The organism is Nocardia vaccinii NBRC 15922 (genome assembly GCF_001613305.1).
Lineage (GTDB): Bacteria > Actinomycetota > Actinomycetes > Mycobacteriales > Mycobacteriaceae > Nocardia > Nocardia vaccinii.
Window position 1 is genome coordinate 57,672 of the sequence record NZ_BDCC01000012.1, and the last position, 57,231, is coordinate 114,902.

Here is a 57,231-nt window from a genome sequence, read left to right on the forward strand (position 1 = left end):
CCCGCCTCGGCGTACCCGTCGTCGCTGAGCTCGAACACCTCCGGGCAGATACCCAGGCAGATGCCGTGGCCACGGCAGCGGTCCGCGTCGATCGAAACCTTCATCACGCCTCACTCTCGGCAATGTCGAATTCCAGGTGCAGTTCGGTCAGACCGCGCAGCACGAACGTCGGCACGTAACTGTATGTGCGAGCCTCGGCGGGCCCGTGGAATCGCTCATCGATGCGAATATCGGTGGTGCGATCCAGCAATCGTTCGATGGCCACCCGCGATTCGGCGCGCGCCAGCGGCGCACCCGGGCAGGTGTGGATGCCGCGCCCGAACGAAATGTGCTGGCGCGCATTCGAACGCTCCGGGTCGAAGGTCGACGGATCGGAGAACTTGCGCGGGTCCCGGTTCGCTCCGCCGTTGACGATCATCAGCGTGGTCCCGGCGGGCAGATCGATCCCGCCCACGGTCACCGGCACCTTCGAGAGCCGGAAATCACCCTTCACCGGACTCTCGGTGCGCAGCACCTCCTCGATGAAATTGCCGATCCGCGAACGATCCTCCCGCAGCAACCGCTGCACCTCGGGCCGCTCGGCGATCAACTTCAACGCCGAGCTGAGCAGCCGGACCGTGGTCTCCTGTCCGGCGGAGAACAGGTTCGCCGCCACCGCGACCACATCGCGCACCGACGGTTCGGTGCCGTCGGCGAACGGCGCGGCGGCCATGCTGGACAACACATCTCCGCGTGGTTCGCGACGCCGGTCCTCGATATAGGCGGAGAACTTCTCGTACAGGAATTCGATCGGGTTGTCCTGCATGGCATCACCCTTGGTGCTGCCGACGGCACTGCCCGCCTTGCGATGTGGATCGCGCTGGAGCGTGTAGAGGAACTCCTCCTGATCGTCCGGCGGGACGCCCAGCAGATCGGCGATCGTGTACAGGGTGAACGGCCCAGCGAAATCGCGGATGAAGCAGGCCGAGTCGGCGACGAGATACTCGTCCAACATCCGATCGGCGATCGCCCACATCGCCTGCTCGTTCTCCTTGAGGCGCTTGGGCGTGATCAGCCGCATCAGCAGGCCGCGATGCTGGGTGTGCACCGGCGGGTCCAGGGTCGGCAGCTGATCGCTGAAGGGCAGCGCGTCACGGTGCTGCTCGATCAGCTCGCTGATGTCGTCGCCCTCGAGCGGGACCGGAAGTCCCGGGAACGGCCCGGTCACCGAGGTGCACGAGGAGAACTTCTCCGGGTCATTGAGCACCTCAAGCGCCTCGTCGTAGCCGGTCACCATGTAAACACCGTGGTGGTTCTCCTTGGTGACGGGGCATTGTGCCCGCAGGGCGTCGAAGTATGGATACGGGTTCTCGAGGAGCTCACGCCCCATGAAAAAGTCCGTCGACGTGACGTCGTTCACCACTGCTGACTCCCTTCGGCCGGCCGCGAGTGCACCGTCCATCCGACACATGAGAATGCTACTCTCATTAACTGATGATCTGATTCTCACATCGGTTTGCGAGACCGTCAAATGAGGATCGCTACGAAGTGGAGGACGGTAACCATGACTGCGGAACCGACCAGCGATCAGCTGCTGTTCCAGACCACCACCCGCGAGTTCCTCGACCGCACCGCCCCCATTTCGGTGATTCGCGAACTCGCCGATACCGCAACGGGATTCGACCGCGATTGGTGGCGGCAAGGCGCGGAGCTGGGCTGGACGGCCATGCTGGTTCCGGAGAGTCTGGGCGGCGGCTCGGTCTCCGGGCGGCCGGTGACCGAACTGGCCCTGGTTGCCGGTGCGTTCGGCCATGCCTGCGCGCCGGGACCGCTGATCCCCACCAGCGCCGCGCTGTCCGGACTGGTGGCCGCGGGCGACCGATTCACCGAGGTCATCGAGGGAATCCTCGCGGGTGATCTGATCGCGGCGTGGGCACTGTACGAACCGCGGCACGGACTCGAACTGGCTCCGGGGCAGACCCGCGCCGAACCCGACGGCGACGGTTATCGGCTCACCGGCTGCAAGGATCGCGTCGAGGCCGGGGACGTCGCCGACGTCCTGCTGGTCACCGCGCACGGCCCGGACGGGCCGATCCAGCTACTCGTGCCCACCGACAGTCCGGGCGTCACCGTCACCCCGACGTGGACGCTGGACCTCGTCCGGCGCACCGCCCGGGTGGAGTTCGACAACGTCGCCCTCGGTTCGGACGCGGTCGTGCAGAACGGTGAAAGCGCTTCGGCCGCAGTGCGATCCCAGCTGCACATCGCCGCCGTGCTGACCGCCGCGGAGTCGACCGCGGCCACCCGGCGCGCCTTCGACGCCACCGTGGAGTGGATGTTCGACCGCTACACCTTCGGCCGGCCGCTGGCCTCCTATCAGGCCCTCAAGCACCGCATGGCCGACAACAAGACCTGGCTGGAGGCGTGCGAGGCAACCTCGCGCGCCGCCGCGGCGGCCATCGACGACAGCCCGTCCACCGCTGCGGAACTCGTCAGCGTCGCGAAGGCGTACGTGAGCGGGAAAGCGCCGGTCATCGTGCAGGACTGCGTGCAGATCCACGGCGGCATCGGCGTCACCTGGGAACACGATCTGCACCTGTTCCTGCGGCGGGTCACCCTCGGCCGCGCGCTGTACGGCACCCCCGAGGAACACCACCGCCGCATCACCGACCTACTCGTCCGGAGCGCCGCATGACCACCGCACCCGAATCCACCGAACTCGAACCCGTCGACGCCTTCCGCGACCGGGCCCGGCGCTGGCTGAAGGAGAACCTCCCGCCCGCCTCGCAGTCCCGCCTCGGCGTTCCCGACGACGAGAGCTGGGGCCGAGCCCGCCGATTGCAGCGCATCCTGTCCGAGGGCGGCTTCGCGGGCATCTGCTTCCCGAAAGCCTATGGCGGACAGGGTCTCACGCCCGCCCATCAACGCGCGTTCACCGAGGAATCGCTCGGCTACGAGATGCCGCTCGAACTGAACGTGCCCACCCTGGCCATCTGCGCCGCCACCCTCGCCGAACTCGGCACCGAGGAGCAGAAACGCACGCACCTGACCGCTGTGCTGAAGGGCGAGGAGATTCTGGCGCAATTCTTGTCCGAACCCAAGGGCGGATCGGATCTGGCCGGCCTGACCACCCGCGCCGACCGCGACGGGGACGAATGGGTCCTCAACGGCTCCAAGATCTGGAGTTCGGGCGCGTACGGCGCGGACTATGGGCTGTGCCTGGCCCGTACCGACTGGGACGTGCCCAAACACAACGGCCTCACGATGTTTCTGGTCCCGGTGCACGCGCCCGGGGTGATCATTCAGCGGATCAAGCAGGTCACCGGGTCCACCGAGTTCTGCCAGGAATTCTTCGACGATGTGCGACTGCCCGCCGACGCCGTGGTCGGCGAGGTCGGCGGCGGCTGGGCGGCGACCTCGCGGCTGCTGGTGCACGAGCGCGCGGCGATGGGCGGAACCTCGCCGTACACCAGCGGCCGCCGCCCCCACCTCGGCGGCGATGCGAACGTCCTGGTCGATCTGGCCCGCGACACCGGCCGTCTGGACGATCCGAAAGTGCGCGAGGACATCGGCGCGGCGCGGATGATGAACGTGGTCCGCAATCAGCTGATCGACCATGTCACCCAGGCCATCTCCAGCGGCGCGATGCCACCGGCCGCCGGCTCCGTCGTCCGGTTGTTCGGTGCCGAAACAACGTGGCAGCAAACCGATTCCGCGATGACGATCGCGGGTTCGGCGGCGGTGACCGGGGATGCCGACGGGCCGGGAATCGCACGGATCGGCCTGGACTACCTGTTCCGCAATGCCTGGAGCCTGGCCGGCGGCAGCACCGAAATGGCGCGCAACATCATCAGCGAACGGGTGCTGGGCATGCCCCGCGAGTACGCCGCGGACCGCGGCGTGCCGTTCAATCAGGTCAAACGAGGACGTTGAGATGAGATTCATCTTCCACTATCCGGAAACCACAGGGTACGACGGCGATATCCTGGACGCGGGTCCGCTGCGCGAGGTCGCGATCGCGGTCGAACGCGCCGGATTCGACGCGCTCTCGCTGAGCGAACATCCGATTCCCGGTGCGCGCTGGCTGGCCTCGGGCGGGCACCAGACGCTGGATCCACTGGTGGCGCTGGGTTATGTGGCAGGGGCAACCGAGCGGCTGCGGCTGCTGACATATCTGGCCGTCGCGCCGTACCGCAATCCGTTCCTGCTCGCCAAGGCCGCGGCCACCCTGGACAAACTCTCCGGCGGCCGCGCCATCCTCGGGCTGGGCACCGGCTATCAGAAGAGCGAATTCCACGCTCTGGGAATCGATTTCGAGGAACGCAACGCCCTGTTCGACGAGGCGCTGGAAACACTGCCGCTGCACTGGAGCGGCGAGCCGTTCAGCTATGCCGGCCGGCATTTCAACGCTCGCGAGGTGATCGCCCGCCCGCGGCCGGTGCAGGATCCGATTCCGATCTGGATCGGCGGCAATTCCAAACTCACCCAGCGCCGGGTCGCGGCTCGCGCGCAGGGCTGGATGCCGATGTCCGGCGGGCCCCAATTGAGCTCCACCGCAAGAACTCCCGAACTCGGCCCGATCGGGCAGCTGGCCGCCGACATCGCCGATCTGCGGGCATCCGCACAGCGATGCGGGCGCACCGACCCGATCGACGTGGTGTACTCGTACCACGACGAGAGCCTCGGAACGCCCGCCGACGACCCCGACCGGAACCGGGAGGCGTTCGCCGCGCTGGACAAGGCCGGGATCACCTGGATCGTGATCTCCGCGCGAACCCGGGAGCGCACGGCGACACTGGATTTCATCGAATCCTTCGGCGCGACCTATCTGCGATGACCGACATACGAAACGACACAGGCGCATCCGATTCGGGCTGGTTCGAGCAACGCGGCGGTCTGGCCGATCGGGTCGCCGTGATCACCGGTGGCGCGGGCGGTCTCGGCCGGGCCATCGTGACGGATCTGGCCGCCAACGGCGTGCGCACGGCAGTGCTCGACCTCGATACCGAGGCCGCCGCCGACCTGCGCGCCACACTCGCGGCCGGCGGCCACGATGCGGTCGTGCAGGTCGGGGACGCCCGCGATCCCGAGGTGCTCACGGCGCTGTTCGACGAGGTCGACCAGCGCTGGGGACGGCTGGATACGCTGGTCAACGTGGTCGGCGGCACCTTCCGAGCGCCGTTCACCGAAACCCGCCCGAAAGGCTGGGACGCACTGCTGCGCGCCAATCTGCTGCATGTCATGCACGCCTGCGCGCTGGCCGCACCGCGGATGCGCGCGGGCGGGCGCGGAGGCAGCATCGTCACCATCACCACCATCGAAGCGCACCGCGCCGCACCGGGTTTCGCGGTCTACTCGGCCGCCAAGGCCGCGGTCGAGCAGTTCTCCCGGACCCTGGCGATCGAACTCGCACCGGACCGGATCAGGGTCAATTGCGTTGCGCCGGACTACGTCCCGACCCCCAACCTGGCTCGCATCGGGCACGGACAGGGCGACAACGCGATGGACGATCCCGTCGGCGTGCGCGTGGCGATACCGCTGGGCCGTTCCGGAGAGGTCACCGACGTCTCCGGCTGCGTGGTGTTCCTCGCCTCGGATCTGGCGGCCTACCTGACCGGCACGACCCTGCACCCGGACGGCGGCACCTCGGCCTCGGCGGGCTGGTTCAACTGGCCCGAACAGGGGTGGGCAAATTACGCCCCGCTCGGTTACCTGCGAAATCCGGACGAGCAGCCGGGCCGATCCTGAACCGAACCACCCTGGGCCGACGGGGTCACGCTCAGCGGCCTCGCGAGTCCTGCCCAGCAGCCGGACCGATCGTGAGTGCCCGCAGGCAGAACGCGGTCACCCGATCCACGTCGGCGGCGGTGGGTTCCTCGCGACGCCACAGCTGGTCCGAGAGCCGTCCGACGGTCGCGTGTGCGACCAGTCCGGCATCGAATTCCGGGTCGGCACTGCCCAATTCGGCGAACGGCCGGTGCAGCAACACTGCCAGACGCCCGCTGGGCAAGGGCGAGCCCGTGTCGATGGCCGGGGTCAGCGCGCCCGCGTTCCACAGCACCGCGCGAGTGGTCGTGGCGGTTTCGTCGGCGGCCTGGGACAGGATGCCCTCCACCCAGGCCCGCACCGCCTCTCGCGGCGAATCCCGCTTGTCCATCCGATGCGCGACATAGCTCACCAGGCGATCCGCGCCATCCTCGATGAGCACCGTGATGAGTGCGTCCTTCGACGGGAAGTGCCGGTAGAACGCGTCATTCGACAGACCCGCGGCCGCGACGATATCGGCGACCCGGGGGCGCGCGCCGGTGCCCGCGGCACGGATCAGGTCGAGCGCGGCGTCCAGCAGCCGCCGCACCTCGCCCGCGTAGGCCGCCTCCCGATCGGCCAGTGTGCGTGCCGCGATCCGGCTCGCGATATCGCCCGCGGGGCGCGAAGCACTATTCTCGCTCACAAGAATAGTATTCTTGCCAGCGTGCAATCCCGCAAATATCCGCACCACAGTTCCGGTACGGATCCGGCACCGATCCGCCGCCCGCGCGCCTACCGGCGTGCGAACATGCCTCTTATGATCGAGAATGCCGTAGCACCGTGGCCGCCCCGGCAGAGCATCGCTGCCCGTGGTCGTCACACCGCGCGCCGATTGGCCCGCACGGCCCGCGCGATGCTCACCGTCGCCGCGCTCGCGGCCACCGCCCTCACCGCCGTCGCTCCGGCCGTCGAGGCCGCGCCCGCGAATTCGGTTGCCCCCGTCGAATCAGCCGGCTGCCACGCCCCCGCCATCCCGTCCGGACAGTCCACCCGCCACTTCAGCGCGGCCGGACGCTCCGGGACCTACATTCAGGACGTTCCACCGGCCACGAGTCACCCCCTGCCCCTGGTGTTCGATCTGCACGGCTATCTGGAACTGGCCGTCCTCCAGCACGAGGGCAGCGGCCTGGGTCCGTACGGCGACAGCCACGGCTTCACCACGATCACCCCGCAGATCGACGAATCCGGCTTGCCCCGCTGGGATTTCAGCCCGAACAGCGCCGATGTGTCCTATCTGGCCCAGCTGATGTCGCAGGTGGAAGCCACGTCCTGCATCGATCTCCGCCGGGTGTACGTGGCCGGACTGTCGATGGGCGCGTTCACCACCTCCTCGCTGGCCTGCCAGCTGTCCGACCGGATCGCGGCGATCGCACCGGTCGCCGGCCTGCAGAACTTCACCTGGTGCCGCACCCAGCGCCCGGTACCGATCGTCGCCTTCCACGGCACGGCCGATCCGCTCGTCGCGTACGGCGGCGGGCAGGGCGCCAACGCGCGCTACCTCCCCGCTCCCGACGGGGGTTCGTCCAGCGGCCCGCAGAACGGCCCCGGCCCCACCGACATCCCCGGCAACGCGGCAGCCTGGGCCCGCCGCAACGGCTGCACCGGGCAGCCCCGGCAGCGCGCGGTCGCCGCCGACGTCAGCCTCACCACCTACCAGTGCCCGGCGAACGCCACGGTGGAGCTGTACACGGTCCTGGGCGGCGGCCACACCTGGCCCGGTCACCCGTCGATCGTCTCCCCGACTCCGCTGGTCGGGGAAACCACGACATCCATCGACGCCACCGCCACGATGTGGGATTTCTTCCGAGCACACCCGTTGACGGGCGCGGTACACGGCTGAGCGGCGAGTCCGCCGCGTGGCCCCGTTTCCACGCGGCGGAACCACCTACGGATCGCCTCCGCCCGATGCCATCGCGCCCATGCCCTGCCCGCCGGTGCGCGGCCGGGTCACCGTCGTGGGCCACGCGGTGATCGACCGCCTCCAGAGCCTCGAGCGAATCCCCCACGGGCACGCTATTTTCCGAGTACCGGTGGCCCATCAGCGAGAGCGCGCTCGGCGGTTCCCGCCGGACAACCAGGCTGCTCCGGTGCAGGCATGGAAGTCCACCGCTGGTCGGACCAGAACGCGAACCGTGGTCGCGCGACTCCGTGGTTCAGCGTCCCTGCCAACGCGGCGAACGCTTTTCGGCGAAGGCGCGCGGCCCTTCCTGAGCGTCGTCGCTGTTGTAGCACAGCTCCGAGGCGCTCCGTGCCGCCTGTAAAGCAGCCGAGCGTCCCATTTCCGTCGCCAGCATGACGGTTTCGCGAGCGGCGCGGACCGACAGCGGCGCGCCGGCGAGTACTTCGTTGGCCAATTCCAGTGCGGCGGAGAGCAATTCGTCCGGCTCGGCGACGCGATTGACCAGGCCGATCTCGTACGCCCGGCGAGCGGTGACCGGCTTGCCCGTCAGCATGATCTCCATCATGATCCGCTGCGGGATCATGTGGATCAGGGGCGCGGCCCAGGGAGCGCTGCGGCCGACCTTGACCTCGGTGATCGCGAACCGGGCGGTGGTGGAAGCGACGCACAGGTCGCAGGCCTGCGCGATCATCCAGCCACCCGCGTAGGCCACGCCGTTGACCGCCGCGATGGTCGGTTTGGACAACTCGACAGTGTCGTAGGGCAGGGCGAACATCTCCCGGGGCGGCACCCGCATGCCGGTCTCCACCATCTCCTTCAGATCGCCGCCCGCGCAGAACGCCCGATCTCCCGCACCGGTCAGAATGGCGATGCGCAGCAACGGATCCCGCTCGAACCGGTCCCACGCCGCGGCCAGGCCCGCACGCACCTCGGCGGTCAGGCAGTTACGGATCGCGGGGCGATTCAGGGTGATGACGGCGATACCGTCCTCGCGTGCGTCGAACAGGACCGCGTCGTGCATTCAGAAACCTCTCTGCTGGATGGTGCGCGCTGCCCGTTCCAGGTCTTCCCGGAAGTCGGGGTGCGCGATGGCGACCAGGCGGCGGGTGCGCTCGGCCAGGGTCCGCCCACGCAGCTCGGCCGCGCCGAATTCGGTGACGATCACGTCCACATCGCTGCGCGCGGTGGTCACCGGCCCGGACAACGCCGCGGTGATCCGGCTGACCGTGCCCTTCTTCGCGGTCGACGGCAGTACGATCACCGCGTGGCCGCCCGGCGAATTCGCCCCGGCCCGCACGAAATCCACCTGTCCGCCGGTCCCGCCGAGATAGGCCGAACCGGTCTGCTCGGCGTTGACCTGGCCGGTGAGATCCACCTCGAGCGCCGAGTTGATCGTCACCAGGCGGTCCAGTCGCGCCAGGACCGACGCATCGTGGGTATACGAGGTCGGGCACATCCGAATCCCGTTGTTGCGGTGGGCGAATGCGTAGAGCCGTTCGGTGCCGATCAGCGCGCCGGTGATCGAGACGCCCGGATCGATCCGCTTGCGCGCATTGGTGAGCACCCCGGCCTCGGCCAGATCGACCAGACCGTCACCGATCATGCCCGAATGCACGCCCAGGTCGCGGCGGTCGCGCAGCAGCCGCAGAATCGCATCGGGCACTGCCCCGACCCCGGTCTGCAGCACCGAGCCGTCCTCGATATAGGCGGCGGCGTATTGCGCGATGGCGGAATCGGTTTCGGTGATCCGGGCGGGCGGCACCCGCACCGGCTCGCGAGAAACCTCGACGGCGTAGTCGATCTCACTCGCGTGCAGGATCGAGCCGTACGTCCACGGCACCCGGTCGTTGACCTCCGCGACGACCACCCGCGCCCGCTCGACCGCGGCCCGAACGTAATCGCTGGTCAACCCGAAACTGTAGTCCCCCTGCGCATCCGGCGACGATACCTGCACGAATGCCACGTCACACCCGATGATCCCGGCCTCGATGAGCGGCCCCACCCGGCCGACATGGCACGGAATCACCTCGAGCCGCCCCGCGGCGGTGAGCGACCGCAACGTGCCGATGGCACCCATGCTCGACATCGAAAAGCCCTGTATCGCTTCGGGAGTCAGCAGGCCGGAGAAACTCGTCGCGATGAACGCCGACAACCCCCCGACCGCCCCAGCCCCCGTGATCAGCCCCTCGATCAGCGTAGTCGGCTCGCCACACGCCTGCCCGATGACAATGCGGTCACCGGCCCGCAGGAATTCCGCGACATCCAGCTCATCGGCATCGACAACCTTCATGCGCGCTCATCCTCCACGATCTCGGCAGCGTGTTCACCGAGACGGGAAGCAGTTTCGCCCTCCACGATCTCGGCGGTGTGCTCACCCAGACGCGGAGCCGGTCCCGCCACTCGGCCCGGTGTGCGCGAGAACCAGGTCGGCACACCGGGATAACGCACCGGACCGTACGGGGCCTCGACGGTTTCGAAGAAGTCCGCCGAGGTCAGATGCGGATTGTCGAACAGCTCGTCCAGGGTGCGCACCGGGGCGCACGGAATGTCACGCAGGCGCAGCAGTTCGAGCCATTCGCGTGTGGTTCGCTCGGCGAAGGTCTCCCCCAGCAGCGCGTACACGGCATCGATGCGTTTCGCGCGCTGGGCCAGCGTGGCGAATTCCGGTCCGGCCCAAGGCGGTTGCACCGCTTCCACGAATGCCGCCCACTGTTTGTCGTTGTAGACCAGTGCGGAGATGTATCCGTCCTTGGTGCGATACGGCCGTCGATTGCGGTCCACCGCGCGGTGGTACACCGCGGGCCCCAACGGTGGCGAGAACATCGCGCCGTTGGCGTGTTCGACGAGCAGGAACGCCGCCATGGTCTCGAACATGGCGACCTCGACCTCCTGGCCCTCGCCGGTGCGCTCGCGATGGAACAGCGCCATCGTGGTCGCGTACAGCGCGGTCAGGCCGGCTACCTTGTCGGCCATGATGGTGGCGACGTAACCCGCTGTGCCGGTGAGTTGTTCCTGCACCGAGGGCAGTCCACACTCGGCCTGGATGGTGTCGTCGTAGGCGGTCAGATCCGCATCGGCGCCGCGGCGGCCGTACCCGTAACAGTTGGTGTAGACGATGGCGGGATTGATCGCGGCGACGGCATCGTAGCCGAAGCCGAGTTGAGCGATCGCCTTGCCGCGCATGGAATGGATGAACACATCGCCGTCGCGGATCAGCTCCCGCAGTGCGCGTTTGCCTTCCTCGGACCGCAGATCCAGTACCACACTGCGTTTTCCGCGGTTGACGTTCACGAACACCCCGCCCATTCCCGGTTCGGGTCCGGCGGAGATGTAGCGGGTGTTGTCGCCGGCGGGCGGTTCGATCTTGATCACGTCGGCCCCCATATCCGCCATGATCTGCGTGCAGTACGGCCCCATCACCATGGCCGTCAGATCGATGACCCGCACTCCCGACAGCGGACCGGTGTGTGTCATATGTCCTCCACGTTCGGATTGCCGCCGCTACCGCCAGGAACGCCGGAGCGGAGGTGTCGCGAGCGCAAGGTGACGGAGGTGGCCGGGGCGTGATTCGGTGCGCAGCATTCCGGGACGACCGGGCCCCGGCGGCGCGTCTGCCAGAGTATCGGATTAATCCTTGCAAGGATAGTAAAGATACTGATATCAAAGGGAGCGTGGAAAGTAGCACCGGCGCGGCGTCCCAGCGCAACCGTCCGGGCACGATCGCGCGGGTACTCGACACCGCCCTGCGAACCCGTCCGGACTCTCCCGCGATCGAGGCGATCTCGGGCATCTGGTCGTACGCCGAACTGAACGAGCGCGCCGATCGCGCCGCCGGTGCGCTGTGGTCGCTCGGCGTGCGCCCGGGCGACCGCGTCGCGGCCTGTCTGCCCAACGATCTGGACATCGTGGCCGCCTTCCACGGCGTCGCGCGCATCGGCGCGATCTGGGCGGGCATCGGCGAGGCACTGTCCGAGAGCGAGCAGGCCGGGCTGCACGCCACCTGCGAGCCGGCGGTCCTGTTGGCCGGGGAACGCTGCCGCATCGAGCCTCCCGGCCGCATCGACGCCTCGCGCTGGACCGATCTGCGGGAGCACGCCGAACCGGCCCCGCACATACCGATAGATCCGCACGCGCCGGCGGCAATCGCCTTCACCAGCGGCACCTCCGGACACCCGAAAGCCGTGGTGCACAGCCACCACAACCTCCTGCTCCCAGGCGCGACACTGGTCCAGACCCGCGGCTGGGGCCCGGACCTGCGCAAGGGCGACAGCTTCCCCCTGACCATCCTGAACCTCATGGTGCTGTCCACCCTGCTCACCGCGCAGGCGGGCGGCTGCGCGGTCATCATGGACCGGCGCGATGTGGACGGCGTCGCCGAGTGGATCACCACCCGCCGGGTGACGGTCTGGAACGGCGCACCCGCCCAGGTATTCGATCTGGCGCGGCGGCGGCATCTGAATCTCGATTCCCTGCGAGAGGTCTGGAGCGGCGGCGGTGACGCCGGCGAGAATCTGTTCGCCGATTTCGCCGCCGCGCACGGCCTGACCCCCAGGGCCACATACGGTCTCACCGAGGCGCCATCGGTCGTCTCGATCGACCCCGTCGGCCGCGAGCGACGTCCGCGCGCGAGCGGGAAGCTGCTGCCGCAGTACGACGTCGCGGCCTACGACGATGCGGGTCGCCGACTTCCGGCCGGGGAACTCGGCGAACTGTGTCTCACCGCGGCCGAGACGGGACCGTACGCCGGACAGTGGCGGCCGCCCCTGGGGCACTGGGACAACGGCGGTATCCGCCCGCCGGAACCCGGCCCGTTCGCGACCGGTGATATCGGCACCGTCGACGCCGACGGCTGGCTGAGCGTGCTGGACCGCAAGAAGCTGGTCATCATCCGCGGCGGGGCCAATATCTATCCGCTCGAGGTGGAGCGCGTCATCGCCGCGGATCCGGCCGTCGCCGCCGTCGCCCTGTGCCCGGTGCCGGACGAACGACTCGGCCAGCGCGTCGCGGCCCTGATCCAGAGTGCCGATGGCACAGTCGATTTCGACGCCCTCGAGGCGCGGTGCCGCGCCGGGCTCGCGAGGTACAAGATCCCCGAAATCTGGTGTGCCGTACCGGAACTGCCGCTCAACGCGATGGGCAAGGTCGAGCGCACCCGGCTGCCCGAACTGCTCGACCGGCACCGGTCACCGCACCCCCGCACCTACTGACGATTGGGTAAGTACGTGGCCGACAACGCCGCCGGACCGGAATCCCCCGGTGACACCGCCGCCCGCATGTTCGATCTGCACGACCGGGTGGTGATCGTGACGGGCGCGTCCTCGGGGCTGGGCGCGGCCGTCGCCCGAGCGCTGGCCGGCCTCGGCGCGCGGGTCGCGGTGGTGGCCCGGCGGCGCGACCGGCTGACCGAGCTGGCCGAGGATATCGACGGCGCGGCGATCCCCTGCGATCTGTCCGACCTGGAAGGGGTCGGGCAGCTGGTGCCCGCGGTGGTCGACGCGCTCGGCCCGCCGGAGATCCTGATCAACGCCGCGGGCAACAGATTCGGCGCCGAACGCGCCGAATCCGAGCCGCTCGCCGACGTGCGCCGCACCATGGATCTCAACCTGATCGCGCCGTTGTTGTTGGCGCAGCAGGTTTTTCCGCACATGCGCGAGGCCGGTCGCGGCTCGATCGTGAACGTCTCCTCGATCAGCGGACGCGTCGGGGTGCCGGGCATTCCGCAGGCCTCCTACGCGGCGAGCAAGGCGGGCCTGTCCGGGCTCACCGCGGAGCTCGCGGTGCAGTGGGCGCGCCATTCGATCCGGGTCAACACCGTGGCCCCGGGCTTCTTCCGCAGTGAGATCAGCGATTCGCTGTACGACAGCGAACGCGGGGCGGAATATCTGCGCCGCAACACTCCTCTGCCCCGGCAAGCGGTCGCGGGCGATATCACCGGGGCCATCGTCTGGCTGGCCGGTGACGCGGCGGCCTATGTCACCGGCCAGACGATCGTCGTGGACGGCGGCTGGACCGCACGCTGAGATATGAAATCAGAAAGGACTTCCCCCGCTATGTTTTCCGCACTCGTGATCGACAAATCCGATGCCGGGCAGACGGTTTCCGCGACCAGCCTGGCCGAGGACCGGCTGCCGGACGGCGACGTCACCGTCGAGGTGGAGTACTCGACGCTGAATTACAAGGACGCCCTGGCGATCACCGGCTCCTCGCCGATCGCGCGCACCTTTCCGCTGGTGCCCGGCATCGACCTGGCCGGTGTGGTGACCGAGAGCAGCCACGCCGAATTCTCCGCCGGTGACCGGGTGCTGCTCAACGGCTGGGGTGTGGGCGAGAAGCATTGGGGCGGACTGGCTCAGCGCGCTCGCCTGAACGGAGACTGGCTGGTGCCGCTGCCGTCGGCGTTCAGCAGCCGTCAGGCGATGGCGATCGGCACCGCGGGTTATACCGCGAGCCTGTGCGTGGAGGCGCTGCACCGCTTCGGCGTGCGGCCGGATCAGGGTGAGGTGCTGGTCACCGGCGCGACCGGCGGCGTCGGCAGTATCGCCATCGCCCTGCTCACCGCGGCGGGTTTCACCGTGGCCGCGGCGACCGGTAAGACCGCCGAGGCCGACTACCTGCGCGGACTCGGCGCGACCACGGTCGTGGACCGTGCCGAACTCGCCGAGCGCGGCAAACCGCTGCAGAAGGAACGCTGGGCCGGCGTGGTCGACACCGCGGGCAGTCACATCCTGGCCAATGCCTGCGCGCAGACCCGTTACGGGGGCGCGGTCGCCGCCTGCGGCCTGGCTCAGGGCATGGACTTCCCCTCGACGGTCGCCCCGCACATCCTGCGCGGGGTCGGCCTGCTGGGTATCGACAGTGTGATGGCGCCGCGTGAGCGGCGAATCACCGCCTGGGAGCGGTTGTCCCGCGATCTGGACACCGCCGCGCTGGAATCCCTGACCGAGGAGATCGCCCTGGCGGACGCCATCGACGCGGCGAGCAAATTCATCGACGGCACGGTGCGCGGACGCATCGTCGTGGACGTCAACCGGTGAGAGCGACATTCGGATCCCCCGGGCCGCACGGAATCACCACCCCGGGAGAACCGGCAAGAAAGGTAGCGCAGCAATGAGTACTTCATCGAGCAAGGCCGGTAAGAGCAAGGCCGCCGATCCCGACGCCGTGGAACTCGACCTGTCCGATGTGGAGCCCCGGGTGGGACAGCCCGTCGGCGGCGGACAGCTCTGGGAACCGTGCAGCGCCTCGGATATTCGCCGCTGGGTGATGGCGATGGACTACCCCAACCCGCTGCACTGGGATCAGGAGTTCGCCCGCGAATCCCGCTACGGCGGCATCGTGGCACCTCAATCCATCGCTGTCGCACTGGATTACGGCCACGGCGCGGCCCCGGCGTGTGTCGGCCGGATTCCGGGCAGCCACCTGATCTTCGGCGGTGAGGAGTGGTGGTTCTACGGCTGCCCGGTCCGGCCGGGCGACAAGCTGTTCCAGGAGCGTCGATTCCACGACTACAAGGTGGCGCCGACGAATTTCGCCGGGCCCACGCTGTTCCAGCGCGGCGACACCACGCATCGCAATCAGCACGGCGCGCTGGTCGCCCTGGAGCGGTCCACCTCCATCCGCTATCTCGCGGCCGAGGCCACCAAGCGCGGCATGTACGAGAACCAACTCGGCGAACTCAAACGCTGGACTGAGGCAGAACTCGACGAGATCGGCCGCCTGCGCACCGAGTGGCTGATGTCCAATCGACTCGGCGTCTCACCGCATTTCGACGAGGTGAAGGTCGGAGACACCCTGCCACGCCGGGTGATCGGGCCGCACAGCATCGCGAGTTTCACCACCGAGTACCGCGCATTCCTGTTCAACATCTGGGGCACCTTCCACTGGGTCACGCCGCAGGGGGTCGATGATCCGTGGGTGTATCAGGATCCCGGCTGGACCGAGGGTTTCGCCTTCGACGAGGAGGGCGCCCGGATCGACCCGCGGCTGCGGGACGGGCTGTACGTCGGGCCCTCGCGCGGGCATATCGACCAGGACAAAGCCGGTAAGGTCGGCATGGCCCGCGCGTACGGCTACGGCGCGACCATGGGCGGCTGGTGCACCGACTACCTGGCCTACTGGGCGGGCAACGACGGCCTGGTGCGGCATATCAAATCCGACTTCCGGCTCCCGTCCTTCGAGGGCGACGTCACCTATTTCGATGCCGAGGTCGTCGGCAAGGAACCCCAGTCGGCTTGGGGCGTGCCGCTGGTGCAGGTGAGGCTGCAACTGACCAATCAGGATGGCGGCGTGCTGGTCAAGAGCACCGCCGAGGTCGAACTGCCGCTGTAGCGGCGGAAGGGGTCGGCGATGGATACCACTGCCGCACAGGATATCTCGATCGTTTCGGGACCGCCGCTGGACAGTGAGCCCGGGCTCGGCGCGCTGACCCTGCCGGGGTTTCTGCGCGAGGTCACCGAGCTGTACGGCGAACGCGAGGCCGTGGCCGCCCCCGGCGGTGACGGCGTCGTGCGCTGGTCCTACACCGACCTGTGGGAACGCGCGATGGCGGTGGCCCGCGCGCTGCGGGCGTGCGGTATCGGTCGCGACGGCCGGGTCGGGGTGTTGATGACCAACCGTCCCGAATGGCTCGCGGCGGTCTTCGGCGCGAGCCTGGCCGGTGGTGTGGCGGTGCCGCTGAGCACCTTCTCCACCGCCGCGGAGCTGGATCAGCTGCTGCGACTGTCCGGTGTGTCGGTGCTGCTGTTCGAAAGACGAGTACTCAGCAAGGATTTCGCGGAGATCCTGGCCGGGCTCGAGCCCGCGCTCGGCGAGGCTGGGCTCGGACCGCTGCGGTCGGCGCGCTATCCGTTCCTGCGCCGTCTGGCCATGCTCGGACCGGCGCTGCCCACCGCCGCGATCGACACCTGGGACACTTTCCTGGCCCGGGGCCGCGGCGAGCCCCGTGAGCTGGTCGAGGCCACCGCCGCCGCGACCCGGCCCAGCGACACCGGCGTGCTGTTCTTCTCCTCCGGCTCGACCAGCGCTCCCAAGGGCGTGCTCAGCGCACATCGCGGTGTGACCATCCAGATGTGGCGATTCCGGCGGCTTTTCGGATTCGGTCCCGAAGACGATGTGCGCGCCTGGGTGGCCAACGGATTCTTCTGGTCCGGGAACTTCGCGCAGGCGCTCGGATCAACCCTGGCCGCGGGCGGATGTCTGGTGCTGCAACCGACTTTCGACCCACCGGCGGCACTCGAGCTGATGCAGGCCGAGCGGGTGAATTTCCCGGGCGCTTGGCCGCATCAGTGGGCTCAGCTCGAGGCCGCGCCCAACTGGGACACCGTGGATCTGAGCGCCATGCGGTTCGTGGACTACCACACCCCGATCGCGCACCATCCGAGCGTATCCACGATCTGGTACGAGCCCGGCCGCGCCTACGGCAATACCGAAACCTTCACCATCACAACCTGTTTCCCGGCCGATACGCCCGACGAGGTGCACGCGGGCAGCAGCGGCGTCGCGCTGCCGGGGGTGACGGTGAAGATCGTCGACCCGATCACCGGTGCGGTCACAGCGCGCGGCGAATCCGGCGAAATCTGCGTCAAGGGACCGACTCTCATGCTCGGTTACCTCGGCACACCGCTCTCGGAAACCCTGGACTTCGACGGCTATTTCCACACCGGCGACGGCGGTCATCTCGACGCGGTCGGCAGGCTGTTCTGGGAGGGCCGCCTGACCGATATCATCAAGACCGGCGGCGCGAACGTCTCACCGCTCGAGGTGGACGAGGCCTTGATCGGCTATCCGGGCGTGAAAGTGGCTCGCACGGTGGGCGTTCCGCACGACACCCTGGGCGAAATGGTGGTGGCCTGCGTGGTACCGCACCAGGACGCGACACCGGAGGCCGAAGCCATCCGCGCCCATCTGCGCGAGCGCCTGGCCAGCTACAAGGTTCCACGACACGTGCTGTTCTTCGACGAGTCCGATATCGCACTGACCGGCAGCGCCAAGATCAAACCCAGCGATCTGCGCGCACTGGCCGCCCGGCGACTTGAGCAGGACGCGAATTCGCCTGCCGGGCAGTGATTCCGACGTTGCGGGAGGTCGCCGCTCAGTACGCGGCGATCTCCAGCAGCGCGTCGGCGACGGCCTGCGGTGCGGTGATCATCAGATCGTGGCCGGTATCGATGTCCCACAGCCTGCCCAGCGCCCGGGCCTTGGCGACCAATTCCGGGTCGCGGGTGGCCAGGGTCGAGGTGCACACGATGTGATACTGCGGAAGCGCCCACAGCGCATCCTGATTGCGCAGGTCGAGCCGGTCCTCGAAACATTTCCACGGGTGCGCGGTCAGCCGCTCGCGCATCCAGTCCGAATCGCGCGGATCGGTGACCCCGTAGAACAGCGGGGCCTCCGGCGCCGGCAGCAGGACGAGTTCCACCCCGTCGACGGTCTCGCCCATGGGGCGCGTGGATTCGATGATCGGCCCGGCGACGTCGACCAGCGATTGGCCGTTCACCGGATTGGCCGCGTCCAGATAGACGATCCGGCCGATGCGTTCCACGGCACGGTCGGCCGCGCCGGTGATCACCATGCCGCCGTAGCTGTGCCCCACCAGGATCACCTCACGCAGATCCTCGTAGTGCAGCAGCGCGGCCACATCCTGGATGTGGGTCTCCAGACCGATTCCCGCCGTGCGCAGATGGGCGCGCTCGGCCAGTCCGGACAGGGTCGGCGCGTACACCTCGTGACCGGCCCGCTGTAGCAATTCCCGCACGTACCGATAGCACCAGCCGCCGTGTCCGCCGCCGTGCACCAGGACAAAGGTAGCCATCTCACTCCTGAAAACATGATTCTCGTTCCGAGAGAGTTTAGTTACCTACGGGCTTCGTTGCCGGGGAACCGGGCACTCTGCCCGCGCCCACCGCGGAGGCCCCGTTGCCGCACCGCAGCGGGCGTCTTCGCCCGGTACGGATTCGGCTCCGGTCACCACGGTTCCGGCCTCAGGGCCGGTCCGCGCCCGCGTCGCGGTACCGCCGCGCCAGCCTGCGGCGGTGGGCCGCCGGGGAACCGAACAATGCGCGGTTCAACATGGCGCGCTTGTGATAGCGGTGGATGCCGCTCTCCCACGTGTAGCCGATTCCACCGTGCAATTGCATTGCCTTACCGGCGATTTCGACCGCAGCCGCGCAGCCGTGGGATTTCGCCATCGAGACCGCCACCCAGGCGTCGGCATCTCCCGCGACCGCGTGCCGAACCGCGGCGGCGACCAGATGCCTGGCGACGGTGATCCGCACGAGCATATCCGCGCAGGCGTGTTTGACCGCCTGGAAGGATCCGACCGGACGGCCGAACTGCTCGCGAACGCCCACGTAGGCGGTCGTGGCGTCCAGCATCACGGCGCAGAGCCCGAGGCTGTCGCAGGCGATCGAAAGTGCGGCGCGGTCGTGCAGGCGCCGCACCGCCGACTCCGGGTCACCGGCGAATCGCCACACCGAATCCGCCGACACCGCAACGTCATCGGCGGTGACGCGGCCGAAGATCCTGGTCTCGTCGAGCACGGGCTGGGCGGCGCGCACGAGCCCGGTCGCCTCGGCGGCGACGATGACCGGTACGCCGTCGGGGTCATCGGCCAATATCAGTAGCCGATCCGCGGTCGTCACGTCGAGCACGAATTCCGCGTCGCCGGAGAGCAATAGTCCATCGGAGCTGGTGCGGAGGCGAAACGGCGGGGTGGCATCACATTCGTCGGGCGAGGCGGACAACGCCACGGCCGTCATCGTCTCGCCCGCGGCCAGCGCGCGCAGCAGATCGTCCCGCCCAGCCGTCTCGGCGAGCAAACCGCAGGTCCCGGTACCGAGCGCCGCCCCGAAATACCCTCCGGCCGTCGCACGCCCGAATTCCTCGAGCACGATCGCGGTCTCGGCGAAACTCGCTCCGGCGCCGCCGGTCTCATCCGGTATCTCCAGGCCGAGCCACCCCAGATCCGCGAGCCTGCCGGGCGTGAGTCGCGCGGCATCCCGCGCGGTCAGCACATCCCTGGCCACCGAACGCAATTCATCGTGCAGCTCGGCGAATTCCATGGCGTCCCCGATTGTTCCGGTCATCGTGCCCCGCTCGGTTCTCGGGGCAGCCCGAGGCCGCGTTCGCCGATGATGGTGCGCTGAATCTCGCTGGTACCACCGGGAATCGTCCATTCCCACGACCCGAGGAAATCCAGCGCCCACGCGCCGGACTCCCAGCCGCCCGATCGCGGCTTGTGCAGCACCGTGTGGGCGTGCACTCCCCCGAGCTCGGTGCCGAAATCGGTCATTCGCTGCAACAGTTCGCTGTAGTACAGCTTGACGATGGACGCATCCGCCGGTCCCGCGGTCCCGGATTCGTGCCGTTCCACCAGATCTCGGCACAGCAGCCGCAGTCCGGCGATCTCGGTCTCGAATCCGGCGAGCCGATCGAGCAGCGCCGAATCATCATCGGCCGGGCACGCCCGCACCAACCACCGGAATCCGGCATTGCCCAGACGCTCGGCCAGTTCCAGCATGGTCAGCCCGCGCTCGGCCCCGAGTGTCCGCTGCGCCACCTGCCATCCGGCGTTCTCCGCGCCGATCAACCCGCCGGCCGGAATGCGCACCCGGTCGAGGAATATCTCGCAGAAATGCGATTCGCCGGTGGCCTGGCGGATCGGCCGCACATCGATTCCGGGCGTCCGCATGTCCAGCAGGAAATACGAAATACCGTGTCGCTTGGGCGCGTTCGGGTCGGTGCGCGCGAGCAGCAGACACCAGTCCGCGAACTGCGCACCGCTGGCCCATACCTTCTGGCCCGTCACGACGTAGTCCTCGCCCTCGCGCCGAGCCGTCGTCGCCAAGGCGGCCAGATCCGATCCCGCCGCGGGTTCGGAGAACCCCTGCACCCAGATCTCACCGTCCAGAATGGCGGGCAGATGCCGCTGCCGCTGCTCCGGCGTCCCGGCTGCCAGGAGCGTCGCCGCCGCATGGTGAATCGCCACGAACGCCAGCACCGAGCGCGGCGCATCGTGCGCCGCCAATTCCTGATACAGCACGATCTGCTCGGCCACCGGCATCCCCCCACCCCACTCCCCGGGCCAGTGCGGCACCGCGAATCCGGCCCTGCGCAACCGCTGAAACCATTCCTGCTGAAACGTGACGAATTCCGCATCCGAGGCGCCCGTCTGCGCGGCCCGCCAATCCGCCGGAATCTCGGCCCGACACCAGCCCCGGACCTCGGCACGAAACTCTCGTAGCTGCCGCGGCCCGGTCATCGAGCACCCGCTCTCTTCGGATCGGCGGACGTCACACCGATTTCCCTCGGCACGTTCGCATCCCACCGCCGATCGCGGCAACCGGCCCCCGCGCCATCCGAGCCCGCGACCACCGCATACGACAGCCGCGCCCCTCGGGTGGACCGCAACGAAGGCGGCGCGGCCGCGTCGGCCCGGGCGGTGCGCGGCGTCATCGGCTTTTCGTCCTGTCCCGCAACGCCTGCAGACGTTCTCGGTGCTCCCGGGACTGCATCGTGACGACCTCCGCGGCGAAACCGGCCTGCATCGGACCGGCGAGCGCCTGCGAAAGATACATGTTCACAACACGTTTGGTGCTACGCAGGGCTTCGGCCGGTTGGGCGGCCAGGCGCTCGGCGAGGCGGTGGGCCTCGTCGAGGAGGTCGCCCGGTGGGACCACGCGGCTGGCCAGGCCGAGTTGCACCGCGGTATCGGCATCGATCCGGTCGCCGGTGTACAGATACTCGCGGGAACGCAGAATGGGAGTCAGCAGCGGCCAGAACGCCGCACCGCCGTCGCCCGCGACCAACCCGACCGCGACGTGCGGATCGGCCAGGTGGCCCCGTTCGGAGATCAGCACCACATCGCACAGTACGGCGATACTCGCGCCCAGGCCCACGGCCGGGCCGTTGACCGCGGCGATCACCGGGAGCGGAAACCGCAGCATCTCCTCGATGATCTGCGCGCCCTCGCGAATGCTCTCGTCCCGTGCGACCGGATCGCCGAGGAACGAGGTGATCCAGTCCAGATCGCCGCCCGCACTGAACGCCCGGCCCGCACCGGTCAGGATCACCACTCGCGCCCCGGTATCGGCCGCCAGCTGCCGCCAGACGGTGGCGAGTCCGCGGTGCAGGTTCACATCGACGGCATTGAAGTCATCCGGCCGATTCAGCACCACCGTGCGCACCGGCCCGTCGCACCGGACTTCCAGCTCGCCGGGTAGGTCGTAACGCAATTCCTCAGCCTCCCTGAATGTTTCGGCCGCTCACACCGCCGCCGGATCCGAGAACAAGCCACGCAATCCGCGTCGTCCCAGACCGCTGCCGAGCAGTTCCTCGGTGGTCGACCGCCCGAACGGCAGCCGCCGAATCGGCTGGCTGTACCGCGAGATCCAGGACAGCGTCGATTCATCGCAGAATCCCAGGGCCCCGTGCAGCTGATGCGCGACCCGGAAGACCGTATCGGCCGCCTCGAGCGCGGCCAGCCGCAGAGCCAGCGCGTCGTGAACCGCCGCCGGATCGCCGGACCCTATGCTCCACAACGCATACCGCGCGAGCATCTCCACACCACGCCGCTCCACCTCGGCATCGGTGAGCTGGAATTGCACCGCCTGGAATTGCGCCAGCGGCTGCCCGAACTGCTCCCGCACCAGCACATGCGCCCGAGCCAGATCCACTGCCCGATCGAGCATGCCCAGCAGCGTCCAGCACGGCAGCACCAGCCCCAGTGCCGCATCCACCGTCCCACCGGCCCCCTCGATCGGCCCGCCGAACTCCAACTCGGCCACGAACATCGACGTCCTCGGTGGCCAAACATTGTGCCGCACAGTCACTTTCCGCCGCAGACCATCGACAGTCACCGCGGCCCAGCGCAGATCCAGGCCCGCCACGGGCGCGGCCGCCTCCCCTTCCGCGACCACCACGAGCCCGTCGACCCCGGCCTCCTCGGGCCGCGCCAACCGTTCGGCCACCGGATACGGAACGGCCAGATATCCGGCACTACGGCACAGCGCCGCGGCAGCTTCCAACTCGACTGCGTCGGACCGAGGCGCGAGATCCCACGCCCCGAGCCCCGCGAGCACCTCTGCTACGACGGTCTGCCGCACCTCGGGCTCTTGCTCGGCCCGCTGAACCAGCTCATCCCCTCCGGCAGCAGCCAGTGCCCGCTTCGCCTGGACACCGAATTCCCTTGCTTCGGAACATAACTCGATATTCATACGGCACACTCCAGCCCGTCCGGACCAATCAGCCACCGCACGGCGGTATTCTCGGGCACGCCTTCAACTCCGGCCGCGCGGTCGATTCCCTGCCCGTGCTGCCCAGCAACGACCGTACGCGCCGCCACCACAGGATATTTCGATGTCATGCCGCATTCCTGTGCACAGGTAGCGGCCCCGGCGTCGCCCGCCCAGCGGCATCCGCCGCGTCTCGATCTCCCTTCAGACGACCATCGCGGCGTGCACGACCCGACGAATCGCTGTCGCATGCCCCGGCGCTCATGCCGCATTCCGCTTCCCGTGGCCGCCCCCCAGCAACGCACGCGCCAGCAGAATCCGCTGGATCTCGATGCTGCCGGAGGCAACGGTGGCGGCATGGGCATAGCGGGCATGATCGGCCACGGCTCGCCGGAAGCGTTGTCGCGCTGCGGAATCGCCGGTGGCGAAGGCGGCGATCTCCGTCAGGACCGCGCCACTGTCCTGGTCCAGGCGAGTGACCGCGATCCGGTAGGCCGCCGCGTCGGCCGGGGTGATCTGCCCGGAATCCTGCAGGGACACAACCTGGTACGCCAGCAGGCGGGCGCGCCGGCAGTGCGTCAGCATGCGCGCCCATCGGCCGCGCAGTCCGCCGGGCAGCGCGTCCCAGTCCTCGCCGAGCACCTCGGGCGCGGCCTGGAGCAACCGTTCGCAACGCGCGTAACGGGCGATACCGACCCGTTCGAAGGACAGCACCTCCTGCACCACCGGCCACCCGCCGCCCACGTCGCCGAGCACATCGGCCTCGGTGGCGCGTACGCCGTCGAAGAAGACCTCGTTGAGATGATGCGGTCCCAGCATCGACCTGATCGGCCGGACCTCGATGCCCGGATCGGTCATCGGCAGCAGGAAAACCGTGAGCCCCTGCTGTTTTCGTTCCTCCTTCGAGGTGCGCGCGAGTAGGAAGCACCATTGCGCCATACCGGCGTAGGAGGTCCAGATCTTCTGCCCGGAGATGCGCCACCCGTCACCGTCCCGGCGCGCGGTGGTCCGCAGGGAGGCCAGGTCCGAACCGGAATCGGGTTCGCTGAACCCCTGACACCAGATAACCTCGCCGCGCGCGATCGGCGGCAGATGTTTGTGCTGCTGCTCGGGCGTACCGTGCCGCATGATCGTCGGTCCGACCCAGTTCACGCCCATGTACTGTGCGCCCCGGGGCTCGTGATGGGCCCACATCTCCTCGCGCACGACGGTCTGTTCCCAGATCGAGGCGCCGCGCCCGCCGAATTCGACCGGCCATGCCGCGCACAGCAGACCGTGTTCGGCGAGCAGGCGGGAAAAGCGCTGGGCGACTGCGAGATCCGCGGGGTCGTCGGTGAACGCGCCGAGAAAGTCCGAGGGAACCTCCGCCGCGATCAGCCGACGCAGTTCGCCGCGGAGTTCGGCGGCGGCCTCACCCATCGTGAAGTCCATGAACCGGACAGTACTTCAATCCTCATAAGGATAGCAATATTTGAATGGTCACTAACCCCTGGGTAAACTCGCACGCGTGACATCACCGATACGGGCAGGTCAGGCGCAACACCCAGGTTCGCGGCCCGTCTCGCCGCTCGGACGCGTGGCGGGTGCGAGGAACGAATGCCCGACACGGGGCCGAACGGTGAGACCTCCAGGGCCGCAAACCCGCCGGAGCGAAGCGGAGGCCGAAACCACGGGGCGGTCTTCGTGACCAACGCCCGGCGCGGCCGGATCCCGCAGCGCCGCATCGCGGAGACCGTTGCCGCGGAATTGCGCAACCGCATCCTGTCCGGTGACGACGATTACCGCCTGCCCACCCAGGACCAACTGGTGCAGGATTTCGGAGTGAGCTACCCCTCGATCCGCGAGGCGCTGCGCATTCTCGAGACCGAGGGCCTGGTGACGGTCCGGCGCGGCAATGTCGGCGGTGCGGAGGTGCACCGCCCCGACCAGTCCTCCGCCGCGTACCACCTGGGTCTGGCCCTGCAGGGCGCCCGGGTCACCCTCGGCGACCTGGCCGCCGGGCTGCGCACGCTGGAACCGATGTGCGCGGCCGAATGCGCCCGTCGCGAGGACCGCGCCGAGGCGATCGTCCCCGCGCTCGAGGCCAATATCGAAGCCTCCGCGGAACTGATCGGCGAGGGTCTGCCCTTCACCCACACCGCCCGCGACTTCCACGATCTCATCGTCTCGTTCACACCGAACGCGACGATCCGCTACGTGGTCAGCAGCCTGGTCGCGCTGTGGTCCTCCCAGGAGGAGGCCTGGGCCGAGGTGCTCACCAAACGCGGCGAATACCCGTCCGAAACCGAATCCCAGGAGTCGGTCCGCACCCACCGCCGCCTGCTGGAGGAGATCGCCGCGGGCCGCGCCGAGGCCGCCGAGCGCCTCTACCGCGCCCACCTCACCGCCACTCAGGCCCTGGTGCTGGAGCGTTTCGACAACGGCATCGTCAACGCCACCTCCGACCTGGCCCGCCAGGCCATCCAGTCGAGTCGGGGCCCGCGAGTCTGAGCCGACGCGAGGCCGCTCGACGGGCACGAATCACGCAGCTCCGCCGAGGCTCACCACCGCGGCGATCTACTCGCGAACCCATTCATCCGGACACTGTCTGTCGTTCGATTTCCGAAGCGTCGGCCCCGGAGGCCGACCGCTCGTTCGCATCGGTGCGCCCATATCCGAGCTCGCGGCCGTTCCTCCGATCGACCGTGGGCCGCAGCAGGTCCGGATGACGGCAATCGCCGCCACACGAGGCTGCCCGGCTCCATCCCCACCACAGCGCCGGGCAGTGTAGCCCCGGAAAAACACCCCTTCAAGTATTGCTATCCTTATGAGGATTGAAGTAGCGTAGCCCCACGCAAAGTGGCGTGCGTCACGACCGCCGATTCGGCCGGGTCGGCCGCCACCTTCGGACAAAGACCGACGTTCTCTTCAGCATGGGAGGCCCCGCCGTGAATCAGGCGGCGCGCTACAGCAGCACCACTCCGGTCACCCTCGCCGAGGGTTGGAGCCTGCGACGACTCACCCCGCCGAGCCGACTGTTCGGCGCCAACGGATTGCGCACCGGTCCCGACGGGCGCGTCTACGTCGCCCAGGTGGCGGGCAGCCAGATCAGCGCCCTCGATGTGACCACGGGCGATCTCGAAACCGTCAGCGCCAAGGGCGGAGACATCGTCGCCCCCGACGATCTCGCATTCGATCCCGGCGGCAACCTCATCGCCACCGAGTACATGGACGCGCGGGTCAGCGTGCGCAATACCGATGGCAGTACCCGGGTGATCCGCGCGGATCTGCCCGGCGCCAACGGGATCACCGTGCACAACGGCCGCCTGTTCGTCAACGAATGCCGGATCGGCGGACGCCTGATGGAATTGCCGCTGGACGGCAGCGCACCGCGCGTGCTGCAGGACAACCTGATGATGCCCAACGCCATGGAGGTCGGCCCCGACGGCCTCCTCTACTACCCGGTCATGGGCTCCAACGACATCTGGCGCATCGATCCCGACGGCGGCGAACCCGAGCGTGTCGCAGGCGATCTCGGCACGCCCGACTCGGTCAAATTCGATCCCGCCGGACGCATCGTCTCCACGCAGGTGCAGACCGGCGAGGTACTGCGCATCGACCCGCGCACGGGGGAGCGTCGGGTCCTGGCCCAGCTCGCACCCGGCCTGGACAACTGCACATTCGTCGGCGACCGCCTGTTCGTCTCGCACTTCTCCGGCGAGATCACCGAAATCCTCTCCGGCGGTGCGACAAAGACGATGCTCGACGGCGGCCTGATGTGGCCCCTGGATCTGACCGTCGATGCCCAGGGCAACCTCTATGTCGCCGACGGCACCTTCTTCTACGTCCTGCGCGACGGCGAACTGCACACGCTCGCATCGCTTTTCAGTGCCGGAACCCCGGGGTACGTGCGCGGCGTCAGCGCCGTCGGCCCGGGAGAATTCCTCTGCGCCACCTCCGGCGGGCAGATCGCCTACTACCGGCTGCACCCCGAGCCCGAGACCGAGCTGGTGGCCGAGGGATTCGATCAGCTCTACGGCATCGCCGCAACCCCGGACCGCACCGTCGTCGCCGCGGAACTCGGCACCGGCCGGGTCCTGTCGGTCCGGGCCGGCGGGGCCGATGTGCTCGCCTCGGGCCTGCGAGACCCGATGGGCGTCGCCTTCGGTCCGGACGGAGCGCCACTGGTATCCGAATCCGGCGCCGGACGGATCGTCTCGATCGGCTCCCGGGTGGACACTGTGGTGGACGGCCTGGACACCCCGCAGGGAATCCTGGTGCGCGGCAACCGGTTACTGATCGTCGACGTCGGGCTCAACGCGCTGATCGGCGTCGACCTGGTTACCGGCGAGCGCCAGACCATCGCCGCCGGCCTGCCGCTGGGCGCACCTCCGGGAGTGGTCCCCAAACCGCTGCTGGGCACGCCCCCGTTCTCCGGCCCGATGGGTCCGTTCGCGGGTATCGCCGCCGGACCGGACGGCACGATCTACCTGTCCGCCGATGCCGAGGGCAGCGTCATGGCGTTGCGCTGCACGGAGTGATCGCGATGGCCGATTCCATCCGGGAAGCCTTCTCCGCCAACGAGTTCTTCGGCCTCGACGGCCGCATCGTCATCGTCTCCGGCGCGGGCGGCGGCGGTATCGGCACCGCGGTGACCCGTTCGGTCGCCCGCGCCGGAGCCACCGTCCTGGCCGTCAGCCGATCCCCGGAGAACCTCGCGAGACACGTCGAACCGCTTGCCGCCGAGGGACTTCCGGTCATTCGGGTAGTGGCCGACGCGGCCACCGAGGAGGGCATCGCCACGGTCATGCGGCGTGCCGGCGAGACCGAGGGGCAGCTCTATGGCCTGGTCAACGTCGCCGGCGGAGCCGCGCCCGGCACGTGGATGCCCGCGACGCGGGTGACCCGCGCGGACTGGCAGGCGCTGTTCACCCAGAACCTCGAGACGATGTTCTTCTTCAGCCAGGCCGTCGCGGCGGAACTGAAATCGCGGTCCCTGCCCGGTTCGATCGTCTCGGTCTCCTCGATCAGCGGGATGAACACCGCGCCCTTCCACATCGCTTACGGCACAGCGAAAGCCGCGCTGGTCGCGGCCACCCGGACGCTGGCGGTCGAACTCGCGCTGGACGACATCCGGGTCAACGCGGTCGCGCCGGGCGTCACCGAGACACCCGCCTCGGGCACCTACGTCGACACCGATCCCGAACGCGACCGCCGCGCCATCGCCATGGGCCGCCGCGGCACCCCGCAGGAGCAGGCGGGCGCGATCCTGTTCCTGCTCTCCGAACTGTCCGGGTACGTCACCGGGCAGACCCTGCTCGTGGACGGCGGCCTGAATCTCAAGTGGACCCATCTGGGCGCCGACAACACCTCCCTGTTCCTGAAGGACGAATCGTTCCGCGCGGCCATCACCAGGAGTGAACCATGACCGAGACGACAGCCGACGACCTCTCCACCCCGAAGACGATCGGCGTGGAGGCGTACATCTCCCCGGAATACGCTCGCGCCGAGAGGGATCGGCTGTGGGCCAAGGTGTGGCAGCAGGTGTGCCGGGTGGAGGAGCTGCCCCGGGTGGGCGATTTCCTCACCTACGAGATCCTCGACGATTCGGTGATCGTCGTGCGCACCGCCGAGGACGCCATTCGCGCGTACCACAACGTCTGCGCGCACCGCGGCCGCCGATTGGTCGACACTCCGCCCGGCGCGCACGACGCCCGCGGCAGCCGCAAACAGTTCGTCTGCGGATTCCACGGCTGGCGCTACGACCTGCAGGGCAACAACACCTTCGTGCCCGAACGCGGGGACTGGCCGTGTGGGCTGTCCGAACGCAACGACGGCCTGAACGAGGTCCGCCTGGACACCTGGGGCGGGTGGATCTGGATCACCCTGGACCCGGCGGCGGAGTCACTGCGCGAATATCTGGAACCCGCTGCCTCCCTGCTGGATCCGTTCCAGCTGGAGAATATGCGGTACCGGTGGCGGCGCTGGCTGACCTTCGACTGCAATTGGAAGGTCGCCTTCGAGGCGTTCATGGAGACCTACCACGTGCCCTACACCCATCCGGAATTCATGAATTTCGGCAATTTCCTGGGCTGGGGTCGCGCACAGGGCAAGCACAGCAATATCGGCTACGACGCGCCCAAGGGTATGGAGGAGAACCAGGGCAAATTGCGCATCGGCAGTGGTGCGGACGCACGCCTGTCCACCGCGCAACTGCAGAATTTCACCTGGGAGAACGCCAACACCAACACCACCGAATCGATGGTGGCGGTGGCCAATCGGCTGGCCGACGAGCTGCCCGAGGGCACCCCGCCCGGTGAGGTGCTGCGGTACTGGCTGGACACCTGCCGGCGCGAGGACGCCGAACGCGGCGTGATCTGGCCGACCATCGACCCCGAGATCGTGGCGAAGAGCGGCACCTCCTGGCAGATCTTCCCCAATTTCCAGATCGGCCACGCCCCGAACAACATGCTCTGTTACCGATTCCGGCCGTACGGATTCGACCCGGACAAATGCATTTTCGAGGCCTCGGTGTTCGAATTGTTTCCGCCCGGCGAGGAACCGGAGACCGAATGGATCTACACCCCGGTCGGTGACGAGGGCTGGCGCACGGTGCTACCCCAGGACTTCGACAATATGGCCGCGGTCCAACAGGGCATGAAATCGCGCGGATTCTCCGGTCCCAAGCCGAATCCGTACCGCGAACGCACCATCGTGAACCTGCACCACAACCTCGCGTCGTACATGGGCACCGGCGAACCGACCGAACTGGCTTGAGCAATAAAGGAATTCGAATGGACAACTGCTCCCCTACGCAGACCCCCGAGGTCGACCGGGAAGCCCTCCGGCAGAAGTATCTGGCCGAGCGCGACAAGCGGCTGCGCCCGGAGGGGCAGCAGCAATATCTCGAGGCCGAGAACGAATTCGCCGACTTCTACGAGGGCGATCCGCATATGCCCGTCGAGCCGCGCGAGCCGATCTCCGGCGAGATCGAGGTGGCGGTCCTCGGCGGCGGTTTCGCCGGCCTGATCGCCGCGCACCGGCTGCAGCAGGCCGGGGTCTCCGATTTCCGGATCATCGAGCTGGGCGGCGATTTCGGCGGCGTCTGGTATTGGAACCGATACCCGGGAATCCAGGTCGACTCGGATTCCTACTGTTATCTCCCGCTACTCGAGGAGACCGGCTACATGCCGAAGGAGAAATTCTCCCACGGCGACGAATGCTATGAACACGCCCAGCGCATCGGACGGCATTTCGGGCTCTACGAGCACGCGCTGTTCCACACCCTGATCCGATCGCTGGAATGGGACGCTCGACTCGAGCGCTGGCGGATCACGACCAATCGCGGCGACGCGATCGAGGCCCGCTTCGTGGTCATGTGCCAGGGCCCGTACAACCGGCCCAAACTGCCCGGCATTCCCGGAATCGCGGATTTCGACGGGCACATCTTCCACACCGCGCGCTGGGACTACGAGTACACCGGCGGAAATCTGCACGGCGGCCTGGACAAGCTGGGCGACAAGCGAATCGCCGTGATCGGCACGGGATCCAGTGGGGTGCAGGTGATTCCGCATCTGGCAGCGGGAGCGAAGCATCTGACGGTCTTCCAGCGGACTCCGTCCTACATCTTCGAGCGGGACAACCACCCGACCGATCCGGAATGGGTGGAATCCCTGCAACCCGGGTGGCGCGCGGACCGTCAGCGCAACTTCCACAACGCCGCCTTCGCCTTCTACTCCCCCGGCGAGCCCGACCTGATCTGCGACGGCTGGACCGAGGTCGCTCGCAACCTGGCCGCCAAACTCAACGAGACGAACGGCTGGGCGGCCCTTGCCGATCCGGCGAAATTCCTCGAGCTCAAGGAGATCGAGGACTACCGCTCGATGGAACGGCTGCGCCGGCGTATCGAGCAGACCGTGCACGATCCGGAGACCGCGGAGATCCTCAAGCCGTACTACCGCAACATGTGCAAGCGGCCGGTGTTCAACGACGACTACCTGCCGACCTTCAACCGGCCCAACGTCACTCTCGTGGATGTCTCGGCGAGCAAGGGCGTGGAGCGGATCACCGATAAGGGCGTCGTGGCGGGCGGCGTGGAGTACGAGGTGGACTGCATCATCCTGGCCAGCGGCTTCGAGATCACCACCTCGCTGGACCGGCAGTACGACATCGAACCGTTCACAGGTCGCGACGGCCGCTCGTTGTACGACCACTGGGGCAAGGGTTTTCGCACGCTGCACGGAATGACCACACACGGTTTCCCGAACATCTACTTCACCGGATTCATCCAGGGCGGTGTCACCGCGGCCACGACGCTGATGTTCGAACAGCAGGCCGACCACATCGCCTACATCATCGCCGAGGCGACCGCGCGCGGAGTCACGACCGTGGAACCCACCGAGGCCGCCGAACAGGAGTGGGTCCGAACGGTCCGGGCCAATACCGTGGACAACAGCACCTTCGTCACGGAGTGCACGCCCGGTTACTACAACAGCGAGGGCGAGCCGAACGGCCGTTCGTTCCTGGGAGATCCGTTCTGGGGCGGGTTCTACGTACTCGAGGAACTGCTGCGGTCCTGGCGGGACGCGGGCGATCTGGCGGGCATGTCCCTGAAGGAAGGGTAATCCGTTGTCCGCATTGCGATTCGATGATCGGGTGGCCGTGATCACCGGCGCCGGACGAGGTCTCGGCCGCGCCTACGCACTGCTGCTCGCCGAGCGGGGCGCATCGGTCGTGGTGAACGATCCCGGCGCCAGTGTGCGCGGCGATTCCCCGGACGACGGGGTGGCCGGCGAGGTGGTCCGCGAGATCACCGCGGCCGGCGGGACCGCCGTCGCATGTACCGCATCGGTGGCCACCCCCGAGGGCGGCCGGGCGATCGTCGATTCGGCGCTGGAACATTTCGGCCGCCTGGACATTCTCGTGCACAACGCCGGGAACGTCCGTTACGGATCGCTGACCGAGCTGAGCTACGAGGATTTCGAGGCGGTCGTGGACGTGCATCTGCGCGGCGCGTTTCACGTTGTGCGCGCCGCCTTTCCGGTGATGCGCTCGGCCGGATACGGGCGGGTGGTGCTCACCTCCTCGATCGGCGGCATCTACGGCAATAAATCGGTCGCCAACTACGCGGTGTCCAAGGCCGGGGTGATCGGACTGTCCAACGTCGTCGCGCTGGAGGGCGCCGACGCGGGCATCACGAGCAACGTCATCATTCCTTCGGCGCTGACCCGGATGGCCGCCGGACTGGACACCTCCGCCTATCCGGATATGCGCCCGGAGCTCGTCGCGCCCGCGGTGGGCTATCTGGCGCACGAATCCTGTTCGCTCACCGGCGAATTACTGGTCGCGATCGCCGGACGGGTGGCCCGCGCGTACATCGCCGAAACGCCCGGGGTGTACCAGCCGTCCTGGACCGTCGAAGAGGTGGCCGGCCGCATCCAGGAGATCCGCGACCCGCACGACTCCTGGATTCTCCCACCGCTGTCGGCGCATGCCGACCACATCGGCAGAAGTTTCGCGATGGCCGCCGAACCGCGGCCGGATACCGGCCCGGCTTCGGTCGGAACCAATTCCCCTACTACCTGATCAAGGAAGCAGGCACAGCATGGCAGCAGTGAAGGTTTACGAACGCATTCTCGACCTCTTCGAGGCCGAGGGGATCAACACCATCTTCGGCATTCCGGATCCGAATTTCGTACATCTGTTCCACCGCGCGCAGGAGCGCGGCTGGACGGTGGTCGCCCCGCACCACGAGGAATCGGCCGGGATGATGGCCGAGGCGGTCTCGCGCATGACCGGAAAGGCCGCGGTGTGCATCGGCACGCTCGGCCCGGGTATCGCGAACCTTTCCGGTGCGATCATGTGCGCCAAGGTGGAGAACTCCCCGGTGATCTTCCTGGGCGGCCAGCGTTCCCGGATCACCGAGCAGCGAGTGCGTCGCGGGCGCATCCAGTTCGTGCAGCAGGCCGCGCTGGTCGAGAACGCCGTGAAGTACAGCGCCAGTATCGAATACGCCGATCAGACCGACGAGATCATTCGTGAGGGTCTGCGCAAAGCGCTGTCCGGCACGCCGGGTCCGGTGTACATCGAGTACCCCTCGCATGTGATCCTCGAGGAGCTGGACCTCCCACCGGTGTTGCCACCCAAGGCATACCGGCTGATCGGCCAGACCGCCGGACCCGATCGCATCGCCGAGGCCGTCGAGGCGATCCGGGCCGCGAAGCAACCCGTACTGCTGGTCGGGCACGGAGTACATACCGCGCGGGCCGGCGCGCAGGTCAAGGAGCTCGCGGATCTCGTTGCCGCACCGGTCATCCAGACCTCCGGCGGCACCTCGTACATCGCCGGACTCGAGGATCGCACATTCCCGTACGGCTTCTCCCCCTCGGCGGTCGAGGCGGTCGTGCAGTCGGATCTGTGCCTGGCGATCGGCACCGAACTCGGTGAACCGGTGCACTACGGCCGCGGACGACACTGGGTGGCGGGCGAGGCGAATCGGAAATGGATTCTGGTGGAACAGGATCCGGCCGCCATCGGGGTGAACCGGCCGATCGACGTACCGCTGGTCGGTGATCTGCGCGCGATCGTGCCGCAGCTGAGCGAGGCGTTGCGCGACACTCCGCGCAGCCCGTCGCCGGAACTGGCGGGGTGGATCGAACGCGATGCCGCGCGACTGGCCGAACTCGCCGAATCCGCGCCGTCGGGAATGTCGCCGGTGCATCCGGCGCGGATGATCGTGGAGGCCACCCAGGTCTTTCCGGCGGACGGGATCATGGCCCGCGACGGCGGTGCGACGACGATTTTCGGCTGGACCTATTCGCAGGCCAAACCGCACGACGTCATCTGGAACCAGAACTTCGGCCATCTGGGCACTGGTCTGCCGTACGCGGTCGGGGCCTCGGTCGCCGACGGCGGTAAGCGCCCGGTCATGCTGGTCACCGGCGACTCGTCCTTCCAGTTCCAGATCGCTGAGCTGGAAACCGCCGCGCGCCTGAACCTTCCGCTGGTCTGCGTGGTGGGCGTGGACTACGCCTGGGGCCTCGAGGTCGGGGTCTACAAGCGCACCTTCGGGCAGGGTTCGCTGGAGACGGGCGTGCACTGGAGTACCGGAACCCGGCTGGACAAGGTCGCCGAGGGATTCGGCTGCTACGGCGAATACGTCGAGCGCGACGAGGACATCGCCCCGGCGATCAAGCGCGCCTACGCCAGCGGTAAGCCCGGCGTGATCCACGTCGCGGTCGACCCGAAGGCCAATTCGGAAGAGATGCCCAGCTACGACGAATTCCGCACCTGGTACGCCGAGGGTATGCAGTAGCACCGGGACGAGAGCGAACGAATCATGCGTGAATATTTCAAGTTCTATATCGACGGCGAATGGGTCGATCCGGCCGAGCCGGCCGCGTTCGAGGTGATCAACCCCGCCACCGAGGAGGTCGCGGGCCGGGTCTCGCTCGGTTCGGCGGCCGATGTGAACCGGGCGGTCGCGGCCGCGCGCCGGGCCTTTCCGGCCTGGTCGGCCACCAGCGTGTCCGAACGGCTCGACCTGCTGCGCGCCATCGAGAGCGAATATGCCGGGCGCCGTGGCGATCTGGGCGCGGCGCTCACCGAGGAGATGGGCGCACCGGCCGCTCTGGCCAACGGCTTCCAGCTCGATCTGGCGGCCGGACATCTCGCCGAGGCGATCTCGGTGCTTGCCGGCTTCGCGTTCTCCGAACGGCGCGGGCAGACCCTGCTGATCAAGGAGCCGATCGGCGTCTGCGGGCTGATCACGCCGTGGAACTGGCCGCTGAATCAGATTGCGGTGAAACTCTTTCCGGCATTGGCGACCGGCTGCACGATGGTGCTCAAACCATCCGAGCAGTCGCCGTTCAACGCCCAGATCGTCACCGAAATCCTCGATGCGGCAGGCGTTCCCGCCGGGGTGTTCAATCTCGTGCAGGGTGACGGGCCGGGCGTCGGGACGCAGCTGTCGGTGCATCCGGACGTGGATATGATCTCCTTCACCGGATCCACCCGCGCGGGCGTGGAGATCGCGCGCAATGCCGCGGCCACCGTCAAGCGGGTCACCCAGGAACTCGGCGGCAAGGGCCCGAACCTCATCCTCGACGATGCGGAATTCGCCGCCAACGTGGCCAAGGGGGTCACGGGCATGATGCTGAACTCCGGTCAGACCTGTAGTGCCACAACGCGAATGCTGGTCCCGACACACCGGATGAGCGAGGCGATCGACGCCGCGCGCAAAGCCGCAGAACAGATCACCGTCGGTGATCCGGCCGAGGACGTCACCATCGGACCGGTGGTGTCGCGGGCGCAGTTCGACAAGATCCAGACCCTGATCCGGAAGGGTATCGACGAGGGGGCCACGCTGGTCAGCGGCGGCACCGGGCGGCCCGACGGGCTCGAGCGCGGATTCTTCGTCAAGCCGACGGTTTTCGCGAACGTCACCAACGATATGACCATCGCCCGCGAGGAGATCTTCGGTCCGGTGCAGTCGATCCTGGGCTATACCGATATCGATGACGCGGTGGCCATCGCCAACGACACCGTATACGGCTTGGCAAGCAATGTCGCCGGCACCGATCTCGACGCCGCCCGCGCGATCGCGGCCCGGATCCGCTCGGGCTGGGTCTCGATCAACGACGCCGTCGACTTCGGCGCGCCGTTCGGCGGATATCGCCGCAGCGGCAACGGACGCGAGTGGGGCGAATACGGATTCGACGAATACCTGGAGGTCAAGGGCATCCTGGGCTACGAGCCCGAGGCATAGCACCCATGGGCGCGTTGTCGGGCAAGGTCGCCGTCGTCACCGGGGCGAGCCGCGGTATCGGGAAAGGTATCGCGCTCGCCCTGGCCGAACAGGGTTGCACGGTGTACGTGACCGGCCGGACGGTGACGCCCGGCTCATATCCGCTGCCGGGCACGGTCGGCGAGACCGCCGCCGAATGTACCGAGCGGGGCGGGCAAGGCATCGCCGTACGAGTGGATCACGCCCGCGACGATCAGGTGGCGGACCTGTTCGACCGGGTTCGGCGGCGGTCCGGACGCCTGGACATCCTGGTCAACAACGCGTTCTCGCTGCCGGAGGACCTCACCGATCCGGCCCCGTTCTGGGACAAGCCCCTGACGAACTGGGAGATGATCGACGTCGGGGTGCGGTCGAATTTCGTGGCGGCCTGGCATGCCGCCGCGATCATGGTGCCGCAGAATTCGGGTCTGGTAGTGGCGATCTCGGGCTACACCGGGGTGAGCTATACCTACGGAGTCGTCTTCGGCACGGCGAAATCCGCGGCGGACCGGATGGCCCGGGACATGGCCGTGGAGTTGAAACCGCATGGCGTGACCTCGATCTCGCTGTGGCAGGGGTTGACCTGGACCGAGCGGGCGCAACGGAATCTGGCGACCGTCCCGGGGCTGGACGGACAGCCCGCCACGCTGCCGCACAACGGATGCTCCCCCGAGTTCCCGGGCCGCGTGATCGCGGCCCTTGCCGCCGATCCGGATGTCCTGGCCCGCACCGGCGGCACCTACATCACCGCCGAACTCGCCGGTGAATACGGCATCACCGATATCGACGGCTCGGTGATCGAGTCGCTGCGCGCGACTCGCGGCGAGCCGATCTGGTCACCTGTGTGACCGTTGCCGCACAACGCATTACGGAGAACTCGATGACCGGATCGCTCGACGCGGAAACCCTCGCCAGAGTCGAGGCGCTGCTGGACCGGCAGGACATCCTCGACGCCCTGACCCGCTTCAGCCGGGGGATGGATCGCTTCGATCGGGACCTGTTCCTGTCCGCCTTCCATCCCGACGCCACCATCGCCGCAGGCGATTTCGTCGGCGGACCGGTCGAGCTGTTCGACTGGTCGAGGGCGATGCACGAGGCCGGACAGATTGCGACACAGCACAATTTGCTCAATCTCACGGTGGACATCGACGGCGACACCGCACACTCCGAGCTGTACTACCTGTTCGCCGCGCGAAATCGCGACGAGAGCAATTGGATCGCGGGCGGTCGTTATCTGGACCGTCTCGCCCGGCGCGACAATCGGTGGCGAATCCTGTTGCGCACCAACGTGATCGAGTGGTCCGGGATGGTCCCCACGATGCCGATACCGTTCGCCGACGTCCCCGGCATCCATGTGAACGACAGACCCGCACGCAGTACCGAGGATCCCTCGTACCGACGGCCACTGATCAACCTGCGAGAGCCGAACATCCCGGCCTGAGCGGTGAATCGAACGCACGACTGTGCAGGAAGGAGCGTCGCATGTCCGCACTCGCCACCGAGAAATTGAGTGAGACGGTCGGGGTGAGGATCCTCGGCGTGGACGCCGAGCGGCTGGTCACCGACGAGGAGCTGCCGGGGCAATGTCTCGAACTCCTGGAACGGCACAGCGTGCTGCTGTTCCCCGAACTGCACGCCGGGGACGAGGCCCAGGTGGCGTTCTCGCGGAAGCTGGGGCCGCTGGCGCGTTTCCCCAACTTCCCGAACGAGCACGTCATGATCATCAGCTTCGATCCGGACAATCCGAATGCGAAGTACTACCCCAGTAACGACTACTGGCATATCGACGGATCCATGGACGAGGTGCCCGCCCGCGCCTCGATCATGAGCGCGCACGTCATCACCGAGGAGGGCGGCGAGACGGCGTTCGCCAGTACCTACGCCGCCTACGAGGCGTTGTCCGAGCGGGAGAAGGAACAGTTCGCCGGGTTACGGGTGATCCATCGCATGGCCCGAATCCAGAGCCGTACTTTTCCGAACCCGACACCAGAGCAGAAGGCCGACTGGGCCCGCTTTCCGGATCGGGAGCATCCGCTGGTGTGGACGCACGAATCCGGCCGCAGGTCACTGGTTTTCGGTGCCTCCGCCGCACACGTGGTCGGCATGGATGCCGACCGAGGTCAGGCGTTGCTGGACGAATTGCAGGAGCGCGCCACCACCCCGGACCGCGTCTACACGCACACCTGGTCGGTCGGCGACCTGGTCATCTGGGACAACACCGGGCTCGTGCACCGGGCCTGTGAATTCGACCGGTCGCTGCCGCGGCGCATGCACCGATCCACTCTCATCGGACAGGAGCCGATCCAGTGAGCAGCACACAATCCCCGCGCACGGCCATCATCACCGGTGGAGCCTCCGGAATCGGCGGGGCCATCGCCCGGCAGTTGGCCGCCGACGGCGCGCTGGTGGCGATCTTCGACCGGGACGGGGAGGCGGCCCGAGCCGAGGCGAAAGCGATTGCGGGCAGCGGGTATCGAGCAGCCGGCTACGAGGTCGACGTGACCGACCGGGCCGCGATCGACGCCGGAGTCGCACAGGTGCGTGAGCAGCTGGGCGCACCCGGGATCCTGGTCAACAGCGCCGGTATCACCGTGGCCGGGCCCTCCCTGGAGGTCACCGCGGAGACCTGGAACCGGGTGCTCGCGGTCAATCTGACCGGCACCTTCGAATGCTGCCAGGCGGTACTGCCGGACATGATCGCCGCCGGGTGGGGACGCATCGTGAACATCTCGTCCTCCAGCATGCATTCGGGCGTGCCCGGGATGGCCGCGTATGTGTCCTCGAAGGCGGGCGTGGTCGGGCTCACCAAGGTGCTGGCACTGGAATTCGGGCGAAAGGGCATCACCGTCAACACGATTCCGCCGGGCTTCATCGAGACGCCCATGATGCGGGACACCCTGAGCAAGGGCGTTTTCGATATGGATCTGCAACTGGCCAAGACGCCGGTGGGCCGCATCGGCCAACCCGAGGACATCGCCGCCACCTGCGCGTTCCTGGTCAGCGAGCAGGCCGGCTACATCACCGGGCAGGTCATCGGCGTCAACGGCGGCCGCAACACCTGAATTCGTTCCGCCACAACAGGAGTCATCACCATGCCGCGCATATCCCCACTGCCGAAACCGGACTGGTCACCGGAGATGGCCGCATTCGTCGACGGATTCCGCACCTCGGTCATCGGCAACAGACCGACCGAGGAGAACCAGAGCGGAGCCCATCTGCTCGGCACTCTGGCGCGCTATCCCGCACTGGCCCAGCCGTTTCTGACCTTCAACCGTCATCTGCTCTCGGGCACCTCGCTCACTGCCCGGCAGCGCGAGCTGCTCGTCCTGCGGGTGGCATATCTGCGGCATTGTGAGTACGAGTGGGCACAGCACGTCATCCTGGGTGAGCGCGCGGGCCTGACGGCGCAGGAGATCGCCCGCATCGGCACCGCAACCCCGGCTGCCGAATGGCAGCCGCTCGAACGAGCGATGCTCGACGCGGTGGACGAACTGCTCGCCGACGGCATCATCGCCGGCTCGACCTGGGCCACATTGTCAGGTGAACTGGCCGAGCACCAGCTGATAGACCTGGTCTTCACCGTCGGCACCTACGCCATGGTCGCCATGGCCCTGCGCTCCTTCGGCGTCGAGCCGGAGGAAGCGCTGCGGCAGTATCTACCGAACCAGCAGAAAGGTTAGTATCCATTTAGGAGAATGTTATTCTCTCCGAGAGGAGCGACATGCGACGGCCTACGCGATCAGCCCGCGACAGGCGCGGCTGCCCGTTCACCGCGCCGACATCTCAGCGCCCGATCCACGCCGTGACGAGCGAGGCCGGTGACTGCCATGACTGTTGAGTCCCGTCCCGGCGCAACCGAGCCCGAGGCCCCCGCGTGGTCCCAGGCCGAGCTCCTACGCCTGATGAACGTCGAACCGCAAGGCGCGGGCCGGTATCTGGCGCCCGCGCACGGACCCACGATCCGAAATGTGGTGGAGGCCGGGCAGATGCTCGGCAGCGCGGTGGTGGCTGCGGCGAAAGAGGTTTCGCGACAACGGGTTACCTCGGTCTCGATGATCTTCTCCCGGGTAGCGCAGCACACCGAGCCGATGGCGGTGGAGGTCGATATGCTCCGTTCCGGGCGCACGCTCGGCACCGGGCAGATCCATATCCGCCAGCACGATTCGCTGTGCTGTGCGGGCATCGCCCTGCTCGACGCGACCGCGCCCGATCTGGTGCGTTCGGCCGCCCCGATGCCGCGGGTGGACCCGCCCGATGGCCTGCGGTCGATGGACATACCGGGGACCGAGGTCGCGGGCCGCGACATCCGCGTGGTGGACGATGCCTACGATCCGGACCCCGATCGGATCGGCCCGCCGGAGTTGTTCGTGTGGACGCGATTTCGCGACGCACCCGACCACGACTACCTGCACGCCGCGCTGCTGACCCAGTCCACCACGCACTGGACGGTCGCCGCCGCCCTGCGCCCGCACGCGGGATTCGGCGAGGCCATGGCCCATCGGAGCATATCCACCGGAATCACCATGGCCACCATCACCTTTCACGACGATGCCGATGTCTCCCAGTGGCTCCTCTACGCCACCCGCATCAGCTATGCCGGACGCGGCCACGCCCAGAGCGAGGGGCAGATCTTCACCCGGGACGGCCGCCTCGTCGCCTCGTACGGCGTCCATGCCATGGTGCGCGCCTTCCCGCCACGCGGCAGTTCCACCGGCGAATTGCTGTAAAGTCCTGGGCCGCGGCAACACCGGTGAGCCGCACCCTGAAACTCATCGGCCCCGATGACGGTTCCGTCATCGGGGCCCGGGGAAACGGGGAAGGCGTGGGTTCGGGTCTGCGCTACTCGGCCGCCTCCAACGACAGCGGCGTGCCGGTGTGGAAGAAATTGATCAGCCCGCCGATCCGCACGCAATGCTCGGCGCAGCGCTTGTAGTGGTGGATCAACAGCGCCAGATCCATCGCCACGGCGTGACCGTGCGGCCATTCCGGCGCCGAGACCCGGGCCAGCACCTCGGCACGCAGTTCGGCCAGCTCCGGATCGGGCGGAACGAGAGCGTCCCCCTTGCCCGGAGACGCGGCGATGGCCGCATTGGTCGCCGCGATCAGGTCGGCGGTCGCGCGGCCGATCGCCGTGAGCTGTTCGGCCACCTCCGGCGGCGCCAGCGGTTCCGGGAAGTACCGCACCGCCATCTCGGCGATACCGCTGATCAGTGAGCCGATCCTGGACAGATCGTCGGTGATCCGGATGGCGCTGACCACTTGACGTAGGTCGCGAGCGACCGGCGCTTCCAGTGCGAGCAGAATGACGGCCCGATTCTCGCAGGCCGCATATCCGGTCTGAAGTTCTTCATCGGCCGCAAGGGCCTCGTACGCGGCGGTCAGGTCGGCCCGAGCCAACCCCACCGCGGCTCGTTCGGATGCCAGGGATGCCAACTCCGCGAGCCTCCCGAGCTCCTCGCTGAGCGCCGCGAGTTCTGCGGCGAATTTAGTTCGCACGCCGTAATCTTCGCTGTTTCCCCCCGCATATGCACAACTTCCACGAAACCATCCGCTCGGTCCGTTCGGTTTCCGGTATAAGCGCCTCGGATTCCCACCACGTAGCTGTCCGCTACCAGCGTCGTAGCGTCGTTCCGGAAGGTGAAGCGCGCTACGGACATCGGTCACGATGAAGCTCGGCCGGGCATCGAGGCGGCTCGGCGGTCGTTTGCGGATCCTCTGGGCGCCAAGACTTTCGAATGATTCTCGCGGGAGACGGCGCGGCTGTCCGATGCCGAGGCGCCGCGCACCCGCTCGCGGCCCGACGCCGACCGGGCAGCCTGGCCGGGGTATCGGCGCAAGTTCCGGCGGCCGGGCCGGCTCTGGCGCACTCGGTCCGGCCAAGGTAATGATGACTGGCATGGATGATCACAGTGTGGCTGCGCAGTTGGCGGCCGAGGCCGGTGAGTTACTGCTCGAAATCCGGCACGAGGGCGGCGCGGCCGGGGATCGGAAGTCGAACGAGTTGCTGTTGCGGCGGCTGGCCGAATTGCGGCCGGACGACGCCGTCCTGTCCGAGGAGAGCACGGACAACCCGATCCGGCTCGAACGCGAGCGCGTGTGGATCATCGACCCCCTGGACGGCACCCGCGAATACGGCCAGCCACCCCGCACGGACTGGGCCGTACACGTGGCCCTGGCCGTCGACGGCGTCGCCGCCCTGGGCGCGGTGGCGCTCCCGGCTTCCGGCCTCGTCCTGCACACCGGAGAACCCCCGGTCCTGCCCCCTGCCACGGCCGGCCCGATCCGCATCGTGGTCTCCCGAACCCGCCCACCGGCCTGCGTCCACCTCCTGGTGAGACATCTCGACGCCACCACCCTGCCGATGGGTTCGGCCGGCGCGAAAGCCATGGCCGTGGTGCGCGGCGAAGCCGATATCTACGCGCACTCCGGCGGCCAGTACGAGTGGGACTCCTGCGCACCGGTGGCGGTGGCAGCCTCCGCGGGCCTGCACGTGTCCCGCCTCGACGGCTCACCCCTGCGCTACAACCGCCGCGACCCCTACCTGCCCGACCTGCTCATCTGCCGCCCGGAACTGGCCGAAGCCGCACTCGGCGTACTTCGCGCGGCATCCTGAGCGTCCCGCCGCGACGGCACCGAGCAGCTTTCCTTGCAATCCTTGTAGGCATTGCACCCTCCCTCTCGTGAGAATAAAATTCTCCTAAAACGTGAAGGAGACTTACATGCCCAAGCGGGACCTGCCATATCCCCTGTTCGATGCCGACAACCACCTCTACGAGACCAAGGAGGCGCTGACCAAGTTCCTCCCGAAGCAGTACCAGGACGCGGTCAAGTACGTGGAGGTGGACGGCCGCACCAAGATCGCGATCCTCGGCCAGATCAGCGAGTACATCCCCAATCCGACCTTCGACGTGGTCGCCGCGCCCGGGGCCATGGAGGACTACTTCAAGAACGGCAATCCCGAGGGCAAGAGCATGCGGGAGATCTTCGGCAAGCCGATCCGCTCCACCGATGCCTTCCGCGATCCGGTCGCGCGCCTGAAGGTGATGGACGAGTTGCAGATCGATCGAGCGCTGATGTTCCCGACACTGGCCAGCCTCGTCGAGGAGCGCATGAAGGCGGACCCGGAGCTCATCCACGCGGTCATCCACTCGCTCAATCAGTGGCTCTACGAAACCTGGTCGTTCAATCACAAGGACCGGATCTTCACCGTGCCGGTGATCAGCCTGCCGATCGTGGAGAAGGCCATCGCCGAACTGGAATGGGTCGTCGAGCGCGGCGCGAAGGCGATCCTGGTCCGCCCCGCGCCGGTGCCCGGTTTCCGCGGGCCGCGCTCGTTCGCGGTGCCGGAGTTCGACCCGTTCTGGAAGCGCGTGGTCGAACTCGACGTACTGGTCACCATGCACTCCTCGGACAGCGGCTACGCCCGCTACGCCTCGGAATGGGATGGGACGCAACGCGAGATGCTGCCCTTCGTCACCAACACCTTCAAGATGGTCAACGCCTGGCAGCCGATCCGCGACGCGATGGCGTCGTGGGTGTGCCACGGCGCGCTGTACCGGTTCCCGGAACTGAAGATCGCGGTCATCGAGAACGGCGCCGCCTGGCTGCCGGGCCTGCTGGACGATCTCGCCTCGATCTACAAGAAGGCCCCCGAGGGCTTCCCCAGCGACCCGGTCGAGATGATAAAGAACATCTACGTCAGCCCGTTCTGGGAAGAGGACCTGATCGAGCTGTCCGGCCTCATCGGCGCGGACCACGTCCTGTTCGGCTCGGACTACCCGCATCCGGAGGGCCTGGCCGAACCAGCCCGCTACGTCGACGAGATCAAGGACCTCTCGATCGAGGACCAGTCGAAGATCATGGGCGGCAACCTCGCCCGGCTGCTGAACGTCTGACCGGCACCCGGAACGGCGGACCTTCGCCCCCGGCGCGAATCGCCGGGGGCGAAGCCGATGCCGGGCTGGATCACGAATACCACGGCAGTGCAGCAGCATTCAGCCGACAGCTCGCCCGGCCCCGCGCACCGCTGCGAGCACACCGCCGTCGACCAGCAGGTCCGCTCCGGTCATGAAGCTCGCCCGATCCGACAGAGCGAAGGCCACGACGTCAGCCACCTCGTCGGCGAGACCGGTGCGGCCCAACGGAGTTCGCTCGATCAGCGCCGCCATGCTCGCGTGCTCGGCCGCCTCCTGGCGCCCCTGCGGGGTATCGATCAGGCCCGGCGAGACCGAGCAGATGCGCGCTCCGGCCGGACCCAGGCGCACCGCTTCCCGCTGCACGAAACGATGCACGCCGCGTTTGGCCCAGCCGTAGGCGACGCCCGGAATCTCCACCGCGGGCCCCAACACCTCGTGCAACCGGTCGAGGAAGCGCGGCTCGAGCGGATCGTCCAGGATCGCGAGGGCGGCGGGGTCCGGTGTCGTGGGATCCAGCAGCGGGGCCATCGAGGCGAAACAGACTGTGGCAGTGCCGGATACCGCCAGTGGCCGCAGGGTCCGCGCGAGCAGCGCGGTGCCGATGAGATCGACGGTGAAGATGCGTCGCCAATCCGCCATGGTCGGGGAGATTCCCGCGGCATGGGCGACCGCGCGCAACTCGCCGAGATCACCCGCCCGCGCGGCCAAATGCGCCAGCCCCTCGGCATCGGTGACGTCCAGCTCGACCGCTTCCACCGTGACGCTGGGGTTTTCGGCCGCCAGCACGTCCCGGGCGGCATTCGCCGTGGCCGCGTCCCGGTCGACCAGCAGCAGCGCGCCGACCATTCCGGCCACCCGCTGCGCGCAGGCATATCCCATGCCGCGACCGGCGCCGGTCACGATCCCCACGGCGGTCATGCGACACCACCCGACGCCTCCGGCGCGGCCCAGCAGCGCGAAAGCCCCGATTCGGCGGCGCGATCCACCAGCTCCACCCGGAAACCGTCGGCGCTGCGCAGAAATGCGAAGAACAGCCCGCCCTCCGCGCCGGGGCGGGTGGCCTCGGCCAGATAGCCGTGCCGCAGCAATGCCTCGGTGTCGGCGGCGACATCGTCGGACCAGAAGCCGATGTGGTGCACCCCGGCCTCCCCCGCCGGATCCCACAGCGTGTCCGCCACGCTGCGCACGACTTCCAGACGCGGAACCGTGACCGAGTACACGCACCGCAGATCCAGGTCCACGGCCTTGCCGTCGGGCAGATCCACCGTGACGGGGCCGCCGACCTCCGGCCCCCACTCGTAGCCGAACACCTCGGTCAGGCGCGTCACGGTGACGTCGAAATCCGCCGCCACTATGCCGATGTGGAATTGATCACCAGGCTCAAGAATTGCATTCTTCATCACGAGAAGGATATTCTCACCTCTGAGAGAGGAGGCGCAATGGCATGGGATTTCGAGACGGACCCCGAGTACCAGCGCAAGCTCGACTGGGCCGATGAGTTCGTCCGCGAGGAGGTCGAGCCGCTCGATCTGGTCTGGGAGCACGAGCAGTTCGTACCGCTGGACGGGCCACGCCGCGCGGCGATCGAGCCGCTCAAGAAGCAGGTGCGCGAACAGGGATTGTGGGCCACACACCTGGGCCCGGACCTGGGCGGACAGGGTTACGGACAACTGAAGTTGGCGCTGCTCAACGAGATTCTGGGTCGCTCGTCCTGGGCGCCGATCGTCTTCGGCTGCCAGGCCCCGGACACCGGTAACGCCGAGATCATCGCCCACTACGGCACCCCCGAGCAGAAGCGGCGCTATCTGCAACCGCTGCTGGACGGCGAACTGTTCTCCAGCTATTCGATGACCGAACCGCAGGCCGGCGCCGACCCGACCCGCTTCGAAACCCGCGCCACGCGCGACGGCGACGACTGGATCATCAACGGCTGGAAGTTTTTCTCCTCCAACGCGAAAACCGCGGCCTTCCTGATCGTCATGGCCGTGACGAATCCGGATGTCAGTCCGTACCAGGGCATGTCGATGTTCCTGGTGCCCACCGGCACCCCCGGCATCGATATCGTGCGCAACGTCGGACTGTACGGCGAACCGTTGGACGGCGGCTCACACGCGCTCATCCACTACGACAACGTCCGGGTGCCCGCCGAAGCACTGCTCGGCGGCGAGGGCCAGGCCTTCGTCATCGCGCAGACCCGCCTCGGCGGCGGCCGGATCCACCACGCGATGCGCACGATCGGCTTGGCGCAGCAGGCGCTGGACATGATGTGCGAGCGCGCCCTGAGCCGCGAGACCGCCGGAAGTCGTCTGGCCGACAAACAATTCGTGCAGGGCTACATCGCCGACTCCTACGCGCAGCTGGCCCAGTTCCGGCTGTTCGTGCTGCACACCGCGTGGAAGATCGACAAGTACAACGACTACAAGAAGGTCCGCAAGGACATCGCCACCGCGAAGATCATCATGCCGACGGTGCTGCACGACATCGCCTGGCGCGCGATGCAGGTCCACGGCGCGCTCGGCACCACCAACGAGATGCCGTTCTTCCGGATGATCCACGGCGCGGGCGTGATGGGTCTGGCCGACGGCCCGACCGAGGTGCACAAGGGCACGGTCGCCAAACAGGTACTGCGCGATTACGAACCGACCGACGGCATGTGGCCCACCCAGTGGATTCCCGCGAAACAGCAGGCCGCGCGGGAGAAATTCGCCGAGTACCTGGAGCACGAGGCAGGCAACCTGTGAGCATCGAAAACGGTTCTCACACAACGCGAATCGAGCCCACTCGAATGGAAGCAGGGCAATTATGAGCATCGACACCGCCCGGCTCGCGACCTGGATGGACGAGCAGGGCCTGCCCGGCAAGGGCGAGCCGCTGGAGGCGCGATTCCTGTCCGGCGGTACCCAGAACGAGATCTATCGCATCAGCCGGGGTGAGCATGTGTGCGCGATCCGCATGCCACCGCCCGAGGCGCCCGCCGACCGAGATGCGGGCATTCTGCGCGAGTGGCGGATCATCGAGGCGCTCGAGGGCACCGACGTCCCGCACACCGCGGCGGTCGCGGCCTGCACCGACGCCTCCGTCCTGGGCCGGACGTTCTATCTGATGGGTTTCGTCGACGGCTGGTCGCCGATGGATCACCGCGGCGTGTGGCCCGAACCGTTCGACTCCGATCACACCCTGCGCGCGGGGCTGGGATATCAACTCGCCGAGGGGATCGCGCTGCTGTCCCGGGTGGACTGGAAGGCCAAGGGACTGCACGATCTGGGCCGCCCCGACGGTTATCACGAACGTCAGGTGGCGCGCTGGCTGAGCTTCTACGACCGGATCGATGGCGCGCGCACCCTCGACGGCATGGACGTGGCGACCGAATGGCTGCGCACCCACCGGCCGTTGGACTACCTGCCCGGTCTCATGCACGGTGATTATCAATTCGCCAACGTGATGTTCGAACACGGCGGCCCGGCCCGGCTGGCCGCCCTGGTGGACTGGGAGATGGGCACCGTCGGCGATCCGAAGCTCGATCTGGGCTGGATGCTGCAGGGCTGGCCCGAGGATACGAGCGATCCCGCGGTGGCGAACAAGGGCTACGCCAATATGCAGTACATGCCCTCACGGGAGCAGATCCTGGCGCACTATGCCGAGGTCTCGGGACGTCAGGTCGACGATATCGACTACTACCTGATCCTCGCCAAGTGGAAATTGGCCATTGTGCTCGAACGCGGCTACCAGCGCGCCAAGGGCGATGTGAAATTGGAATCGTTCGGCCCGGTCGTGGTCGACACCATGCGTTCGGCCGCCGAACTGGCGGAAAGCACGCAGTACGCATGATGACATCCAGGAAGGAATCTCGATGACCGAGAACACCGATGCGAACAGCGAACTCGTCGTCGAACGGTCCGGCGCGGTACTGATCGCTCGCCTCAACCGGCCCGAAGCACGCAATGCGTTGAACGGCAATCTGATTCGCGGCATCGGCCAGGCCGTTATGGATGCCGAGTCGGATCCGGACATCCGCGCGATCGTACTCATCGGCACCGGCGACCGCGCCTTCTGCGCGGGCATGGATCTGCGCGCCTTCGCCGAAGGTGAGGGCTTCGGCACCGATGCCGCCACCGAGGCGTACGGGCGACTGAGCAAGGGGCAGGCGAGCGTGCCGGTGATCGGCGCGGCCAATGCCACGGCGGTCGGCGGCGGCCTGGAGTTGCTGCTGGGCTGCGATCTCATCGTGGCCTCCTCGGCCGCGAAATTCGGTTTCCCCGAGGTGAAGCGGGGCCTGTTCGCCGCTGGCGGCGGCACCACGGTCGGCACTCGCATTCCGCTGGCCATCGCACTGGAACTGCTGCTGACCGGCGATTTCGTCAGTGCTGCACGGGCATACGAAGTCGGGCTGATCAATGCCGTCGCCGAACCCGATGAAGTGCTGTCCACCGCACTGGCCCTCGCCGAGCGGATCGCCGCCAACGCGCCGCTGGGCCTGGCCGCGTCCAAAGAGCTCGCACGGCTGGCGGTTACCGATGCCGACAAGGCCGAGGCGCGTCTGAAGACCTGGCAGGCAAAGGTTTTCACCAGCGCCGACGCCAAGGAGGGCGCACGCGCCTTCGCCGAGAAGCGCACCCCGCAGTGGCAGGGTAACTGAGATGCGCGCGGTGGTCTGCCCGGCCTACGGGCCGCCGGAGATCATCCGCATCGAGGAACGACCGTCACCCGCACCCGGACCGGGACAGGTCCGGGTGCGGGTCGGGGCGGCCGCGGTCAACTTCCCCGATGTGCTGGTGATCGCGGGGGAATATCAGATCAAGGTGCCGCCGCCGTTCGTGCCGGGCAGCGAATTCGCCGGGGCCGTGGTCGAAGTCGGCGGCGATGTCACCGATCTCGCTGTGGGTGACCGAGTGACCGGCACCGGCATCGTCGGTGCGTTCGCCGAGGAGGTGGCCGTACCCGCCGCCGGGCTCGCACCCATCGCCGACGGCGTGGACGACCACCGCGCCGCGGCGTTCGGCGTCGCCTATCGGACCGCGTACCACTGTCTGCGGTCCGTGGCGCGGGTGCGCACCGGGGACCGGCTGGTGGTGCTCGGCGCGGGCGGCGGGGTCGGCCTCGCCGCGGTACAGCTGGGCGTACACCTGGGCGCGGAAGTGACCGCGGTGGCATCTTCACCCGAAAAGCTGAGCGCGGCAGCGCAATACGGCGCGGCTCAACTCATCGACCACACGGCCGGCGACCTGCGCGGCGCGCTCCGCGAGGCACTGCCCGACGGTGCGCACGCGGTACTGGACCCGGTAGGGGGCCGGCTGTCCGAACCCGCACTGCGCTCACTGCGGCGCGGGGGCCGATTCGTCACCATCGGCTTCGCCTCCGGCATCATCCCGCAGATCCCGCTGAACCTGGTGTTGGTCAAGGGAATTCATCTCCTCGGCTTCCAGTTCCAGGACCTGGATCCCGACGAATTCCGCCGCAACGAGCAAGAACTACGCCGACTGCTCACCACGGGACAGGCGAACCCGCACATCAGCGCGGTCTACCCGCTCGACGAAGCGGCCACCGCCCTGCGCCGGGTCGCCGACGGCCGAGCCGTCGGCAAGATCCTGATCGACCTCACGGCGACCCGCTGACGACGGGCGAATGCCCGACGCCGGTCCGCCGAACCGGATTCTTCAGCCGATGAAATCCGAAATATATTGCCGGAAGGTCTATTTCGAGTCTTCTCGTCCGTTACCTCGCGCTCGACGGCCGACATCGATACAATGACGTCCGCTCGTATGTTCGTGATGGAGGGTAGTGCCGAGGTGGGACGTCACCGGAAGACGCCGGAACCAACGGTCCGGCGTAAGTCGATGATCGCATTGTCCGGTTTGGTTCCCGGGGTGGTCTCCGTAACTACCCTTGCTACACAGGCATCGGCCGCGGAGGTCGCGCCCGCGGTCCAAGCGATCGCGCTGCCCACCGGGTCGGCCTCCGGATCGGCGGGCACGGGCTCCGCGGACTCCGGATCGGCCGGCGGCTCGAGCGCTCCGGAAATTCCCGGGATCGCGGCGACCGCGTACAAGGTCGCCGCTGTCGAACTCGCTGTGGAGCAACCTCAGTGCCACATGCCGTGGCAGTTGCTCGCCGGTATCGGCCGCGTCGAATCGCACCACGCGAACAACGGGAACGTCGACATGTTCGGGACGGCCCGTCAGAAGATCTACGGCCCGGCTCTCGATGGCACGCTGCCCGACAACGAGGTGATCCGCAACAGCGCCGGCAAATTCATGCGCGCGGAAGGACCGATGCAGTTCATGCCCGCGACGTGGGCACGCTACTCACGGCCGGGCGGCAACCCGCAAAATCTCTTCGACGCGAGCTACACCGCCGGAAATTACCTCTGCTCGGGCGGGCTGAACATGCAGAACCCGGCACAGCGAACAGCCGCGATCCTGCGCTACAACCATTCGATGGCCTACGTCACCCAGGTCATGGGCTGGGCCCATCGTTACCAATAGCGCGCCCGAGTCGAGACGCATTCGACCTCACGCAGTGGCACCGAGCCGGCACGCGATCTGATAGACGTTGCCGAACGGATCGCGCACCATCGCCCGCCGGTCGCCGTACGGTGTGTCGAGCGGAGCCTCGATGGTGACGGCTCCAGCGGTCACCGCACGCTGATATGTCGCGGCGACATCATCGACATAGATGTACAGGAATGCCGGAAACCGCTCGCGCTCGCCGGATGCCGACACCATCACCAGTGAGTCGCCGATCCGGACCTCGGTCGGTCGATTCGGCTCGACCTCGCCGACAGCCCCGAATACCGTCCGCAGGAACGCAACCGCGCCCGGTTGGTCATCGACCACCATGCGTGGCGTCACCGAGTGAAATCCCGGCGGAAGAGCAGAAGCCGTAGTCATCCGGAAAGTCTTGCACGCGAATTTCCCGACCGTACCGGCCCGACCCGCTGATGCCGCAATCCGCTCGTCGAAGACGGATTCGCGGGCATCCTCGCCGGTGGCAAGGCTCGTCGAGGGCGTCGTGGGATACTGGTTGTTCTGCCGTCGATCAGCGGGGGTCGAGTTCAACCGGTCGGGGATCGGCGGGACGAGCAGGAGAGATCGGTGAGTCAGCCGTCGCGATTCGACACGGACGCATTGCGCGCGTTGGTCGCGACATTGGAAGAGCTCATCGGCCAAGCGTCCCGCACGGTCGACGAGTTGAAGGCGGCCATCGCGTCCGCCGACATATATACGACGGACGGTGCTGCGCAAGCGTTCACCGCGACGTCGACACCGATACCGGAGCATCCGGAGACGCCGCAGCAGCGTGCCGCCGATTCCGCTCCGCTGCCTACTCCGTGGTCCCGTAGGCGAGCGACGATACCGGCACCTCCGGTAGACCGTCCGATCAGGACGGGGCTCGACACCGTGCCACCGATGCCCATATCCGCGCCCATGCCCATGCCGCCGCCCAGGCCAATGTTCGTGCCCACACTCGCGCCCGCGCCCGTGCCGACGTCCGCGCCCCTGCCCATGCCGACATCCACGCCAACGCCTGCGCCCGTGCCGACATCCACACCCATGCCCGTGCCGACGCCCACACCCACGCCCGTGCCGATGCCGATGCCCACGCCGACGCCCGTGCCGATGCCGATGCCGATGCCGATGCCCAGCGTGACGGCCATTCCGACCGATCTCGAATTTCTGCTCCCGCGGAGGACAACGACACCGCCCCGTGCGGACGAGCCCGGCGAACACCCCCGGACCGAGGACACCGGCGAGTCGCTGCGGATCGTTCGGACCATGGCGGCCAGTCACAGCCTGGAAACCATAGGGTTCGACCGCGACGGCATCGATGTGCGCACCGTCCGGGAGATCGCCTCGGCCATCGATCGTCTGCTCACGAAGTACCCGATACCGTTGCGCGGCATCGCGATCGGCGAATCGCGGGACGGCTCCGCGAATGAGCTGTCGCTGCGCCAGGACATCGCCCTGTGGATCGTGCTGGACCGAGCCGCCCTGCCGCGGTCACCGGTAGTGCGCTCGGCGTGGTGGCGACGGTCCGGACGCGGTTTCGAGCGGGCGGTATGCACAGTTGTGGTTCGCGAATACGCCCACGTCCTCGACCGCGCCGGCGGTTTCCGGGCCCACCAACAAGCCTGGCAGACCGTTCTCTCCGACTCCCTGAGCAGCCGCAGGACCACCTACGACCTGCTGGATCCCGCCGCAGCCCTGGTCGACGGCTTCACCGAGGTGAACCTGCGTGGCAGGCGCGCCGGAAAAACCGCGAAACTTCTGCACGACGCGCTTGCCAACGCCGCATCCGGCCCGAGCACGCCGGTCGACTCAGCCGAGGTTTCCGTGGCTCGGCACGGCCCGTGAGCGGTGGGCAGAGCGCGGACCGGTTTCCGCGTGATCGCGGCATCCGCACTACCGCACAGGTGAGCCACACCCGCTACAGAATGTCCTGCGGTAGTGCGGTTTTCGGCGAAGTGGGACACAGTGCGTCGAGCGGACCCCGCACTCCGCGCACGTCGGAGACCGGAGCCTCGACAGCGGATGGCGCGTCGTTCAGAAGCCGTGGGTGCGCAACCAGGAGTCCAGGTCGTCGCGGAACCGTGCCGCTGTGGGTTCCAGGGTCAGGCCGTGGGTGGCGCCGTCGACGATGTCGGTGGTGACGTCCCTGCTGCCGGTGAACAGCTTGCCTTGGAAGCGAGCGCGATTCACGTCGAACACTCGGTCGCCGGTACCGGTGAGAGTCAGGACAGGGACACGGATCGCGCCGAGGCGGGCGGGGTCGATCAGGGTCGCCTCGGTCAGCGAGACCATGTCACCGCACGGGTTCAGCGCACGCATCGGCGTTGCGGCGGCGAGTACGTTCGGCGGCGACTGGGCGAGGAAATCCTGTTGGTAGGCTTGGACATTCGGGGTCAGGTAGCTGTATCCGGGTGCGCCGGCCGGGGACTTCTGCCCACCGGTGAGGCAGGTGGCTCCCCAGGACAGTGCGCCGACCAGTTGTTCGGGGGTCAGGGCAAGATCGGAGTACGACAGCACGCCGAGGGCGTCCACGTCGTCGAAGGAATACGCCTCGATCTGAGCGACCGCGCCGCCGAGCGAATGTCCCAGCAGCGCAACGTGCTGGAAGGCCACCGCCCCGCCGTCCGCCGAGTAGTTGCCCGATCGCAGAGCCTGGACGATCTGATGAACGGCGGTCGCCTGGCCGCCCACACAACTGAGCGTCCCCGCCGGCTGACCGCTCGCGCCGTAGCCGAGCCGGTCGATCGTGACCGATACATGCCCGCGCTGGGCCATCTCGCGCACGTGGTCGTAGCCGGGCACGGCGTCGAACCGCCAGAACCATTCACCCAGCTCGAGACCGTGGAGATACAGCGCCGCGCTGGTCGCGGTGCGCCCTGCCAGCGCATCCGCCGGGCCGGTGAGGTGTCCGTGCACCCGGTAAATTCGGCCGTCGGTTCCGCACGGCACCCCGGAGGCGTTCACATTGCGGACCGAGAACGTGATCGCGCGGTCGACGATGCCCCCACCGGGCGCCGCGGCGGCCATCGGAGCGGCCGGAACGGCGAACGCCAGCACGAAGATCACCGCGGCCAGGACGAAGCGGGAAAAGCGCATAGTTCCGAACCTCTCTGACAAGGTGGCACTTTCGGATGCCGGAACGCTCAGCCGCCCCGGCCGGTGCTGTGCCGTGCGCGAGGGCGCGGCACAGCAAGATACGCCTCGGGCCGATCCTACGTGCCGACGGCTCCAGGACCGTGGTGGATTGCCGGGCCCGGAAGATCTAGCGGGCTGCGACTCCCCGAGCCTGGTCGGGTGCCCTGCGCGCCAGGATCTTGCGATGACAGATGCGCCAGCCTTGCGGTTCGCGCCGGAGCGTGTCCTCGTAGACGACCGTTCCACTGGTCCCGTCCGCATTGACCGCGAGCCCCTTGGATCGCGCCCGCACCCGGTCGCCGTCCTGTGCCACCAGAACGATATTGGTGACGTGATGCCCCAGCGGCTGCGCCGGGTCGTCCTGGTTGTCGCGGGCCAATTTCTGTAGCGCCGCAACACCGTGGGTCGTGCCGAGCCCGAAGTCCTCCAGGTCCAACACCAGATCATCGGAGTACAGCTCACCCCATCGATCCCAGTCGCGGTCGTCGGCCACATGTCCGTGCAGCGCGATCGTCTCGTGAATCGCGAGTCGATCCGCCGCGGTGATGTCCAACATTCGAACGCCTCTCACAGAAGTGGGGAACTCCCCGTTTATGACACGTTAGGCTAACCGGGGAGCTCCCCGTTTCGCAAGGAGAAATATGGCCGACCGCCCACGTCGCGCCGATGCGCGCCGCAACTACGAATCGGTGCTGGCGGCCGCCCGGGAGGTATTCGACGAAGTGGGCGTGAACGCCCCGCTGGACGAGATCGCCCGGCGCGCCGGGGTCGGGAACGCGACGATGTACCGGCACTTCCCCACCCGCCGGGACATGGTCATCGCCGTGTACGCCGAGGAGGTCACCGCGCTGGGCGAGTTGGGCCGAGCCCTGCTCGACGACCCCTCGCCCGCCGATGCGCTGTTCACCTGGCTCCGGGCTTTCGTCGCGCACGTGTCCACGAAAGGTGAACTCCCCCTGGCCATTGCGGACGACGACGCCGGACAACGCTCGGCGCTCTACCGGGAATGGCACGAGACGATGCACACCGCCGCGGCCGACCTGCTGCACCGGGCACAGCTTGCGGGCGCACTCGAGCCCGACCTCGACGTGGCCGACCTGCTCGCCGCGGCCAACGGCATCGGACGCGCCGCGGCCGACGCCCCCCAGATCGACCGGTTGCTGGCCATCGTCCGCGCCGGGGTCACCCGCGGCACGGAGTGCCGCGGACCAGGCAGCCCGTAGCGACGTCGCCGCACCGGCATCGCGCGGCCTTTCCCCGGAGACCTGCGAAACACACCGACGCGCCCAGCGGCGAAGCGTATCCGTACGCCGGAAGCCGCCCGCGAAACGAAAGGCTCACCAGCACCAACCCAAAGGTTTTCAGTACAGACTCATCGTCCAACCACCCTCGAAGTACATAACGAAGCCCGAGCCTCGACCACACAACAACAAACCCCCGAACACCGAAAACCCCGAAGCGAAGCGAGGCGAAATACCAACGCGCCCAGCGGCAAAGCGTATCCGTCCCGCTGGAAATCGCCCGCGAAGCGAAAGGTTCAGCAAGACCAGCTCCCAGGTTTTCGGCGCCGGAGCGAAGCGGAGACAATTAACGCAGACCCAGGTCTTTCGCGACGATGGTCTTCATGACCTCGCTGGTTCCCGCATAGATCCGCGCCACGCGGGCGTCGGCGTAGAGCCTGGCGATCGGGTATTCGAGCATGTAGCCGTAGCCGCCGAACAGTTGCAGGCAGCGGTCCACCACGCGGGCCTGAACTTCGGTGCAGAACAGTTTGGTGCGGGCGGCGTCGGCGCCGGACAACTCGCCCTCGACCAGATCCAGGACGGCTCGATCGATCATCGTCTGCGCCGCCTCGACCTCCGCCGACATCGCGGCGAGTTCGAACTTGGTGTTCTGGTAGGAGGCGACCGGCTGGCCGAATGCCTTGCGCTCCTTGACATATTCACTCGTCGCGGTGATCGCCGAACGCGCCTGGGCGACCGAGCCGACCGCGACGGTGATCCGCTCCTGGGCCAGATTGTGGCCGAGGTAGCCGAATGCTTTGCCCTCTTCGCCGAGCCGATTCGACTGTGGCACACGGACATCCTCGAACGACAGCTCCACGGTGTCCTGCACCTTGCAGCCCAGTTTGTCCAGGATGCGACCCTTGGTGAATCCGGGTCGACCGCTCTCCACCACGATCAGGCTCAGACCCGCGCGGCGGTTGTCCGGGTCGGTGTCGGTGCGGGCGACCACGATCACCAGATCGGCGAGCAGACCGCCGGTGATGAAGGTCTTCGCTCCGTTGATGACGTAGTCCTCGCCGTCCCGCACCGCGGTGGTGCGGATGCCCGCCAGATCCGAGCCGGTACCGGGTTCGGTCATGGCGACCGCCGTGAGCAGGGTGCCGTTCGCCAGTCCGGGGAACCACCGGCGACGTTGCTCCTCGTTCGCGTACTCCAGGAAGTACGGCAGGATCACATCGATCTGGGTGCGCACGGTGCTGAGCGTGACCAGCGCCCGATACGCCTCCTCCTGCAGGACCGCGTTGAATCGGTAGTCCCGCACTCCCCCGCCTCCGTATTCCTCCGGAATCGCGGTGCCCAGCAGTCCGAGTTCGCCCATCCGCTCGAAGATTTCGCGCGGCATGCGGCCCGCGCGTTCCCAGTCCGGGTAGTGCGGGACAACTTCCTTATCGATGAAATTCCTTGCCAGCTCGCGGAATGCCTCGTGATCGGCGGTGTAGAGAGTGCGGCGCACGACGGCTCCTTCAGGACGCTAGTTCGACGATGGTGGCGTTGGCGGTTCCGCCGCCCTCGCACATGGTCTGCAGGCCGTAGCGAATTCCGTTGTCGCGCATGTGATGAATCATTCGCGTCATCAGCACGGCGCCCGAGCCGCCCAACGGGTGTCCCAGGGCGATGGCGCCGCCGAGCGGATTCATCGCGGCCGGATCGGCGCCGGTCTCGGCGAGCCAGGCCAGCGGAACCGGCGCGAATGCCTCGTTCACCTCGAACACCCCGACGTCTTCGACGTCGATTCCAGCCTTGCGCAACACTTTCGCCGTCGCGGGGATGGGTCCGGTCAGCATCAGCACCGGATCGGCTCCGGTGACGGCCCCGGCCCGGTACCGCACCAGCGGGGTCAGCCCGAGTTCGCGGGCCCGGTCGGCGGTGGTGACCAACAGCGCCGCGGCGCCGTCGGAGATCTGGGAGGAGCTGCCCGCGTGGATCACGCCGTCGTCCTGGAAGGCGGGCTTCAACCCCGCGAGCTTCTCGGCGGTGGTACCGCGGCGGATGCCTTCATCGGCGGTGACCGTCCCGGAATCCGTTGTGACCGCGACGATCTGCGCTTCGAACGCGCCCCGATCCTGCGCGGCGGCGGCGCGCTCGTGCGACTGTGCCGAGTACTCGTCCAGGCGAGTGCGCGTGAAACCCCACTTCCGCGCGATCAACTCGGCCGAGATGCCCTGGTTGAACGAGAAGTCGTCATATCGGGCGAGCACCTTCGGCCCGTACGGCACGCCGGTGGCGCGCGCCGACCCGAGCGGCACCCGGCTCATCACCTCGACGCCACCGGCGACCACGACGTCCTGCTGTCCGGAGGCGACCGCCTGGGCCGCGAAATCCAAAGCCTGCTGGCTTGATCCGCAGGCCCGGTTGATCGTGGTGCCCGGGATCGTCTCCGGCCAGCCCGCGGCCAGCACCGCATAACGGCCGATATTGCTCGACTGATCGCCCACCTGGGAGACGCAGCCCCAGATCACATCGTCCACGATGACCGGATCGATATCGGTGCGCCGTGCCAATTCGTCGAGCACGACCGCCGACAGGTCCGCGGCGTGCATACCCGACAGGCCGCCGTTCCGTTTGCCTACCGGGGTCCGCACGGCCCCGGCGATGACTACCTCACGCATCTGCTTCCCTGGTCTTCTAATCGTCGCGGCCGCGCACCGCGGGTCGGTGCACGGTCCAGCGACCGGTGAAATGTGCTACGCGCTTCTCGGCGAAGGCGG

At 67.8% G+C, this 57,231-nt stretch carries 55 protein-coding genes (2 of these 55 running past the window's edge); 33 read left to right on the forward strand and 22 right to left on the reverse strand.

Going from position 1 to position 57,231, the window contains the following annotated elements:
* Together NV1_RS08845 and NV1_RS08850 are read right to left on the reverse strand one after the other, a co-directional pair.
* Positions 1-104, reverse strand: partial view of a ferredoxin gene (locus NV1_RS08845; RefSeq protein WP_067887754.1) — the 5' portion only. It extends 82 nt beyond the left edge of the window; the window shows 104 of its 186 coding nt (coding positions 1-104); the start codon lies at positions 102-104; its stop codon lies off the left edge, out of view.
* Positions 104-1,402 carry a cytochrome P450 gene (locus NV1_RS08850; protein ID WP_218026941.1) on the reverse strand — a complete coding sequence of 433 codons (1,299 nt, stop codon included), beginning with the start codon at positions 1,400-1,402 and terminating at the stop codon, positions 104-106. The genes NV1_RS08845 and NV1_RS08850 overlap by 1 nt, the downstream gene beginning before the upstream one ends.
* A 141-nt stretch (positions 1,403-1,543) precedes the next feature.
* Between NV1_RS08850 and NV1_RS08855 the strand changes: the two genes are divergently transcribed.
* The 4 genes from NV1_RS08855 to NV1_RS08870 are packed head-to-tail and all read left to right on the forward strand — an operon-like array spanning position 1,544 to position 5,727.
* On the forward strand, positions 1,544-2,674 hold the full coding sequence (locus tag NV1_RS08855; protein ID WP_067887757.1) for an acyl-CoA dehydrogenase family protein: 1,131 nt from the start codon (positions 1,544-1,546) through the stop codon (positions 2,672-2,674).
* Complete coding sequence (locus NV1_RS08860; RefSeq protein ID WP_067887760.1) at positions 2,671-3,912, forward strand: acyl-CoA dehydrogenase family protein; 1,242 nt, start codon at positions 2,671-2,673, stop codon at positions 3,910-3,912. The genes NV1_RS08855 and NV1_RS08860 overlap by 4 nt, the downstream gene beginning before the upstream one ends.
* 1 nt (position 3,913) lies before the next feature.
* Complete coding sequence (locus NV1_RS08865) at positions 3,914-4,816, forward strand: LLM class F420-dependent oxidoreductase (RefSeq protein ID WP_067887763.1); 903 nt, start codon at positions 3,914-3,916, stop codon at positions 4,814-4,816.
* Entirely contained in the window at positions 4,813-5,727 is a 915-nt protein-coding gene (locus NV1_RS08870) for an SDR family NAD(P)-dependent oxidoreductase (protein ID WP_067887766.1), read from the forward strand. The genes NV1_RS08865 and NV1_RS08870 overlap by 4 nt, the downstream gene beginning before the upstream one ends.
* A 31-nt stretch (positions 5,728-5,758) precedes the next feature.
* Here NV1_RS08870 and NV1_RS08875 read toward each other — a convergent pair whose 3' ends face one another.
* Complete coding sequence (locus tag NV1_RS08875) at positions 5,759-6,430, reverse strand: TetR/AcrR family transcriptional regulator (RefSeq protein ID WP_067888758.1); 672 nt, start codon at positions 6,428-6,430, stop codon at positions 5,759-5,761.
* 114 nt (positions 6,431-6,544) lie between these two features.
* Here NV1_RS08875 and NV1_RS08880 point away from each other — a divergent pair, with 114 nt between their 5' ends.
* Positions 6,545-7,627, forward strand: coding sequence for a CE1 family esterase (locus tag NV1_RS08880; protein WP_067887769.1), 1,083 nt, complete (start codon positions 6,545-6,547; stop codon positions 7,625-7,627).
* A 313-nt stretch (positions 7,628-7,940) separates the two neighbouring features.
* Here the strand turns inward: NV1_RS08880 and NV1_RS08885 are convergent, their stop codons facing one another.
* The 3 genes from NV1_RS08885 to NV1_RS08895 are packed head-to-tail and all read right to left on the reverse strand — an operon-like array spanning position 7,941 to position 11,161.
* Positions 7,941-8,708: an enoyl-CoA hydratase-related protein gene (locus NV1_RS08885; protein WP_067887772.1), complete on the reverse strand. Its 768-nt coding sequence runs from the start codon at positions 8,706-8,708 to the stop codon at positions 7,941-7,943.
* A complete protein-coding gene (locus NV1_RS08890; protein ID WP_067887776.1) occupies positions 8,709-9,977 on the reverse strand; it encodes an acetyl-CoA hydrolase/transferase family protein in 1,269 nt (422 codons plus the stop codon). It abuts the gene before it with no gap.
* Entirely contained in the window at positions 9,974-11,161 is a 1,188-nt protein-coding gene (locus tag NV1_RS08895; RefSeq protein WP_067887778.1) for a CaiB/BaiF CoA transferase family protein, read from the reverse strand. The genes NV1_RS08890 and NV1_RS08895 overlap by 4 nt, the downstream gene beginning before the upstream one ends.
* A 197-nt stretch (positions 11,162-11,358) precedes the next feature.
* On the opposite strand from NV1_RS08895, the gene NV1_RS08900 reads away from it, so the two are divergent.
* From NV1_RS08900 to NV1_RS08920, 5 genes are all read left to right on the forward strand, one after another.
* The gene (locus NV1_RS08900) at positions 11,359-12,894 is read left to right on the forward strand and encodes a class I adenylate-forming enzyme family protein (RefSeq protein ID WP_067887781.1); all 1,536 of its coding nucleotides are present in this window, start codon (positions 11,359-11,361) and stop codon (positions 12,892-12,894) included.
* Positions 12,895-12,909: 15 nt separating this feature from the next.
* Positions 12,910-13,707, forward strand: a complete 798-nt coding sequence (locus NV1_RS08905; RefSeq protein WP_245713619.1) for an SDR family NAD(P)-dependent oxidoreductase — start codon at positions 12,910-12,912, stop codon at positions 13,705-13,707.
* A 30-nt stretch (positions 13,708-13,737) separates the two neighbouring features.
* Entirely contained in the window at positions 13,738-14,721 is a 984-nt protein-coding gene (gene acuI, locus NV1_RS08910; protein WP_067887784.1) for an acrylyl-CoA reductase (NADPH), read from the forward strand.
* A 73-nt stretch (positions 14,722-14,794) separates the two neighbouring features.
* The gene (locus NV1_RS08915) at positions 14,795-16,015 is read left to right on the forward strand and encodes an FAS1-like dehydratase domain-containing protein (protein WP_067887787.1); all 1,221 of its coding nucleotides are present in this window, start codon (positions 14,795-14,797) and stop codon (positions 16,013-16,015) included.
* A gap of 18 nt (positions 16,016-16,033) precedes the next feature.
* On the forward strand, positions 16,034-17,752 hold the full coding sequence (locus tag NV1_RS08920) for a class I adenylate-forming enzyme family protein (RefSeq protein WP_067887790.1): 1,719 nt from the start codon (positions 16,034-16,036) through the stop codon (positions 17,750-17,752).
* A 25-nt stretch (positions 17,753-17,777) separates the two neighbouring features.
* Here the strand turns inward: NV1_RS08920 and NV1_RS08925 are convergent, their stop codons facing one another.
* The 6 genes from NV1_RS08925 to NV1_RS08950 all read right to left on the reverse strand — a co-directional run bounded on the left by NV1_RS08925 (position 17,778) and on the right by NV1_RS08950 (position 24,348).
* Entirely contained in the window at positions 17,778-18,497 is a 720-nt protein-coding gene (locus tag NV1_RS08925; protein WP_067887792.1) for an alpha/beta hydrolase, read from the reverse strand.
* A 169-nt stretch (positions 18,498-18,666) separates the two neighbouring features.
* A complete protein-coding gene (locus NV1_RS08930) occupies positions 18,667-19,770 on the reverse strand; it encodes an acyl-CoA dehydrogenase family protein (protein ID WP_245713620.1) in 1,104 nt (367 codons plus the stop codon).
* Complete coding sequence (locus tag NV1_RS08935) at positions 19,767-20,945, reverse strand: acyl-CoA dehydrogenase family protein (protein ID WP_067887795.1); 1,179 nt, start codon at positions 20,943-20,945, stop codon at positions 19,767-19,769. Before NV1_RS08935 ends, NV1_RS08930 begins: the two co-directional genes overlap by 4 nt.
* 190 nt (positions 20,946-21,135) lie before the next feature.
* Complete coding sequence (locus NV1_RS08940) at positions 21,136-21,918, reverse strand: enoyl-CoA hydratase/isomerase family protein (RefSeq protein WP_067887799.1); 783 nt, start codon at positions 21,916-21,918, stop codon at positions 21,136-21,138.
* Between the two features lie 30 nt (positions 21,919-21,948).
* Positions 21,949-22,899, reverse strand: a complete 951-nt coding sequence (locus tag NV1_RS08945) for an acyl-CoA dehydrogenase family protein (RefSeq protein WP_067887803.1) — start codon at positions 22,897-22,899, stop codon at positions 21,949-21,951.
* 279 nt (positions 22,900-23,178) lie between these two features.
* Positions 23,179-24,348: an acyl-CoA dehydrogenase family protein gene (locus NV1_RS08950; protein ID WP_067887806.1), complete on the reverse strand. Its 1,170-nt coding sequence runs from the start codon at positions 24,346-24,348 to the stop codon at positions 23,179-23,181.
* 252 nt (positions 24,349-24,600) lie between these two features.
* Here NV1_RS08950 and NV1_RS08955 point away from each other — a divergent pair, with 252 nt between their 5' ends.
* The 14 genes from NV1_RS08955 (at position 24,601) to NV1_RS09020 (ending at position 40,407) form a co-directional block, all read left to right on the forward strand.
* Positions 24,601-25,407, forward strand: a complete 807-nt coding sequence (locus NV1_RS08955) for a FadR/GntR family transcriptional regulator (RefSeq protein WP_067887809.1) — start codon at positions 24,601-24,603, stop codon at positions 25,405-25,407.
* Positions 25,408-25,844: 437 nt separating this feature from the next.
* Entirely contained in the window at positions 25,845-27,437 is a 1,593-nt protein-coding gene (locus NV1_RS08960; protein ID WP_373864599.1) for an SMP-30/gluconolactonase/LRE family protein, read from the forward strand.
* A 5-nt stretch (positions 27,438-27,442) separates the two neighbouring features.
* Positions 27,443-28,324, forward strand: a complete 882-nt coding sequence (locus tag NV1_RS08965) for an SDR family NAD(P)-dependent oxidoreductase (RefSeq protein ID WP_067888766.1) — start codon at positions 27,443-27,445, stop codon at positions 28,322-28,324.
* Complete coding sequence (locus tag NV1_RS08970; protein ID WP_067887813.1) at positions 28,321-29,673, forward strand: aromatic ring-hydroxylating oxygenase subunit alpha; 1,353 nt, start codon at positions 28,321-28,323, stop codon at positions 29,671-29,673. The genes NV1_RS08965 and NV1_RS08970 overlap by 4 nt, the downstream gene beginning before the upstream one ends.
* A gap of 17 nt (positions 29,674-29,690) precedes the next feature.
* The gene (locus NV1_RS08975; protein ID WP_067887815.1) at positions 29,691-31,520 is read left to right on the forward strand and encodes a flavin-containing monooxygenase; all 1,830 of its coding nucleotides are present in this window, start codon (positions 29,691-29,693) and stop codon (positions 31,518-31,520) included.
* Positions 31,521-31,524: 4 nt separating this feature from the next.
* The gene (locus NV1_RS08980) at positions 31,525-32,481 is read left to right on the forward strand and encodes an SDR family NAD(P)-dependent oxidoreductase (RefSeq protein WP_067887817.1); all 957 of its coding nucleotides are present in this window, start codon (positions 31,525-31,527) and stop codon (positions 32,479-32,481) included.
* 19 nt (positions 32,482-32,500) lie between these two features.
* The gene (locus tag NV1_RS08985) at positions 32,501-34,210 is read left to right on the forward strand and encodes a thiamine pyrophosphate-binding protein (RefSeq protein ID WP_067887819.1); all 1,710 of its coding nucleotides are present in this window, start codon (positions 32,501-32,503) and stop codon (positions 34,208-34,210) included.
* A 24-nt stretch (positions 34,211-34,234) separates the two neighbouring features.
* Entirely contained in the window at positions 34,235-35,662 is a 1,428-nt protein-coding gene (locus tag NV1_RS08990) for an aldehyde dehydrogenase family protein (protein WP_067887822.1), read from the forward strand.
* Between the two features lie 5 nt (positions 35,663-35,667).
* The gene (locus tag NV1_RS08995; RefSeq protein WP_067887824.1) at positions 35,668-36,528 is read left to right on the forward strand and encodes an SDR family NAD(P)-dependent oxidoreductase; all 861 of its coding nucleotides are present in this window, start codon (positions 35,668-35,670) and stop codon (positions 36,526-36,528) included.
* Positions 36,529-36,560: 32 nt separating this feature from the next.
* Positions 36,561-37,121 (forward strand): nuclear transport factor 2 family protein, encoded by a 561-nt coding sequence (locus NV1_RS09000; protein WP_067888769.1) that lies wholly within the window; start codon positions 36,561-36,563, stop codon positions 37,119-37,121.
* Between the two features lie 41 nt (positions 37,122-37,162).
* Positions 37,163-37,990, forward strand: coding sequence for a TauD/TfdA dioxygenase family protein (locus NV1_RS09005; protein ID WP_067887827.1), 828 nt, complete (start codon positions 37,163-37,165; stop codon positions 37,988-37,990).
* A complete protein-coding gene (locus tag NV1_RS09010; protein ID WP_067887830.1) occupies positions 37,987-38,742 on the forward strand; it encodes an SDR family NAD(P)-dependent oxidoreductase in 756 nt (251 codons plus the stop codon). Before NV1_RS09005 ends, NV1_RS09010 begins: the two co-directional genes overlap by 4 nt.
* A gap of 30 nt (positions 38,743-38,772) precedes the next feature.
* The gene (locus tag NV1_RS09015) at positions 38,773-39,360 is read left to right on the forward strand and encodes a carboxymuconolactone decarboxylase family protein (protein WP_067887834.1); all 588 of its coding nucleotides are present in this window, start codon (positions 38,773-38,775) and stop codon (positions 39,358-39,360) included.
* Between the two features lie 147 nt (positions 39,361-39,507).
* Complete coding sequence (locus NV1_RS09020) at positions 39,508-40,407, forward strand: acyl-CoA thioesterase (protein WP_084525205.1); 900 nt, start codon at positions 39,508-39,510, stop codon at positions 40,405-40,407.
* Positions 40,408-40,519: 112 nt separating this feature from the next.
* Here NV1_RS09020 and NV1_RS44495 read toward each other — a convergent pair whose 3' ends face one another.
* Complete coding sequence (locus tag NV1_RS44495) at positions 40,520-41,176, reverse strand: phosphate signaling complex PhoU family protein (protein WP_067887846.1); 657 nt, start codon at positions 41,174-41,176, stop codon at positions 40,520-40,522.
* A 400-nt stretch (positions 41,177-41,576) separates the two neighbouring features.
* Here NV1_RS44495 and NV1_RS09030 point away from each other — a divergent pair, with 400 nt between their 5' ends.
* Both NV1_RS09030 and NV1_RS09035 read left to right on the forward strand, forming a co-directional pair.
* Positions 41,577-42,293, forward strand: coding sequence for a 3'(2'),5'-bisphosphate nucleotidase CysQ (locus NV1_RS09030; protein ID WP_067887849.1), 717 nt, complete (start codon positions 41,577-41,579; stop codon positions 42,291-42,293).
* 106 nt (positions 42,294-42,399) lie between these two features.
* Positions 42,400-43,575 (forward strand): amidohydrolase family protein, encoded by a 1,176-nt coding sequence (locus NV1_RS09035; protein ID WP_067888772.1) that lies wholly within the window; start codon positions 42,400-42,402, stop codon positions 43,573-43,575.
* A gap of 99 nt (positions 43,576-43,674) precedes the next feature.
* Here the strand turns inward: NV1_RS09035 and NV1_RS09040 are convergent, their stop codons facing one another.
* The gene (locus NV1_RS09040; RefSeq protein WP_067887852.1) at positions 43,675-44,514 is read right to left on the reverse strand and encodes an SDR family oxidoreductase; all 840 of its coding nucleotides are present in this window, start codon (positions 44,512-44,514) and stop codon (positions 43,675-43,677) included.
* Complete coding sequence (locus NV1_RS09045; protein ID WP_067887854.1) at positions 44,511-44,996, reverse strand: VOC family protein; 486 nt, start codon at positions 44,994-44,996, stop codon at positions 44,511-44,513. Before NV1_RS09045 ends, NV1_RS09040 begins: the two co-directional genes overlap by 4 nt.
* 39 nt (positions 44,997-45,035) lie before the next feature.
* Here NV1_RS09045 and NV1_RS09050 point away from each other — a divergent pair, with 39 nt between their 5' ends.
* The 5 genes from NV1_RS09050 (at position 45,036) to NV1_RS09070 (ending at position 50,078) form a co-directional block, all read left to right on the forward strand.
* Complete coding sequence (locus NV1_RS09050) at positions 45,036-46,337, forward strand: acyl-CoA dehydrogenase family protein (protein WP_067887857.1); 1,302 nt, start codon at positions 45,036-45,038, stop codon at positions 46,335-46,337.
* Positions 46,338-46,398: 61 nt separating this feature from the next.
* Entirely contained in the window at positions 46,399-47,424 is a 1,026-nt protein-coding gene (locus tag NV1_RS09055; protein ID WP_067887860.1) for a phosphotransferase family protein, read from the forward strand.
* Positions 47,425-47,446: 22 nt separating this feature from the next.
* A complete protein-coding gene (locus tag NV1_RS09060) occupies positions 47,447-48,232 on the forward strand; it encodes an enoyl-CoA hydratase-related protein (protein WP_067887863.1) in 786 nt (261 codons plus the stop codon).
* 1 nt (position 48,233) lies between these two features.
* Positions 48,234-49,208: an NADPH:quinone oxidoreductase family protein gene (locus tag NV1_RS09065; RefSeq protein ID WP_067887866.1), complete on the forward strand. Its 975-nt coding sequence runs from the start codon at positions 48,234-48,236 to the stop codon at positions 49,206-49,208.
* A 147-nt stretch (positions 49,209-49,355) separates the two neighbouring features.
* The gene (locus NV1_RS09070) at positions 49,356-50,078 is read left to right on the forward strand and encodes a lytic transglycosylase domain-containing protein (protein ID WP_067887869.1); all 723 of its coding nucleotides are present in this window, start codon (positions 49,356-49,358) and stop codon (positions 50,076-50,078) included.
* A gap of 27 nt (positions 50,079-50,105) precedes the next feature.
* Here the strand turns inward: NV1_RS09070 and NV1_RS09075 are convergent, their stop codons facing one another.
* Entirely contained in the window at positions 50,106-50,483 is a 378-nt protein-coding gene (locus NV1_RS09075; protein WP_307628685.1) for a VOC family protein, read from the reverse strand.
* A 209-nt stretch (positions 50,484-50,692) separates the two neighbouring features.
* On the reverse strand, positions 50,693-51,250 hold the full coding sequence (locus tag NV1_RS43360; protein WP_067887875.1) for a hypothetical protein: 558 nt from the start codon (positions 51,248-51,250) through the stop codon (positions 50,693-50,695).
* Positions 51,251-51,368: 118 nt separating this feature from the next.
* Here NV1_RS43360 and NV1_RS09085 point away from each other — a divergent pair, with 118 nt between their 5' ends.
* Positions 51,369-51,947 (forward strand): hypothetical protein, encoded by a 579-nt coding sequence (locus tag NV1_RS09085; protein WP_157116714.1) that lies wholly within the window; start codon positions 51,369-51,371, stop codon positions 51,945-51,947.
* A gap of 189 nt (positions 51,948-52,136) precedes the next feature.
* Here the strand turns inward: NV1_RS09085 and NV1_RS09090 are convergent, their stop codons facing one another.
* Both NV1_RS09090 and NV1_RS09095 read right to left on the reverse strand, forming a co-directional pair.
* The gene (locus NV1_RS09090) at positions 52,137-53,198 is read right to left on the reverse strand and encodes an alpha/beta hydrolase (RefSeq protein WP_067887882.1); all 1,062 of its coding nucleotides are present in this window, start codon (positions 53,196-53,198) and stop codon (positions 52,137-52,139) included.
* Positions 53,199-53,364: 166 nt separating this feature from the next.
* Positions 53,365-53,793 carry a nuclear transport factor 2 family protein gene (locus tag NV1_RS09095; RefSeq protein WP_084525208.1) on the reverse strand — a complete coding sequence of 143 codons (429 nt, stop codon included), beginning with the start codon at positions 53,791-53,793 and terminating at the stop codon, positions 53,365-53,367.
* Positions 53,794-53,878: 85 nt separating this feature from the next.
* Between NV1_RS09095 and NV1_RS45055 the strand changes: the two genes are divergently transcribed.
* Positions 53,879-54,460, forward strand: a complete 582-nt coding sequence (locus NV1_RS45055) for a TetR/AcrR family transcriptional regulator (RefSeq protein ID WP_067887888.1) — start codon at positions 53,879-53,881, stop codon at positions 54,458-54,460.
* Between the two features lie 364 nt (positions 54,461-54,824).
* Here the strand turns inward: NV1_RS45055 and NV1_RS09105 are convergent, their stop codons facing one another.
* The 3 genes in view from NV1_RS09105 to NV1_RS09115 are tightly spaced (at most 16 nt apart) and all read right to left on the reverse strand, a layout consistent with a single transcriptional unit that may run on beyond the window.
* Positions 54,825-55,976 carry an acyl-CoA dehydrogenase family protein gene (locus NV1_RS09105; RefSeq protein WP_067887891.1) on the reverse strand — a complete coding sequence of 384 codons (1,152 nt, stop codon included), beginning with the start codon at positions 55,974-55,976 and terminating at the stop codon, positions 54,825-54,827.
* A 10-nt stretch (positions 55,977-55,986) separates the two neighbouring features.
* The gene (locus NV1_RS09110; protein ID WP_067887894.1) at positions 55,987-57,132 is read right to left on the reverse strand and encodes a thiolase family protein; all 1,146 of its coding nucleotides are present in this window, start codon (positions 57,130-57,132) and stop codon (positions 55,987-55,989) included.
* Positions 57,133-57,148: 16 nt separating this feature from the next.
* Positions 57,149-57,231 carry the 3' portion of an enoyl-CoA hydratase/isomerase family protein gene (locus NV1_RS09115; RefSeq protein ID WP_067888774.1) on the reverse strand. It continues 733 nt past the right edge of the window, so 83 of the gene's 816 nt are visible here — the last part of the coding sequence; its start codon lies off the right edge, out of view — the gene reads right to left on this strand; it ends in the stop codon at positions 57,149-57,151.

Excerpts from the sequence above, each read along its gene's own strand:
- NV1_RS08855 (WP_067887757.1), top strand. The coding sequence starts at position 1,544 with ATGACTGCGGAACCGACCAGCGATCAGCTGCTGTTCCAGACCACCACC.
- NV1_RS08860 (WP_067887760.1), top strand. The coding sequence starts at position 2,671 with ATGACCACCGCACCCGAATCCACCGAACTCGAACCCGTCGACGCCTTC.
- NV1_RS08865 (WP_067887763.1), top strand. The coding sequence starts at position 3,914 with ATGAGATTCATCTTCCACTATCCGGAAACCACAGGGTACGACGGCGAT.
- NV1_RS08870 (WP_067887766.1), top strand. The coding sequence starts at position 4,813 with ATGACCGACATACGAAACGACACAGGCGCATCCGATTCGGGCTGGTTC.
- NV1_RS08880 (WP_067887769.1), top strand. The coding sequence starts at position 6,545 with ATGATCGAGAATGCCGTAGCACCGTGGCCGCCCCGGCAGAGCATCGCT.
- NV1_RS08885 (WP_067887772.1), bottom strand. The coding sequence starts at position 8,708 with ATGCACGACGCGGTCCTGTTCGACGCACGCGAGGACGGTATCGCCGTC.
- NV1_RS08890 (WP_067887776.1), bottom strand. The coding sequence starts at position 9,977 with ATGAAGGTTGTCGATGCCGATGAGCTGGATGTCGCGGAATTCCTGCGG.
- NV1_RS08895 (WP_067887778.1), bottom strand. The coding sequence starts at position 11,161 with ATGACACACACCGGTCCGCTGTCGGGAGTGCGGGTCATCGATCTGACG.
- acuI (WP_067887784.1), top strand. The coding sequence starts at position 13,738 with ATGTTTTCCGCACTCGTGATCGACAAATCCGATGCCGGGCAGACGGTT.
- NV1_RS08915 (WP_067887787.1), top strand. The coding sequence starts at position 14,795 with ATGAGTACTTCATCGAGCAAGGCCGGTAAGAGCAAGGCCGCCGATCCC.
- NV1_RS08920 (WP_067887790.1), top strand. The coding sequence starts at position 16,034 with ATGGATACCACTGCCGCACAGGATATCTCGATCGTTTCGGGACCGCCG.
- NV1_RS08925 (WP_067887792.1), bottom strand. The coding sequence starts at position 18,497 with ATGGCTACCTTTGTCCTGGTGCACGGCGGCGGACACGGCGGCTGGTGC.
- NV1_RS08930 (WP_245713620.1), bottom strand. The coding sequence starts at position 19,770 with ATGACCGGAACAATCGGGGACGCCATGGAATTCGCCGAGCTGCACGAT.
- NV1_RS08935 (WP_067887795.1), bottom strand. The coding sequence starts at position 20,945 with ATGACCGGGCCGCGGCAGCTACGAGAGTTTCGTGCCGAGGTCCGGGGC.
- NV1_RS08945 (WP_067887803.1), bottom strand. The coding sequence starts at position 22,899 with ATGAATATCGAGTTATGTTCCGAAGCAAGGGAATTCGGTGTCCAGGCG.
- NV1_RS08950 (WP_067887806.1), bottom strand. The coding sequence starts at position 24,348 with ATGGACTTCACGATGGGTGAGGCCGCCGCCGAACTCCGCGGCGAACTG.
- NV1_RS08965 (WP_067888766.1), top strand. The coding sequence starts at position 27,443 with ATGGCCGATTCCATCCGGGAAGCCTTCTCCGCCAACGAGTTCTTCGGC.
- NV1_RS08970 (WP_067887813.1), top strand. The coding sequence starts at position 28,321 with ATGACCGAGACGACAGCCGACGACCTCTCCACCCCGAAGACGATCGGC.
- NV1_RS08975 (WP_067887815.1), top strand. The coding sequence starts at position 29,691 with ATGGACAACTGCTCCCCTACGCAGACCCCCGAGGTCGACCGGGAAGCC.
- NV1_RS08985 (WP_067887819.1), top strand. The coding sequence starts at position 32,501 with ATGGCAGCAGTGAAGGTTTACGAACGCATTCTCGACCTCTTCGAGGCC.
- NV1_RS08990 (WP_067887822.1), top strand. The coding sequence starts at position 34,235 with ATGCGTGAATATTTCAAGTTCTATATCGACGGCGAATGGGTCGATCCG.
- NV1_RS08995 (WP_067887824.1), top strand. The coding sequence starts at position 35,668 with ATGGGCGCGTTGTCGGGCAAGGTCGCCGTCGTCACCGGGGCGAGCCGC.
- NV1_RS09000 (WP_067888769.1), top strand. The coding sequence starts at position 36,561 with ATGACCGGATCGCTCGACGCGGAAACCCTCGCCAGAGTCGAGGCGCTG.
- NV1_RS09005 (WP_067887827.1), top strand. The coding sequence starts at position 37,163 with ATGTCCGCACTCGCCACCGAGAAATTGAGTGAGACGGTCGGGGTGAGG.
- NV1_RS09015 (WP_067887834.1), top strand. The coding sequence starts at position 38,773 with ATGCCGCGCATATCCCCACTGCCGAAACCGGACTGGTCACCGGAGATG.
- NV1_RS09020 (WP_084525205.1), top strand. The coding sequence starts at position 39,508 with ATGACTGTTGAGTCCCGTCCCGGCGCAACCGAGCCCGAGGCCCCCGCG.
- NV1_RS09030 (WP_067887849.1), top strand. The coding sequence starts at position 41,577 with ATGGATGATCACAGTGTGGCTGCGCAGTTGGCGGCCGAGGCCGGTGAG.
- NV1_RS09035 (WP_067888772.1), top strand. The coding sequence starts at position 42,400 with ATGCCCAAGCGGGACCTGCCATATCCCCTGTTCGATGCCGACAACCAC.
- NV1_RS09040 (WP_067887852.1), bottom strand. The coding sequence starts at position 44,514 with ATGACCGCCGTGGGGATCGTGACCGGCGCCGGTCGCGGCATGGGATAT.
- NV1_RS09045 (WP_067887854.1), bottom strand. The coding sequence starts at position 44,996 with ATGAAGAATGCAATTCTTGAGCCTGGTGATCAATTCCACATCGGCATA.
- NV1_RS09050 (WP_067887857.1), top strand. The coding sequence starts at position 45,036 with ATGGCATGGGATTTCGAGACGGACCCCGAGTACCAGCGCAAGCTCGAC.
- NV1_RS09055 (WP_067887860.1), top strand. The coding sequence starts at position 46,399 with ATGAGCATCGACACCGCCCGGCTCGCGACCTGGATGGACGAGCAGGGC.
- NV1_RS09060 (WP_067887863.1), top strand. The coding sequence starts at position 47,447 with ATGACCGAGAACACCGATGCGAACAGCGAACTCGTCGTCGAACGGTCC.
- NV1_RS09065 (WP_067887866.1), top strand. The coding sequence starts at position 48,234 with ATGCGCGCGGTGGTCTGCCCGGCCTACGGGCCGCCGGAGATCATCCGC.
- NV1_RS09070 (WP_067887869.1), top strand. The coding sequence starts at position 49,356 with ATGTTCGTGATGGAGGGTAGTGCCGAGGTGGGACGTCACCGGAAGACG.
- NV1_RS09075 (WP_307628685.1), bottom strand. The coding sequence starts at position 50,483 with ATGACTACGGCTTCTGCTCTTCCGCCGGGATTTCACTCGGTGACGCCA.
- NV1_RS43360 (WP_067887875.1), bottom strand. The coding sequence starts at position 51,250 with ATGGCCGTCACGCTGGGCATCGGCATCGGCATCGGCATCGGCACGGGC.
- NV1_RS09085 (WP_157116714.1), top strand. The coding sequence starts at position 51,369 with ATGGCGGCCAGTCACAGCCTGGAAACCATAGGGTTCGACCGCGACGGC.
- NV1_RS09090 (WP_067887882.1), bottom strand. The coding sequence starts at position 53,198 with ATGCGCTTTTCCCGCTTCGTCCTGGCCGCGGTGATCTTCGTGCTGGCG.
- NV1_RS09095 (WP_084525208.1), bottom strand. The coding sequence starts at position 53,793 with ATGTTGGACATCACCGCGGCGGATCGACTCGCGATTCACGAGACGATC.
- NV1_RS45055 (WP_067887888.1), top strand. The coding sequence starts at position 53,879 with ATGGCCGACCGCCCACGTCGCGCCGATGCGCGCCGCAACTACGAATCG.
- NV1_RS09110 (WP_067887894.1), bottom strand. The coding sequence starts at position 57,132 with ATGCGTGAGGTAGTCATCGCCGGGGCCGTGCGGACCCCGGTAGGCAAA.